Genomic DNA, 55,712 nt, shown 5'->3' on the forward strand with positions numbered 1-55,712 from the left:
GGGCATATTTTCCAGGCGCTCGAAGCCGGTGGCGAAGACCCACCAGCGCTCGGCGCCGCCCTTGTAGGCCAGCTCGCGCAGCTTGGCGGCGAGGGCCGCGACGGCTTCCGCGCCGCGCTGGGCGACGAGGCGGTCCAGGTCGTCCCAGATCCAGACGAAGGGAAAGCGCTGCGGCGTCGATTCTTGCCGCGCGTCGAGGCTGTAGCAGGGCAGGCCCTTCAGCTGCGCCATCGCCTTGATCTCGGCGGCGAGATAACCGGCGCCCAGGCCCTCCGCGCCGCGGATCGCGCCCAGGCGGCGCTCGGGCGCGGCCTCGGGCGGCGTCTCGAGGAAGTATTGGATCTGGCTGAGCAGGGCCTCTTTGCCGACGGGCGCGCCGTGCTGGCGCAGGCGGTAGGCGATGTCGGCCTCGGAGAAGGCGAGCTTCTTCTCGCCCAGCAGGGGGTAGAGCTGCTGCAGGACCGCCGAGGCCGTGCTGTAGCGCTGCGAGGCCTGGGTCTGCAGCAGGCCCATCAGCAGGCCGTCCCACAGGGTGCCGAGGCGCGGGTTGATCTGGGACGGGAGCTTGGGGCGCTGCGTGCCGTGGGCGACGATCAGCTCGGAGAAGCTGCGCGCTTGGTAAGGCTTTTGCCGGGTGAGGCAGTGGTAGAAGGTGGCGCCCAGCGAGAAGAGGTCGCTCTTGGCGTCGGGCCGGGCCTCGTCGCCGGTGAGCAGCTCGGGGGCGCAGTAGCTGGGGGTGCCGCCGATGGCCGGCGTGCCGCGCACCGCGACGTCGAAGTCGATGATCTTCAGCTCGCCCTTCGAGGTGACGAGGATGTTGCCGGGCTTGAGGTCGCAGTGGAAGACGCCCTGGCGGTGCATGTAGTCGAGGGCGCGCAGGGCCTGGGCGAAGAGGCGGGCGGCCTCTTCCTCGGAGGCGGTGTGCAGGACGACGTCGAGGCTGGCGCCTTGGACGTATTCGGCGACGAAGAAGTGGCGCTTGAGGCCCTCGTCGTAGCCGAAGTCCTCGGGCTGGGCGATGTGGGGGTGCTTGAGGGAGCGCAGGATGGAGAACTCTTGGCGGAACCGGGTGAGGACCGATTCGGAACATTGACTCGCCAGGCACTTGATGGCAACCTCTCGGTCTCGGGGGTCCAGGGCCAGATAGACCGTGCCGCTGTGGCCGCGGCCCAGCTCCCGCAAGACCCGATATTTTTTGTCGCTGCTCTCAATAATCAATGGAGGTTCTCCGATGTCGCTTCGATCTTATCTATTGTATGCCTTCCCGGCCAATATCAAACGGATTTCCTTGGCGGCCCTGCTGGCCCTGGGTCTTGGCGGGCTGGCCGGCTGCGGCAGCGCCGGCGGGATCAACCTGCCCGCGCCGGTCGCGGACCTCGAGGGAGGCACCACGCGGGAGGCCTCGGTTTGCGACACCATCGCGGGGGCGCCGGCGGGGGCCTTTGTGCGAGTGCGTAACATCAGCGACTCGCAGGTGACGGACGTGGATGCCTTGCTGGCGTCGGACGGGTCGTTCTCTTTGCTGGTCTGCGTGGAGGTGGGGGAGACCTTGGAGATCGAGATCTTCGACGACGAGGGGGCCTCGATCAGCGGGATCCAGACGCTGACGCGGACGGGGACCGAGATGACGACGTGCCCGACGGCGACCAATTCGCCGCCGACTTGTCCCTAAGCTAAGGATCATGCGTGAAATGGTTTCGCTGGATCGGCGGGGTCAGCCTCATGGCGCTGGGCGTCTTGGGGCTGTTTCTGCCGATCTTGCAGGGGTGGCTGCTGATCGCCCTGGGCGCGTTGTTGTTGGCGCGAGAGGTCCCGCTGTTTCGGCGGCTGGCGCTTTGGGTGGAAGCGAAATATCCGAGGCTCGGCGGACCGCTGCGGCGGTTTCGCCGGCGGATCGGCGGAGAGGATGAGGAGTCGCGCGATGGCGGGTAAGGTGAAGAAAGAAAAATGCCCCCGGTGCGAGAGCACGCGGTGGATGGAGCGGTTGGATGGGCATAAGGTCTGCCGAAGGTGCGGGCAGAAGTGGATTGGGAAGAGGGTGCTGGCTTCGCATGATAAACGGAAGCCGTCGAAGATTTTGGAGGGGAGGAGTTTGGGTAGGCCTAGTCGGAAGAGGCAGATGGATTTGTTTTAAACCACGCTGGGTTTGAAGTCATAGACTATGACGGAAAATGGGGTAAGTATCGAATACGTCTTACCAAACATAGTTTGGCTAAAAACGAAGAAACCATCGCCGGTTTTTTGAAGATGGCAAAAGGTGAGTAAAGGGATGTTAGACGGAGCGGGCTTGCCCTTGCTTATTATCTAATAAATTTTTTAGAGCTTTTTCAAGTTTGACCCTAAGTTCTTTGGCATTAATATAAAGACCTTTGTCTTTATAGGTGTCTTTTTGATGTGAATAGCGGACCCCTTTGATTACAGGTCCGTTACTGCCTCCACTTGCGAAACTCCTGATCGTGATTTTTGAATCTTTGCGTTCTGAATGTTCGATTAATTTATTTCTTACTATTAGTATTCCTTCACATTCAATATTTTTTAAACCATCTAAGTTTTTTAAAATAACTAACAGTCTCCATGCAAAATAATAAAAAGCTTCGCTAAACATTTGTGATTTAAAGGAACGTTTTAATTCTCTTTCTAGCTCGTTTTGAGTGGGGGTGTTGCTGTTATCAAACGGAATTTTGGTAGGGTCTAAATTTTCTCTTTTACATTTTTCCAGATGGTCATGGAGTGGTTTTGTAGACTTTTCGAAAAAAGAAAGACTCTTTTTTTCTATTCTTTTAATTTTGCTTATTAGCCAGTTTAGTTGAGATAGTTTATCTTCGGCTTCTACAATTAAATTTTTGAAATTAATATCGGCCCCTTTTTTGTCCATTAATACATAGTATTCTCTAAGTAATTTAATTGTGCTTTTATACATAGGTAATGATGTGGCGAGGTTGAATTCTGAATCCTGAATCAATGAAAATATTTAACGGAGAAGGAAATATCGAGGACAATATAGCTTGGAGCAGATTTCCTGTTCTTAGTTCAGGACGATGAGCAGAATCTAACGCAACACCCATGTGAAATAAGCTAGGGGCTGTTGAAGAGAGGAAAAGATAAGACAGGATAAGCATTTTTCGCATTGATTTTAACTCTGTTGTTTGTGAGTTGGGTATTAGTCATCTGTTAAGATTTTGATTCGAATTATTAATGCATTAGGGGGGTATATGAAAATCAAATTGCATCTAACATGTACCTGTCAAGCGCCTAATTTTATTGAAATTGAAGATGAACAAGTAATGGAGAAGAGTAGTTGGATTGCTACTTGCCGAGATTGTAATAGAACTATTATGATAAATGTTAACAAGCTAGATAAGAATAATAAAATTATTGATTATAATGTTCAAATTAGAGAATGAGCATTTTTTTGAGCAGAGAAATATTGTTGAGCGGAAGAAAATATTGAGCGGAAGAAAATATGAGAAAATATAAGACGGAGCAGATTTCCCCTCGTTTTGCCCTTCCCCCGCTTCCCTCCAGCCCGATAACTCCCGATTATGTAATTCCCGCCTGAACTCCCAATTTTCGACGAAAATCAGCGGATCAGATTCAATTCTGTAAGAATAAATTCAAATTTATTGCGCTAAGGACGCAGCTGTTCGGTTCCGCCTACGTGTGCGGACTATTCTGGGGGGAGATGTGGTTGGTGTGTCTACGGCGAGGCCGCAAATTTCTCTTTAAACCGGGTCAGCCAGCTTTTTCTCTGCAGCCTCTGAAAGATCTTCAGCTGCTCCATGCGCCCCGTGACCCAATCGGGATTTCCGATGAAGGGGATGGAAGAGTAGGGGCGTTTCTCTTTCCAGTCATTTTTCAAAATGTGCTGGATCATGGTCAGGTAGTTTTTCCGGCGCAGCCCGTCCGTGTCCCCCAAATTTAAAAAGCTCGGCGCCGGGGTGATCAGGGGGTCCTCCTTCCCGTAGGCGTAGTAGTGGAAGGACGACCATGCGTACTCCTTGGGGTGCGTGACCACGCCGGCCCGTTTGGGGTTGAGATCGATGTAAAACATGACCTGTAAATGGTTGAAATCGGTCTGAATCACGGGAGATTTGAACCGGTCCATGACCACTTGGCCCCGCCTTCTAAATCTCTTGTTATAGACCCTGGCGAAGAGGGAGTTGACGACCCGGAAAAAGTCCGAAAGGAGCTTCTTGTCCAGGCAAAATCCCGTCAAATGCGGGTGATTGGACATGAAGCAATAGGAGTAGATGGTTACTTGATAGCGATCTTTGTATTTGAGGAGCAGGTTGTAATAGAGCCTCTTGGCCCAATCGGTTTTCAGCAGCCAGTTTCGGTTATGGCACTGCCAGGTGACGTGGAAGGTGGATCGATCGGTTAAGATGGCGTATCGCGGGCGATTGGGCATTTACTGGGGTTTAGCAAAGGGGATGCCAAGCTCACGAGGCTATAAATCTCTTTACAGGCCAACAATCGCACAAAAATCGAACGCCCCTGACCGGAAATCAAACCTTCGTCTTGAATTCTTTCTTTCTCCCGAAATCAGGCCTTCGTCTTCCTGCCTCGGATCCATAAACCCAACCCCAAGGTCGCCAAGGTTGCCCATGGAGCCATATTGACCTCCGCGGGTCCGGCTAAGGGGCTCAACTGGCAGCCCGTGCCGCTCACCAGGCCGTCCCGGCACGCCGCAAGCTGGGCGCAAGCCGCGTCATCGCAGTCGATTTGGCCATTGCCGTCGTCATCCAGTTCGTTGTCGCAATCCTCCGCCTGGGGGGCTTCTTCGCAACCCTCCGGATCCCGGCAGGGTTCGGGCCCGGGTCCCGGCCCGGGCTCCTCCGGTGGCGGCGCCACCGCTCCAAACTCATAGGCCCCCATGTCGCAAAGGGCGCCGGGCTCCGCGTCTCCGTCCACCGGACGCGCAAATCCCCTCTGGTCGGTGGGCGTGCCTCGGCAATTGAGCAATTGGTCGATCGCCGGACTGCCCGCCAGCAGGGCATGGGTGGGCGTTGGGCCGCCGTTGTCCTGCAGGTTGGAGTCGAGCAGGGGATCGTCATTAAGGTCGTTGGTCTTGGAGAATTCGCAGGTGGCGCCGTTCTCGATATTGTAGCCGAGGGAACCGAGAAACAGGGCCACGTTGTCCTCCAAGTTGCAGTTTTTCCCGCCCGCGTTTTCCGAGACGATGGATTTCTCGATGAAAACGGCGGCCAGGCCGGAGGTGATCAAGCCCGAGCCTTTGCCGGTAGCCGTGTTGAAGGCGAGGGTGACGTTGGAAAGCGTCCATTCGGACTTTCCAGCGGCGTAAACCCCGCCGCCGTCCGATTCGCTTTGGTTTTGGCTGATGGTGGAGTTGCTGAGGGTGACCGATCCGATGTCGCTGGAGATGCCGCCCCCTACAAGAAGACTGTGATTGTTATCGATGGAGGTCCTAGACACCAACAGCCTGCCCGCGTGGCCGATTCCTCCCCCCGATCCGTTGGTGTCGTTGCGGGTGATGTGGGAATCGTGGATTTCAAGGATGCCGTTGTTAAGAATTCCGCCCCCGCCTCCATCGGAAAAATTGTTGGAAATGACGCAATTTTCCACCAAAACCAGGTCGGAGGCCCCGTTATAGAGCCCGCCGCCATCGCGGCCATGTCCTCCCCTTAGGACCAAGTTTTTCAAGGTGGCCCCCGTGCCGAAGATCTGAAGCACCCTCTCTCCGGGGTTGGAGGACGAGACGAAGTCCTCCAAGGCCTCCGCATCCAGGACCGAGCGGTGAGCGGGATCGGATCCTTCGAGATTGAGGTCCTCCAGGATATCCAGGTCCCCCTCCTGGTTCAGGTCTTCGCTTTTTGGATCGGGGTCGGTGTTGCCTAGAGTAAGGGCGTAAATGCTGGCTTCGTCCAGCGTCGGCTGTAGCAGGATGGTATCGGTTCCGATGTCCCCTTTGACGCATTGATCGACCGCCGTGTTCGAATTGGCCGCCTGGATCGCTTCGCGCAGAGAACAGTCGCCGTCGTTGTTCAGTTCGTCGGCGAAGGTATTGACCTGGATGGTGGCCGCCTTGGCCTGAGTCGAACTGAAAAAAATAGCCGCTAGGCATAGCGGCAACAAAATATTAAAGAACCGCATTTCCCTACCCCCCTTTAAACCTTGGAATATCGCGAGTTCCCGAATTATACCCCAAGGCAAGGAATTGCAAAGATCATTTTTGGGTTAAACTCCCAGACAACCCTACATCCATGCGGCGCATCGACGAAAATCGAACCTCCGTCTTCCTTCCCCTTTGCCACAACGAAATTCAAACCTTCGTCTTCCTTTTTTCTTCCTTTTTCGTCTTCCTTTTCTTCTCCAGCGGTCCCGCCGCCGCGACGCTGGCCTCGCCCAGCCCCGAGCCCAAGGACGAGACAAAGTAGCTCAACTTCAGGCCCATCTTCTTCAGCCTGAACAGACTGAGCTACTTATCGTTGAGAAGGGGAGCGATCGGCGCCTCGATTGTCTTCACAAGCAAGCGGGGAGGCACATAGAGAGCTGCCGGGGCGCTTCTCCCATCGTCCGTGTGCTGGATTTTCGCGGGGAACAAGCTCGCTCCTTCTGTCTTAGGTTCCATCCAGGTTCCATCCCGGAATTTTCCGCGTGGCCTGACGATGTGATGCAGGGCAGTCCGGGAATTTATCGCATTTGGACCTCCCAATTCCCCTGAAAAGAAATGGATATTGTTTTCAGCGTCCAGAGCCATGGCGGGGGAATCCAAAATGGGCGTCTTATCGTCTTCTTCCTGGTTAGGACGTCTTTTCCCAAACATACTTAATTGTCCCTGACTATTTCTGAATCCCACTATATCGTAGTAGCGAACATAGTCTTCTGGGGGCTCCCCCGTACTTAACGCATCAACCGTCACGACTCCCACACGGTTCTCGGGAGACATGCTTACGAAGTTTCGATAAGTAGGAAACGTGGGATGCCCGTCATAAGCTGATTTTACCTCTCCAGATTTAACCAGCATGTTACCTAGAAAATTATCCGAGCTAATGAAGTAGACCATAACATAAAGTCCCATCGTGTATCGTTCATTCCAAACCCAAGGAGGGATAAAGGAAGCCGTTGGTGAGCTTAAAACAGCAGGAAGTGTGGATCTCGAAAAAATTTCGCAACTCCAGAGCCCACCCATCTCCCCTCTCGCCGTCTCCAAAATAATATCATCAATTTCCGTTCTTCGCAGCGCGTTCGGATCATAATCCAAAGAAATAGGTGGAAAAATTTTCGAGACGTAAAATAGCCCATTATTCCTTGATCTCGCGAATACATGTATCTTCTGGGAGCCATCCGGGAGCGGCTCCGCAACCACTCCTGGCGAGAGTTGGATGCCGCGGTCCTCGCAATCACTTCCAACTTGGCCACTCCAGGCGCCGGTCAGGGCATTGGTCGAGAAAGGATACCAAAAACCCATCCGGAGTCCCTTGTCTCCACCATGATAAAAATAGACTAAAATATCCTTTCCCCAACTCACCGCGGCCGGGTTGTAATGCGCTTGATCGCGCTCCAAAATGGCCTCCGCCGTGCAGTCAAAGCCATTTTTCGTAAAACCATCGAGATAGCAGCGAGTGACGTGGAGCGATCCGGCGCCTCCGATGTCGGGGGAATCGTCACGATAGGCGAGGACGTCGATGGCATTGACGGCTTTGTGATAAACAACCGTGGGCGGGCGGTCCAACTCCATGGGAATCTGGTGGAACCAATATTGACCTTCACCCCAAGGCTTGGAACCCGGCAATCCCTGCCAATGCCCTAATACTCCCTTGCCCGAGTCATCCAGAATCCGGGCAAAGACATGGATGGCGCCCTTTTCTTGAAAGCTCTTCGCGGTCAGCGGCCCGCTGCCCGTGAACACGTTCGTGCAGCTCTCCTGTGCGGCGACAAGCCCCGAAGCCCAACCGTAATCGGCGGAGTTGATTCGGCTTTGGACGGCTTCGCAGGAAAGCTCGTTGAGGCTCTTCGTACAGGAGCAATAGTTGGTGGCATTTACCGTGGCGACGCCCTGATCGATATATCGGGCGAGAACGGCCGCTGTGGGAGCATCGGCGAATTCGCCGCCCATCGCGCTCCAGAGTTCCTTGCCTTCGTCGCCCGTCAAGCGCCAGATACATCCCGTCCGAGCGCTGGAAGCCTCTTCCGGGGGCAGACAAGCCGCCATGCGGTTGCAAAACAATCTAATGATGTCGTGAGGCGCATTTTGATCCGGCGGGGCGCAGGCGTTGACGGTGGGACCACTGGGAGTGTTGTCACCGGATGGCGCAGGGAAAGAAAGAGTCGGCGGGGAGATGAGGGTTTTTATATCCTCCCAAAATCCCGCCCGCGCCTCGGAGAAAAAGGAAAAAGTTACGAGAAAAAAAACGAGAGCCGAACCCCCGCGCCGAATCCACGACATAATGCACCTCACATTTCGATTGGCGCCCCACAGAAATTTAATGCAAAAACCATTCCCAATTGAAAAAATAAAACGCTTGAAAACATTAAGAAAAAAAATTTGGGGTTTTCTCGAAATGAAAAAATTTTCATTTCGAGAAATCAAACCAGCCGGCGTTGGGTCAGGAATTAGAAAATCGAACCTTCGTCTTCTTTCCCCTTCTTCCTTTTCAGTTAAAGACAATACCGCTGCAATCCTTGCGGAGGCGGGACGATCTTGGCGGGTACGCAGCCGCCATGGTCCGGGCAACATTGCGGATTGGCCTCGGTGCACAGGTTGATGTCCGCGGAGCAATCGCAGGGGTCGCAAGAAAGCGACAGCCAATGCCAGCAGGTTCCAACCGGGCCGATTTCATTGTCGCAAACCGTGAGATCGCTCCAGGCGCAGACGTAATTCTGGTCGGGGCAGGATTCGAGTCGGATCTCGACGGCCTCGATGCTCGCCGGGAGGGCGCCGGGATCCACACCCGACACGTCAAATTGCAATTGGGCATTCGCCGAATCGTAAACCGGATTCGCCAGCAGCACGTCGATTCGTTGACGATTTGCGCCGAATAAAATTCCCGCGGGACTGGGCGAGCCTGGGTCGAAAGGATAGGCATTGAGGAAATCGCCTGTGCTCGCGCTTTGGCTGCCGTCGCCCGACTTCGCCTTGTCTTCGATTCCCTCTAATAAAAGGCGGGTTATTCCCCCGGCATCTGGAATGAAAGTGCCCTTGCTCGCGCTCAACACGGGGGTTTCGTCGGCGGGGAGCGGCGAACCGTTGCCGCACCCCGCGAATGCGACGAAAAACAGAAGCGTTGCCAGTTTTACGCCTATGAGCTCCTTCCGCATCGTCATATGATCTAAAATTTTATGAAAGCTCCGTTTTTTGGGCAAACAAAAAAATAATAATAGGCGAAGCATATTTCGTCATTCGTCGCGAATTGCGCTGTTTGACCGGGGGCTCACCACCGGGCCTTCCTGTGCGACAAAGCGAAATTCCAGAGAAAATAAAACCTTCGTCTTCCTATTTTGCTAGGGCTTGATCCCGACGACCCTCAAATTATTCGCCGCCAATTGTTTGGTCTGCTTGAGCTCTTCCGCATTATTCTCCCGAAGGGCCTTTTCGTAGAAATGGTAAGTAAGCCCTCCTCCGATGATGTAAAGCTCGTATAGCTCTTGCTTTTCCCGGTCCGAAATATTGTTGAAGATACCCTTGTCGGTGGCATATTCCGCGACCAGGTCCCGCAATCCGACATTCTGTTCAAATGGAATAATCGGTTTTTCCCTAGACCCATTGTAAACGAGGGAATTGAGCCCGACATAGGAGACATAGGCTAAGGCCCAATCGTTCGGCAGGCCCTTGGCGGCGGCTGCGGCCTCCCATTTTTTAAAGATATCCAGGACCAATTGCTTGAGCTCGGCCTTGTCCTGCGGGTTTATTTGAACCGAATCCAGGTATTCTTGCAGCGTGAGCCGGGTACCGGTGGATTTGAATTGGACCGCCGAGTACTTCCGATATTCCGGGACGTCCTCGATCACAGGTTGGCTGGAGTAATTAGATGATGTGGAAGCCCCCGAATTTCCTCTCCCCTTATTGGGATTCATTCCCGTGTATCTTGACATGGAAGAATTCCAAATATGATTGGAGATCAGGTTGTTCACAAAATTATTATAATTGGGACTGGTGTAAAAATTGGCCATTTGTGCAAGGCTCTGGTGGGGGGCCGTCATTGCCAGGAGTAATGTTAAGCCAATCCAATAAAATTTAGTGGGTTTCATTTTTTTCACCCTCCTTTGATGGAGCATGTCTGCATTGAAATGGATTTGATGTCCTCCGTCATCTTCTTTTTTTCATTTTCCCCTTTCTGTTCGAATTTCAATAGTCCATCGTGGTGACGGTATTGTTTTGTGAAATATCAAGACGGAATGATCGCCAAGTATGTCTTTTCGAGGGCTAGTTGGCACCTTTAAAGATAAAGCAAGAGTAGTGCCATGTTTAAGTAAAGTGCATTACCGGGGACGCTCGGATCGCGGTGGGAATATCCGTAAAAATTGTCGGGCGCGTTGGCGGACCGCGGGATCAGGACTGGATTGGGCGGTTTCGACTAACTGTCTTATGACAGTTTGGTCTGTCACAGCGGCTCTGAGGAAGAGGCGCTCGAGAGTTGCAGAGATTTGCATGACATTTGGGATGCGTGGTGTGATGAATGCCTCCGCCAATTGCCGAGCCAGCCAGCCGATTTCCTCGGGGCGGAGTCGGGCACGGCGCTCGAGGGCTGCGATGGCGTCGCTGGTGTAGGGTTGGCGTTCGCTTAAGATGGATAGACAGGCTTCGCTGGCGGGTTGGAAGAGGGTGGGCCGAAAACGCGTAGGCCGACCGATTGCGGTGCCTGGGAGGGCTTGCCAGATAGCGGAGATTCTTCCCGAGCTTGTGCGGGTTTCGGAGACTAGGAAGGTTCGGCCGCAGAGGGTGCGGGGTTCAGCCGTGGAGAGGGGGTGCGATTGGCGGAGAGGCGGGGTCATGGGGTGCGAAGCTGCCGCCGTGGGGGTGTTATCGATCGCTTGGGTGGTGAAGTTGAGTGAATATTCGATTTAATCCTTCGTCTTATTTCCTCTTTTTCTTCAAGCAAGTTCGGATTCCCTCAGATTGAGAAATGTCTCAAATTGATAAAGTTGCTGGGCGATAACTTATTGAAAATATGATCCTTTTCATTTGATTGCTTGGAATCGTTCTTGCATTTACGTTGCCATTGGATGTGAAAAGGGACTGGGGCCAAAGGAGGGCTCATGCGAAATACATCTGCATTAAGGACACGTTTTGTCATGTTAACGGGGCTTGCAGTCCTTATTCCAATGTCGCTTTTCGATGTCAGCATCGGAAATGCCAGGGATGTTGCGAAAGGAATATTTCCTGCCCAAGTCTATTCCACGAGTGCAGTCAACGAGGGAGAAAAGGACGGCGTCGTTTCAAGGATATCGACCACTCCTTGCACGGGGCCTGGAGAGCCATATTACCTTGTCATGAGAGACGGAAAAGTGTGTCGCGGTACTACGGTCACTTGTTCTCAAGGAGTGGATACGTGTACCAGTTACGACGTAGTTTGTACGAAGGCCGGGGAAGCGGATGTGCCCATGCAATATACCGTATGCACGAATCGGGCCCAAAATCCAGGTTCTGGACCAAGCCAGGTAACTCCAGATTCGGGAAGGCCGCCCTCTCTGGCTCCGGCCGAGGTGGTTAACCCCTTGGAGATAAAATAGGAAAAGGGGCATCTTCTTCAAAAACCCATTTGCTCCGTCTTACTTTCCTCCAACCTGCGAAAGGGGGATGAAGATGTTCAAAATTCTCACGACCCTAATTTTCCTGGGGGCCCTTTCTCCGTCCGTCTTCGCCGCCGATCTGACCGTTAGCTACCAAATCAAAGAAGGCAAAAAGAAGGGGGAAAGGACCGTCTATTGGTCCGATAAATTCAATCTGACCAAGGACTCCCTCAGCAAGGTGGATACTTTGTACGACTACGACGCCGGGATGATGTACACCATCGACCACCGCGAGAAAAAAATCGAGACCTTCAATTTCAAGGACATGGGCGGGATGATGGGCGACGCGCAGCAAATGATGGGCGAGATGATGGGCCGCAAGGCGCCGCGCGGCGACAAGACCATCGGCCAAAGCATGGAAGAGAGCACCGCCAAATATTTCGGCGATCCCGGCAAGGTGGTCCTGCAAAAGCTGGGAACCCTGACCGTCGCCGGCCGCAGCTGCGACAACTACAAGGTCGAAAGGAAGGGCGGGAAAATCGAGACGAGCCAGGAGGTCTGCGTCGATCCCACCCTAAGCCCTCCCCAAAACCCCAATGCCGAAGTCGCTCAGATGCACCAGGCCGCCGAGGCCATGTCGGGAACGCTGGGGAATCTCCAGTCCCCGGCTGAACGGGAGCTGGCAAACCTCAAGGGAACTCCCCTAAGGCGCATCAATAATTCCAAAACCAAGGGGATGATGTTCGGAGGAGGAAACATTCAGATGGAAGAAGAGGCGACCCTGGTGCAAGTCGGCCCCATCGATCCCGCAGTCTTTAGACTTCCCTCCGGCTACAAGCAAATCGACCAGGCCCAAATGATGCGCGATCAAATGCAGGAAATGCAAAAGATGATGGGTGAAACGGGAAAGTAGTCGGGCCAAAATCAAATCTTCATTTTTCCATCCCGGTCGGGTGGATAGACTCGATACAGCCAGACCACGGTAAGGCTAAATATCAAATAGATTACGGTAAAATATTTCTCATCCCACTCGAAAAAGATCCACCGGCCGACCCAATGTTCCACGAAACTTTCCTCATAAGCGGGTTGCCCCGAACCAAGACGCAGCTCGACTTCCCAATCCGTGAGGGGGCAAGTGAAACCGACAACGGTTTGAACGATCAAGAAAAGAACCGCGGCCAAGTGTAGCCTGCGCCAGAGGGGGCGGCGCACCCAATGCCATCCCAGAGGGTAGCCTAGTGCGATGAACGGCACGGGAATTACCAGGCCGGCGATATACAGAAAGTGCAGGACTAAGATGGTGTCCGCAAGAAACTCCCTCATGGAAATTACATTGTAGCCTCGCCTTGGGGGCGGTGAAAGCGGAAGAGTGAACCTACAGCCGTTCGCTTTTTTCCGCTAGGCGTGGTGATTGCGATTGCGGGTCTGAAGCGCCTTAATTTGCGCCACGAACTCGCATTTTTGGAAGATCAACGAGTCGCGGCGAATCTGCTCTTCGGAAATATCCGCAACCTTGGCGATGTAGGCGAGCTCTCCGGGTTCCACCTTGGGCTTGCGGCCCGTTTGGTGCGCGCGAACGGTATCCTGTGCGGCCGCCTGGTAAAAGCGCCGGTAAAGACATCTTTCGTAGCCGCGGAACTCGGACTCCGGCATGCCTTGCTCCCGGGCGATTTTTTTCAAGGCGCGATATTGCTGCAAGAAACCGTCGCCTTGCAGGGCGCCGGCGGCTTCTGACGCCGCATGGTAGTGAAGGGTGAAGGCCTCGCCGCGCTCCCGTTTCAGTATTTCCTTACCGATCAGGCCGAGGTTGCGTTCCGATGTCTGAGAGGACGATTTCGCGCCTCCAAAGCCCGGCAGTTGTTTTTCTAAGGGGGCCTTTTTGTGCAGGCTCTGTCCCTCTTGGGCTTCGACGTTTTTAATGGGCAGACCATGTAAAATATTCGTTCTCATCTCAATTCCTCTTTCAGCGCCTTTTACGGCTAGGCTGGAGTGCCTGTTTGTCTCTAAGTTCAAGTCCAGTGCCAAGACGCAGCCTAGGGCTAGATAGGTAACTATTTGAATAATATGGGTTAATTAATGAGAGGTGGAAGAAGGCCGTTTTCTTATCAAAAATTGGGACTTTGATTTCTCAAAATTTCAAAAATTGGTGGGCTTAGTACCGAGCAAAAGAGCGACCGAAAATCGAACCTCCGTCTTCAATTCCGTCCGAGATTCGAACCTCCGTCTTCCTTCTTCTTCTTTCGAAGGTCCGAATCAAAAGGGCGGGGGCAAAAGCGGGAAATCGGCGGGAAACAAAACATCCGACAACAGCGTCGAACGCAAGAAGGCTTCCTGCGAAGTGTCGATAAGCAGGTCTTGCTCGCAGATTTCCGACGGTACCTCGCTTGCGGTGGAGATCCTCGCGCAGGTCGTGGGCACTTCGACATCCATCGTCTCTTCATCCAGCAAGTAGGAACCGCTCCAAAAATCGGCGTCGTCTCGAAACCGGCCGATGTATCTCTCCGAAACGACACTGTCCTCGCCCCCGGTAAATTCCGCGTCTTCAAATCCGTTGAAGGTCGACTTCACGGACTTTTCCAAGTAGGCCGTTCCGGCCGGATCGTTGCGGCCAAGCTGTCGGATCTCGGTATTGATCTGATTGGAGAGCAAGATCGTGCCGTCGTCGCGGGTCAAATCCCTCCATAGAAAGGCCTGAGTCGATTGGTTGGAGGGACTGTCCGGATCCTTGTGGTCGTAAATCACCCCGATCAACAGTCTTTCAAGTGCGGACTCCGAGGCCTCAAAGACGTTGACGCGGAACCTTCCCTTGCCGGGATTTTCCTCGTTTTCCGGCGTGAGGGGATCGTCCTTGACCGGCAACCGCTCGAAAAACCCCGCCATGATCTTTTCAAAATTTCCAGCTGGGTCGTTTTGGATCCAAATGCGGAAACCGACCCGCCTTAAGTCTTCAAGCGGCGCCTCCTCCGGGCAGACCTGCAGGTTGCAGCCCACGGGACAGGTGCAGCCGGTAAAGCCGTCGTTGACGCCGTCTCCGTCGAAGTCGTAATCGGAAAAATCGAATTTGAACACCTGCGGCAGGGTATCCGACGCCGGCAAGGTCCCCGTGAAATTTCGTGTCTGGGGGCTTACCGGGATTTCGAAGGTATTGAAAGGACTGAGCAGGCCTTGCAAGACGTCCTCAGTGATCGTCCTGGCAAGGTCGGGACCGATAGGAATGACGTTGGAGAGCGGGCCGGGGCCGACCAGCGCCTTGCCGGAGACGAATCGGATCCCGCTTGGGGAACTGTTGGCCTCGGAGACGTCGATCGAAAGGTCGTTGGGAATGCTGATCACGGCGGGAATCTCGGCGAGAGGCGCGGGCACGGTGGCGCTCCCGCTGCATCCGGCCAAAAGCGCGGCCCAAAGCCAACCCCACCACTGCCCCTTCTTCCCTCCGAAAAACATCCGAAAGCCTTAGCGATTGTCAGTGGAAGACGAATCCCTTACACTTATCGTAATTTTCTTCGGAGTGCGGGGGTATGCCAATAAGAAAATTGCACGTGGCGGCCGGTCTCTTGCTAGTTGCCTTGATATTCCCTGGAATTTTCGTCGAGTCCCTCCAGGGGGCCAATGGCCCGATGGTGTCCGGCTCGGGCGGCGCATGCGGAAGAAAATCCCCGCCGCCGGTCGCCGATGCAGATGGGGACGGCTTCGAAGACGCCAAGGACAATTGCCCCCAAGACTTCAATCCCAGCCAACTGGATGTTGACGGAGACGGTATCGGAGAGGTCTGCGAAAGCTTTCAGCCCTTGGATGGGAAGATCGATTGTGAGCTCGGGCCCTGCACGAGCAACGAATCCTGCGAAGCCGCGCTCAGCCTGCAATGTCCTGAGGATTATCAAGAACTTCAATTTTTGGGTCTTTTCCTCGCTTGCTGCGACGGAGCCTGCGTGATCGGCGACGTCGAAAGTCCCAGCGGCGGTTGTCCCGCCGGTACCTGCAATACCCCTTTTCCTCATTGCGGAGCGGACGACGAGTGTTTCGCCGCGGGCCTCGGGCCTTGCTTGGAAGGTTGTTGCATGCCGCCCCCGCCTCTTCCCTGCGAGTGCGAGTGCCCTCCCGAGGATCCGGAATGCGAATGTCCGCCTTGCGAGATCATCTGCCCCAGCGGCTTGCCTCCCCCCGAATGCGAGTCTTCGGAAAATTGCGGCCCCGAAGAAATTTGCGCTGAGCCGGGCTGTTGCGCGCCTATCGAGCCCCCGCCGCCACCACCGCCCCCAATGGTGATATCCTTTCACTTCCTTCACTTGATCTTGGCCGGGGGCACCACGAAGGCCGGGCTAACCTTGGGGCCCTTGTATCCGGCCGCGTAATCCTCCGCCCAGGGTTCGAGGGTGAGGTAGCCGGGGCTCTGCCCCAGGGTCTTCCAACGCAAGGTGAAGAGGCGGGTCATGAAGTCGCTGCCGATCAAGGCCAAGGTGCCGGCGTCGCCCATGATGGCGGTCTGAACCATGTGCGCCTTTTCGTGTTGGGGGGTGTCTCCGGGGGACTTGGCTGTGAAGCAGTGTCCGATGGCGCCGGAATTACCAGCCTTGGCAGCGTTGAAGATGCAGAGCTTGTGGTTGAACACCAGCATCCCGCCGTAAAAGCCGACCTCGGCTTTAAAGCCGCTCGCCGCCTCGCCGATGACCCCTCCCCACAATAGTCCCGCGGTCGAGATGAGCGGCGTCGCGGCGTAATTGAGGGGAAAGGCGACGGCGTTGAAGAGCGGTTTTTCCTCCCACTGGTAGCGGCGGCCCAGCCAATTGGCCAGGCCGGCCCCTGATTGGGCGCCGAACCAACCCAAGGTCAAGCCCCGGGCGAGGTCGCGGTCTCGGGCGAAATGGTCGGTGACCGTGTAAATCGTGAAGGCGTTGACGGCGCCGGCCGCGCAGCCCATCAGGGCCCTGCCCCAGCCCTTCGCCGTGTCGAGCTTGGCGTCCCCGGCCACCGCGCTCCAGAAGAATCCGGTGGCGCAACCGCCGGCCGCCATCAAGCCAGGCTCTAAGAATGTGTCCCCCATGCTGTCCTTCTTTCCCTTGGTCGATCGGATTGGCGGAGAAAATGTTGTGTTGGGCGGGAGGTCGCTCAGCGACGGTAGGTGAGGCGAAATGCCGTCTCCCCCATGATGCCGTAGGTCTGGCCGGCGAGCATCCGAACGGAGGCCTCGAAGGAAAGGTCGAGCGGTCCGATCGACACTTCCGCGACCCGAAGCTGGGTCGAGCCGGTGATGAAGGCCGGCCACTTTTCCGCGACCGTCGATTGGCTGTCCTGGGTGACGTGGGTGTGGATGAAAAGCCCGCCCACCCCCAGGCCATACTGGGGCTGGACGAGGCGCAGGTGCTTGGAGCGGTACACCGGCTCGAAAAGCGGGAAGCGCCACTCGGCCATTAAAAAATGGCTTCGCGAGTCGCGGGTCGCGCTGAAACGGATCAATCCCGCCAGCGGATTGTCGCCCAAGGGCAGGTCGCTTTCGTCGAAGTGGTCGTCGGACCTGCCGTAATAATACATGAGAGCCAATTCGCCGAAGCGTCGCAGCTTGGGACGACCTTGGGCGTTCTTCGAGGTCTCTCGGAAATCGATGGAAAGCTCGCCCCCGTAAAGCTTGGTGCCGCTTTGCGGGTAGGGGGAGCTGAATTTCAGGAATTTTCCATCGGTGATGAAGCCGGTGCTGCGCCTCGGCGCGACCGAGAAATGGAGCTTGATTTCGGTGGGGCTGCCCATGGAAAGGGGGAGTTCCAAGATGCGTGCCAAGCCCAAAGTTCACGCTCCCACGAAAAGTCCCCGAAATGACTTGCCTTCCTCGACTCGACTTCGCTCGCCCCTGGGAGCCACCGCCCTCAAAATACGCCGCGCCGAGCGAAAAGCTGACTGAATAGACGGGAGTCCCCGTCGTTGCATCCGATTTTACTTTTCGTTACTTCCTTTTCGGAGACAAGGTCTCCGTCCCCAGCGATCCCGGGTTTTTTGCGACGTACCACGTGCCCTTCAAGGAGCCGTCGGGTTGCAGCTGGTAGGTCACCGTGCCGACGTTTTCTTTTGAGGTGCCCCATTCCACTTGGAAGGTATTCCCCTTCAGCTTGCCGACGCCCTGATAAACCGTGCCGACCTCCCAGTGCACGCGGTAGGCATCGCCTGTTTTTACGACCGTGGCGATGCCTTGATAAGCGCCTTTCCCGCCCGGATTGGTGCCCTGCACCCAATAGGTTCCGCTGATGTCGCGCTCGGTTTGCGCCCGGACCAAGGGACTCACCGAAACCGTCATCACCACCAACAGCAAATAAAGAATTTTTCTCATGAGCACCTCCTGCCCGCATACATACCGCCGCGACGGAACGGAGGCAAAATATTTCGGCTCTCCGCAGATTTCGAACTATGTTAGGAAGGAGGGCGAGGTCTCCGCCCTATGGCATCTCCTTCATTCATTGACTCTTCCCCGTCGATCGTGGCCTTCGTTGCCATTGGAAAGGGAGAGGCTTTCTTCCTCGCCGCGGCTCTCTGGATTTCGCCGTTCAAGATTTGGAACTCGCCGTTGCCCGAGCCCAAGTCGCGGGGGGTCGCTTGGAAGGGAGCATTCGGTCGCAGCCTTGGGGCCGCATCGCCAACCTGGCAGACCCCTTCGGCAACGGTTTTTGTTTTCTGGAATTCAGGGGCCGAGGCTACGACGAGCTCCCCGGCGTGATCTCCTCGTCTTGAGACTTTTGGGTTCCTTCTTTCCGCTAGGCATTTTCCCCATTCTCTGGTCTCATGGGCTCATCGTCCCTTAGCCCTCATCATTCCAAAGCGGGAGGTTCCGTGAAACTTCAAGCGAAAATTTCTATATTTGCCCTGTCTTTCCTTCTCCTCTCATCCTCGGCCTTGGCGGTCACGATCCAAGTCGGCACGACGGCCGACGCCGACGACGGTGCCAATTGCAGTCTGCGAGACGCCATCTCCTCCCTAAACAACGGAGCCTTGCAAGGGGGCTGCGCCAACAGCAGCGGAGACGGTTTTGGTGTCAACGATACAGTGGTCCTCCCCGCGGGCAATTACACCTTGACCGTCTCAGGCAGCCCCAACGACGACAACACCAGCGGCGACTTGGATATCTTGGTCGATATGGCCATCCAGGGGGCCGACCCCAACGATCCCCTCGCCACCACCATCGACGCCGCCGGACTCAGTCCCCGCGATCGGGTCTTTGACGTCGTCGATTCGATGTCGCCCAACACAACGTTTGTCACGTTGGACGCCTTGAATATCGTCAACGGACTTGCCCCCGACAATACCACCACCGCCGATCCTAACGGCGGCGGCATCAGGATAGGGTTCGACAATAGCCTGGAAATCACCAATAGCCGCGTGGCCGACAATGCCGCCGGCAACGGCACTTCTTCCGCCAACTCTTTCACGGCCACTGGAGGTTTTGGCGGCGGTATTTATCAAGCGGGTCCCTCCGCCTTGCAGTCCGTTTCTCTGCGGGTATTTCGCACCCTCATCGAGGGCAACCGAACCGGAAACGCGGTCGTTCCCAACACCACCCCCACGGCCGGGAATAGCGGTGGTTATGGCGGCGGCATTTTCGCGGTCAGCGAATTGACGGTCGAAGAAAGCGTGGTCCGCAATAACGGCACCGGCAACGGGGCCCTAGGCAATACAGCTGGCGGACCGGGAGGCCGTGGCGGCGGCATCGCCTACGATGATTTTAACGGGACCGCCTTGCTCGTCAGCCGCTCCACCGTCAGCGGCAATACCACCGGCAACGGTGGAGACGCGGTCAACACCTCCGGAGGAGCGGGCGGTCACGGCGGAGGCCTATTTGTCTCCGGCGGTTCCGATGTGCAAATCACCCATTCCACGATCAGCGGAAACAACACCGGCAACGGCGGCTTCGCCGGCAGCACCATCGGCGGGACGGGCGGGCTTGGCGGCGGGATATACTTTGAAGTGCGAATTCCGCGAGCCAGCCTCGCCCCGGCCGGGCTCAGCAACATTTTCGCCCTTCTGGAAAACAACACGGTTTCCGGCAATACCACCGGCAACGGAGGCGGTGCCGGAGTCTTCGGCGGCAGCGGCGGCGGTGGCGGCGGAGTCTATGTTTCCGCGGACGAAAGCGATGACGGGTCCGTTCTGCTCAACAATAATACCATTGTGTTAAACCAAACCGGAATCGGCGGCGTGGGGCCCAATTCGGTCGGCCAGGGAGGCGACGGCGGCGGCATCCATGTGCCGAATTTCTTTACGGAGGGGAACGGGCCCCTCTTTTCGGTCAATCTTGCTAACAATATTGTCGCCAATAATCAGGTAGGAACCGACGGAGCGGGCGTCAATTGCGACGGCAACAGCCTTGTCGATGACGGCTTTAATTTGGAAAGCGAGACCGACTGCAATTTCACTAACAACGGTTTGCAAAACACCGACCCAATGTTGGGGCCTCTGGCCGCCAACGGAGGGCCGACCCAAACCCATGCGCTGCTGCTGGGCTCTGCGGCCATGGATGCCGGCAATCCGGGAGCGGCGGGATCCGGTTTTCCCAACTGCGCCTCCGACGACCAGCGGGGTGTGACCCGGCCCCAAGGCATCCGGTGCGATATCGGTGCCTACGAGGCCCAGATCGCGGATCTGGCGGTGCTCAAGACCGTGGCTGCCACTCCGGTGGAGGTCAACGAGACCATCACCTTTACCGTCACAGTCACCAACAACGGCCCCACGGCCGCGGATCTTGTCACCTTGGAAGATACGCTTCCCGCAGGGGTGAATTTTATCTCCGCGGCTCCCGACCAAGGGACTTGTTTGGTTACCGGTCAGACCCTCGCCTGTGATCTGGGCACTGTCGCCGGCGGCGACGCCGTTGTGATCCTTATTGAGGCCAGTAGCGCTACGCCCGGCGATTATGTGAACACGGCGACGGCCGCTTCGACGGCACTGGATCCCGATCCCAGCAACAATACCAGCTCTGTCGCTTTCACGGTCCTTGCCTCGGGGGGCGGCGCCTTGATCGAAGGCGGAGGTTGCCAATTGGGCACAGGAGAGGCGCGTTTCCCCTCGGGGGCCTCGGTCGCTATGCTATTTGCCCTTGCCCTGGTCCTCTGGAGATTCAGGGGGATTCCCGTTGGCCGGAAGTAAAAAAAGGAAAAAAAGGAAGACGGAGCAAATTATAACTTTATGAAATTACATATAAAAAGACTCATCACCACCAGTGCCCTATCTTTCTTCGCATTCACTCCCCTGGCCCTTGCCGCAACGGCAGCCCCCGGCGAGCTGGCGGGTAAATACGGCTTCGACTGGCTTCGTCCCGAAAAGGCCAAGTGCGCCCCCGTCACCGCCAAAACCCTGACCGGGGCCTCCTGCAAGCATCATGGGACGGGAGATACGGGATCCTTTACGGGCAAGGCCGATTTTTATTCCTGCAAGGTCGGCCCGAAGAGCGAGTACCTGATCTACTCCAGCCAGGCCCGCTGTGCCGAAGAGCTGGAGACCATGCAGGCCAACGCGCCTTGATTTACTGCCTTAGGCCGTGGACGTAGATTTCTTTGTCCATGGAGTTTTTAGCGCAGCCCCCTCAGCACCTCCAAGGTCGCGCCCCGAGCCTCGCGAATCCCCGCCAGGATCCGCTCCGTCGGCGCCTCTTCCTCGCCGATCCCGTCGAAATTTCTCTGCCAGGCCTGGAAGAGCCGCTGCGTGCTGCTTGGCATCGGTTCGGGAAGCACCATCGCCAAATCCTGGATCAGCAACACTCGGCCCCACCCGCCGATCGGGTTTCCGGCTTTCGGGTCCTTGTCGTAGTGCGCGTAATGAACGAGAGTCTGCAGCTCGCCCAAATTTTTCAGCACCTCGAAGCAAGCGACGCGGATGTTCCGGTTCCGCTCGCTTTGCTCGTTGCGATAGGCGCCGTAGCTCAAGGCCCCGACGGCGACGACCAGGCTCAGCAGGGCGATCAAGTTTTTGCGCAAGGCTTCCATCGCAATTCCTCCCTTGAAAATTGAAAAAACGGCGGGGTCCTTCGCAAGACCCCGCCGCCTTTTGCGCCCCGTTCTTACAGTTTGGTGAAGGTCAGCGTCCCCACCGGGATCAACTGCCCGTTCTTGACGAAGTGCGGGTCTTTGGCGAGTCGCGTTGCCTGCTTGGGATTAGCATCCATGTCGGGCGCCTTGTAGGTCGCGCCCGTGTCGCCGCCCGAGTCGTAGCCGTAGAGCGTCACCGTCCTGCTCCGCACCCATTGCCCGTTTTCCATGAGGTTGAGATTGCGGACGCCGGCAAACCAGTCGGGGCTCGGGGCGATCATCGCCACTGCCGAGACCTGTGGGTGGCGCTCGTCGATGCGGAAACGGGCGCTCACGCCTTGCGAAAAGTCCCGCAGGGGATCGGTCTCGAAGAGCGCGCCCACGTTTCCGGCCGCGATCGCCGCCTGGATCTCCCGATTGAGAGGGTCGTGCTTGCCTTCCTCGCTCAGACGCTCCAGGCCGGGAGTGGGCGTTTTTCCTTCCGCGAAGATCTCGTATTGGCCGTCGTGCGTGGCGCCGATCAAGCCCGAGAAGTGGGGCCCGGTCAGGACGCCCGCCTCCGGATACTCGAAGGGATGGTTGGACTGGGTCCAGGTGCTGCGCAGCGTCACCTCGTACTCCGCCATCTGCGGATCGGCATTGCCGACGGTGACGCCTCCCGCGCTTTGGCAGGCGGCCAGGCCGATGAGGCCGATCAGGGCGATGGGTTTCAGGATTTGGGTGATGATGGGAAACATGGTTCCTCCTTTAGGTTAGCGTTGAAAAAACAAGACTCCGCCTTCTTGGGTCGCCACCGCGACGCGATCGGAGCCGATCGCGACGCCCGTGGGCCTGGATCCCTCCGGGAGCGAAAGGCGGCGCATCCGCCGCGGCGTGCCGTCCTCGCCCAGTTCGAAAAGCACCAGGAGCTCGCGGGGAAAGGAGCCGACGGCCGCGACGAGGTCTTCCGCAACGTCGACGTTCACCGGATGGACGCCGAGGTCCAGGCGGCGCTGCAGATTCGGGCGCGACAGGTCGGAGAGGTCGACGACGGCCAGCGTATCCCCTTGCGCGAGCAGGAGCGATTTGCCGGCCCAGGCCCCTTCGATAGGGAAATTCGCCGGCTTGCTGCCGCCTTCGGTGAATCCGGCCTCGGGTAGGGGCAGGGTGCCGGCGAGCCGCGGTTCGGTTCCGCGGAGATCGAGCGTGGTCAATCCGAATTCCGGCCCGGTGAAATGCGTCGAGACGGCGGCCGCGCGCCCATCCGGACGCAGGAGCACGTCGGGCTGGCCGCGGCCCAAGTCCGTCGCCGTGAATTCCGTCGAGAGGTTTCCTTGCGGGTCATAGTGGCGCAGCGTCAGGCGCGAGGTGCCGCCGGAGACGATCACCCGTCCGGCCGCGGCCGAGACTCCCGAAAAGGGGCCGACCTCGACCGGTACCGGGCCCGCGACCTGGCGTGGTTTCTTCGGATCGCCAAGCGAATAAACCGTGAGCGCGCCGGGGATTCGGGCGTCCAATGCGAACAGCAGGCCGCCCGAGACGTCGAGATCGTCGACGCTGCCACCCGCCTCCGCCGGAGACAGCGTTCCGACGAGTCGTCCCGATTCGAGCTCATAGATGCCGATTCCTCTCTCGGCCAGAGCGACGTAGGCATAATCGTTCCGAACCACGATGTTGCAGGCCTGCCCGGGAGCGGTCACCGGATAGCCCAAGGCCCGGTAGCCCAAGACGAGCCAATCGCTGAAGACGAGGGCGGCGAGCAGGGCGGCGACGAAGACGGATTTCCAAAGCAGGTTGCGGCGTTTCATGTTCTCTCCCGTGAAGGCGGTTGACGCGTTTGGGCTTAGGATGTGGCGCGCGCGGAAAAGTAACGGCGGGAGAGAAATAACCGATAAACCCAATCATATTGCTGGGCTAATCCGAAGGGCGGAGTATAATCGAAGGCGGCATGGCCGAGCCGGGAAAAATATTTGCGGGCTCCGGTAATCTTTCTCCTGACTCCGCATCCAAAGCCGAAGAAGACTTCGTCCTGGGCTTGGTTCGCCGCGAAGAATCGGCCTTTCGCGCCTTGATCGCCGATTATTCCCAAAAGCTCTACGGGGTCGCGTATCGCTTCCTGCGGCACGAGGAGGAAGCGCGCGAGGTCTTACAGGAGGTGTTTCGCAAGGTGCTCGAGAAGATCGACACGTTCAAGGGCGAGGCCAAGTTCTCCACCTGGATTTACCGCGTGACGGTCAACGAGGCCCTGATGCGGATCCGCTCCAAGCGCGGCGAGGCGACGGTTTCGTGGGAAGAGGTGCTGCCCCGCTATGAGGACGGCGTTGCCGTCGATCCCAATCGCGATTGGCACCGGCTGCCGGAGGCGGCGCTTTTAGAAAGCGAGGCGCGCGCCTATCTCAAAGAGTGCATCGGCCTCCTGCCCGAAGATTACCGGGCGCCTTATGTCCTTAAAGACGTCGAGGAACTTTCCGAGAACGAAGTTTGCGCGATTCTCGGCCTAGACAAAGGCGTGATGAAGGTGCGGGTACACCGGGCGCGGATGTTTTTGCGCAAGAAGCTTGAGGAGAAGTATGTCGATTAAGAGCAAGCTCAGCCGTTGGATCGATCGGGCCCTGCGCATGCCCACCTGCGAGGAGATCGAGGCCCTCGCCTACGATTTCCTCGAGAAGAACCTGGACGCCAAGACCGAAAAGCGGATGCTGAGGCATTTCCGCTTGTGCCCGCCCTGCATGCGCTTCATCGAGGCCTACCGCCGCACCCGAGAGGCCGGCCGCGGGCTGCCGGCCCCGAAGCTGGACCCCGCCTTCCAGGAGCACCTGATGAAGCTGTTCCGGAAAGACGAAAATCCCTAGCGCTTCCTCATCACGAAAAAGGAATTTTGAAAGTCGTGCGCCAGGTTGTGCACCTGCACGTCGCTGAATCCGGCGGCGGCCAGCATCTCGCGGGCCTTCTCCTCGCCCCAGACCGCGCCGAGGCCCGCGCCGCCCTGGGCCAGCGAGACGGTCATGCAGTGCAGGCAGGAGACCGTGTAGAGGAAGGGCGCGCTGGGGTGGTCGAGATTGTTCTCGAGGCGGCTGGAGGCGCGGATGTCCTGCATCAGGAAGATCCCGCCGGGCCGCAGGGCGGAATGGATGGCGCTCAAGACCCGGTCGGGGGCCTTTTGGTCGTGAATCGCGTCGAGCGCGGTGATGAAATCGTAGTTGGGCCCTTCGCGCCATTCGGTGAGGTCCTTGGCGGCGAAACACAGGTTTTTCAATCCTCGTTGTGCGGCTTCCTCGCGCGCCCTTGAGACGGCGGTCTCGGAGAGGTCGTAGCCCGTGAAGCGGCTCTTGGGAAAAAGCTCGGCCAGGCGCAGCAGGGCGCGGCCGCGGCCGCAGCCGACGTCCAGCGCGTCGATGCCGTCGCGCAGGCGGGCGGCCAGCTCGGGCACCAGGGGCAGGACATGATCTTCGATGGCGCTCACGACAGTCTGCTCGCTGTCCTCGGCCATCACGTCGTGGAAGCGGGCGAAGGCGTCGTAGGGGACGCCGCCGCCCTTGTCGAAGCAGTCGAGGATGCGGTCTTCCACCGAGCCCATCATCGGGATGTATTGAAAGAAGGGGGCCATGTTGTTGGGCGCCGCCTTGCGGATTAGGGCCGCGGCGTGTTCCGGAGGAAGGCGGTAGCGCCGGGAGGCGGGGTCGTACTCGACGATGCGGCCGACCGTCATCGCGCCGAGCCATTCGCGGACGTAGCGTTCGTTCTTTTCGGCGCGACGGGCGATCTCCTCGCTGGTCGCCCAATCCATTTCGGCCATGACGTCGAAGAGCCTCGCGCGGTGGCCCACTGAGAGCATCAGGGCAAGCGAGGCGGAATTGAGGATGTCCAGCAAGCGATCCGGGAAAGGAAGAGTTATCGTCTGAGTCATGGGGTCAAACCTCTCATTTTCTCTCAAAAGACAAACTATACAACATGCAGCCCCAATACTCCCAAGGCCCTAGCTCGGCTATCATAGTCTCAAGGTCCCAAGTCAGTTCCGGCCAGTCAGGATGTCTGCCTTCGGAAACTCGTTTCGGTTTACCGAGGGCGGCCGACAATTTTTTGTGGACCTCATGATAAAATCCAGCCTGATCACTAGTAAGCGTAACTTTTTTGAGTTTTCCTTCAACGAAATGAACTCTACAGGAAGATTCTATGCCGGAGAGAAATTTACAATTAAAGAGATGTTCAAATATCAACCCAGGGGGTCCTTTTACCAAACCTAGCTGAGTACAGAAATCAGTTTGACTCATTTCTAAATTCAAAAGCAGTTTGGGATTATCAATTGGAATACCGTCTCGAAAAATAGAGGTCATAAGGTATTTCCTATTTCGAAAATCGAACTTCCGTCTTCCTACGGGCAGCTCAGATCCGGGACCGCCGGGTATTTCAGCACCAGGTCGCCCTTCGTCAGGTAGTTTTCCGTATGATAGATGCCGAAATATCCGTTGCCGACGTTGGTCTCGCCGGAGCAGCCCGGCAGGCAGCCTCCGGCGGGGCAGGCGTCGACGTAATCGAAGAAAAACAAGGGAATGTTATTTTGGCAGGCCAGCGACACCATCTCGGGGAAGAAGCTCTCGGCCACGGCGAGGTGATTGGCCTCGTCGGAACCCCCGGGACAACCGGTGTTATAGCCGGTCTCGCCGATGAAGACGTGGTCCGCCCCGCAGGGCGTAACCGCCACCTCTTGAAAGATCGACAGCACCTGGTCGGCGCAGGCCTTCGCCGCTTGCGCCGGGGTGTTCCCCGATTCGAAGGGCCAAGTCGGCGGGACGCTCGCAACGTTGTTGCAGTAGGGATGCGAGGCGATGCCGTCGATGTTCGGTAAGGGCGCCCCGTTCGTACAGAGGTCCTTTTCCAGTCCCGCCACCGACGAGACGATCACCGGAATCCCCGTATAGCCCCGCTGGTTGAGTCCGTTGCGCAAGGTCGTCGCGGCGGCCTGAACCTGCGCGGGCGTCAGCGTCGCGCCGTTGACCGGCGAGGATAATATTTCGTTGCCCAGCTGCACTCCGACCACGGTTCCATCGTCGAAAAACGGCTTCAAGGCGGGAATGTAGGTCCCCGCCGTGCAGAAGGTCTGCGGCGCCCAAGGCGTCGTCGCGCCGCAGGCCCCGTCGACCAAGCTGGCCACCACGCCGTCCCCGCAAAGCGCCGGAAAACCGGCGAAGGTGCAGTCCGTCTTTCCGTCGTTCGTTTTCGTGAGGGCCAAGACCGAGTCGTTGAAGAGCCCCAACAAGACCTTCAGTCCCTGGGCCTGCGCGGCCTTAAGGATGTAATAGTTGGGCTGGTAGACCGTGATCGTGCCGACCTGAAGATTGCTCTTCAAGGCGGCGAGGTCCTGATCGAAGCAGCTCTGGCAGCGGTCGGGACAGCCGCTCAAATTCTGGAAGGGATCCCCCGGCGGCGGGGCGGGACAGGTGAAGGAAAGCTGCGGCGAGCAGGCCACCGGCGTGTTGGTCGTCCAATTGTCGTCGCTGCAGCGGGCCTCGGGATCGTAGTCCATCGCGATGCCCTGAAAGGGCAGCGGGACCAAGGCCTGGATCTCGACGGTGTCGGCCTGGGAGGCCTCCTGGACCGGGTTGCCGTCGTCGACGACGAGACGGGCCCGATAAAGGCCCGGCACGTCGGGAGTGAAGCTGCTGCGGAATTCCTTAGGCGCAGCGTGGCTGGCCTGGCTCGCCGTGGGCATCGTCTCGAATTCCCAGAGCGGCGCCAAGGCGTCGCCCTCCGGATCGCTCGACCCGCTCCCGTCGAGTTGAACCGTCTCGCCCACGAAGACCACCTGATCTTCTCCGGCATCGGCGATCGGCGCTTGATTGCCGCCGTTGCTGCAGGCGACCGTACACCAAAAGAGGAAGAGCGCAAGGGAGAGGCTGCGAACCTGTGGGGACATGGGCGGCTCCTTTATGGGTGATTTAGGGGCGGCCCGGATTGTTCCGTAATCGCGCGGCAAAGTAAATTGGAAAGACGACGACGCAAAGACTCTGAGAGGGGCCTAGGACCTGCTTACCGCCGGCCCCGGCCGCCGCCTCCGCCATGGAAGGACGGGGATCGCGATCTACCGGAGCCTCCTCCGAATGAGCCGCCGAAAGAGCTGCGCTCCCGGAAGCCCGAAGGAGAGCCTCCGCCCCAGGAGGAGCGGCTGCGTCCCGAGCCGAAGGAGGAACTGTTGTCGGAGTCGCGAAAGCCGTAGGATCCGCCGCCGCGTTCCGGGGCGCGATTCGCCGGCGGCGCGAAGCCGGAGCGATTCGAGACGCCGGACGAACCAGGAGACGCTTTGTCGGCGGGTAGATTGTCGCGGCTCCGGGCGTTGACGTTGGGACGGCCGCGGGGATTTTCCCGAGCTTCGCCCGGCTGGAAACCGCTCGGATCGGAGCCGCCGCGGTCGATCTTGGGGCGCCCGCCGCGGCGATTCGCCTCGGTGGAACTGCCTTGGCCCGGCGCCGCGCCGTCTTGGAAGCGGCCCCGATAGCGGCCCGAAGCGGGCGTCGCGTCGTCTCCGCCAGGCTTGCCTCGCGGCGCGCCTTTCACGAAGTCGGGTTTACCCTTGCCGTCGCGGTCCGGCTTGTCCCGCCAGTAAGGTTGGTAGCCGGCCGAGGTGGGCGTGTAACGGCGGCGTTGCACTTCCTGTCGCTCTCCGTAATCGCGCCAGCGCTGCGCGCTGCCCGAGTCGCCGCGATACAGGGTGATCGGCGCGCGGTACCCGTAGCGGTTGTACCAGCCGTTCACGCCCCGATAGAAGCCGTTGTAATAGTAGGGATTCCCGCGCCAGCGGTAATAGTAATTGCCATAACAGCTCGACAGATATGGATAGCGGTAGAAGTGGCGCGGGTAGCCGTAGAACCAAGACGTGTAATAGTAGGAGGGGAATCCCCACACATAGAAGCCGCTGTCCCAGCCCCAGAAGCCCGTCCAATACCAGAGCGGATAAGGCCGCCAAACCGGCACGCTGTACCAATAGGGATAGCCGAACCAGTAGGGGTAGGGATTGATATTGATGTTCACCACCGTCTGGCTCGAGGACGTTTGCGGCGGAGGATAATAATCGTCGTAGTCGTCGTAACCGTTCTCCTTGGCGAAGGCCTTGGCGGACTTTTTCAGGTCCTCGCGGGCCTTGGGGTCATTCGCGAGCGTCTGGCGATAGTCGCTCAGCGCCTCTTCTTGCTGCCGCGCGACTTGGGTGCTGAACTCGTCGAGCTTGACCTTCGCTTGAGTGGGATTGGCGCGGTAGGCGTCTCCCATGGCCAAGGTCAGATCGCGGTCGTCGGAGAGGGCGCGGAGGATCTCGGGGTGGCCCAAGAGCTTGCGGTAGGCCTGGCGGCTCGACTCCGGGATATCTTGCAGGGAGTTTTCGAGATCGCGGTCGGATTGGAGGTTGAGATTGCGGATGTCGCGGAGCAGGGCGTATTCCTTAGTGCCCAATTCTTTGGCCGCGTCTTGTATGCCCTTGGGGAGTTGGCGGGTCATTGCCTTGATTTGGTCTTTCGACTTGGGACCGCCTTCCACCAAATCTTCGACGAGGTTCGGGTAGCGCACGAGGTCGTAGATCTTTTCTTGGGTCTTGCGGGGGTAGGGGGCGATCAGTCGCTGGAACTGCTCGCTGGAGCGCTTTTGCTGGCGGTCCATTTCCCAAAGGACGTTCGGGTAGGCGGCGGCCTCCAAGGCGGCCTGGCGCAGCTCGTCCGAGCTAGTCGCCAAGGTCTCGACGGACTGGGACTGGCTTTGCAGCTCTTGGTTGAGGCGCTCGAGGGGGGTGGTGGCTTGGGCGGGGAGGGCTAACAGCCCCGTCGCGAACATCACCAAAAAATACAATAATTTCATAAAGATTCCTTCGGAATGCCCTGGCATTCGCGGGATAACATCCGAGCCCTTCGGAAAAATGCGTGATAAATTAATGACTTGGCCGGTGGGGCCGGATGTTAAATCTATTTTAGGAGAAATCTTTGGGCGAGGAAATGGCGGCGGTGGGATTTGCTCCGTCTTCCTATCTCCGCCCGCGCAGTAGCCGGTAGCCCAGCAACAGGACCATGGCTCCGCCCACCGCGACGAGGAAGCTGCGCAGGTCGAAGTTGGTGACCCCGCCGCCTATCCCCAGGGTGGAGGCGATGAAGCCGCCGATCACCGCGCCGGCCACGCCCAGCAGGATGGTCATGATGCAGCCGCCGGGGTCGTCGCCCGGCATCAGGAATTTGGCGATGGCGCCGGCGATCAGGCCGAAGACGATCCAGGAGAGAATGCCCATAACAAAACCTCCGCGTCGAGATCGCTTACCCTTCGATGGAAAGGATCGCCGATTTTCCCCGGACGAAGAAAGGAAAAAAAACTCTTGGCTCGAGTGCAGCTTATTCTTCGTCGGCTTTGGCTAAGACGGGCAGGATCGAGGTCGGCCGCTGCGTCCCGAGGAAGTCGAGGCGTTCCTCGGCCCGGGTCACGGCGACGTAGAGCAGGTTGCACTCCTCCTCGTTGTCGGGATGGTAGTTTTCCTCGGAGGGCTCGACGATGAGGACGTTGCGAAACTCCAGGCCCTTCACCTGCTGGACGTTGGTGATCGTGACGCCCGGCGAGAAATCGAATTGCTCGCGGTGTCCCAGGCGCACCGCCGGGTAGCCGATCTTGCGCAGCTCCTCGGTCAGGGCCGCCGCCTGCTTGGGCCAGCGGCAGATGACGGCCGACAGCGCCTTCTTGCTGTCCTGCTGTCGGGCGGCGATCCAGTGGCCGATGCGGTGGGCGAGCAGGGTGGGGTTCTCGACGCGGCGGAAGGAGGGAATGGGGCCGCGCCGGCCGCTGGCGGCGTTCTCCTTCGAGCCGAACTTTTCGCCGCGCAGGTGTTCGGCGATCTCCATGACCTCGACGGTGGAACGGAACGAAACGGTCAACGAGATCGGCATCGTGTCGGTGAAGCCGGCCTCCTTCAGCAATTGGTTCCAGCCGCCGAAATCGCGGCCGCCGACGATCTTCTGCGCGACGTCGCCGACGATCGTGACGGTGCGGTCGCGGTCGAGGGCGTTGAGCAGTCCGCGGATCTCGACGCTGCCGAAGTCCTGCGCCTCGTCGATCACGATGTGGTCGCAGACGCCCAGGCTCTTCGCGGATTTCGCCGGATAGTAGCCGTGCTCGGCGTATACCAGGTGCAGCAGGATGGCGTCGTCTTGCGCGTCACAGACGCGCTTGGCGACCTGTTCCTTGAGCTGGGATTGCACCAAGCTCCACTTCCGCCAGATCATGTCCTGACGGCTCAGCCAGTCGTAGAAGTCGAAGAGATCGTCGACGAAGCTGCGCTCGGGGCGGTGCGGGTGCTGCGAGACGTATTGCATCAGCATGTCGAGGCACTGTCCGGAGGATTTCAACAGCTCGAGGTCGCGGCCCTTTTCGAAGGAGCCGCTTGGGCGCGGGCCGACCAAGTCGTTGGCCAGGGCGCCGCACCACTGCGAATAGGTGCGGATGGGCACGTTGGGGATCTTCAGTTCGGGCATCGTCGTCTCGACGTAGGCCTTCAGGGAGCGGTTGAACATGACTACGAGGCATCGCTCCGGGCGCGCGTCGCTGTTGTCCTCGTGGAGCAGCCAGGCCAGGCGGTGCAGGGCCACCGTGGTTTTTCCGCTGCCGGCGATGCCCTGGATGACCATGGGCTTCTGCGGGTTTTGCGTGATGAGACGGAATTGCTCCGCGGTGATCAGCGAGAGGATCGGCGGAAGGTGGCCGTCGTGCTCCTCGCCGCGCGAGAGTGCGGGATGCAGGGATTGCACCTTCCAGCCTTCGTCGGTGCGGACGATGACGCCTTCCTTGGTTTCGATGCGTTGGAGATGGTTTTCGAGGCCCTGGTAGGAGCGTCGCAGCTGGATGACGCCCTCGTGCTCTTGGCCCTGGATGGTCTCGCAGAATTCTTCCCCCTCGCGGTAGTCGTAATAGAGCTTGCTGATCGGCGCCTTCCGCCAGTCGACGATGCGTTGCTCGGGAAAGCTGGCCGTCCCCAGTTTGAATTCGATGCGTCGGTCGCCCTCGAGGGTGACGACGCGGGCGAAGTAGGGCTGCTCGGCCAAGGCCTCGAGGTCGGAGGACTTGTTTTTGCGCAGCTTGGCCAGGCCGTGGGCCACGGCCTCGTCGCTGGCCAGGGCGGCCTTATCCTCGTCGCGGCGCGTGGCGACGATCTGGCTGGTCAGGTCGCGGGCGGTGCGGCGGTCGGCCTCGAAGTCGCTGCGCGTCTGGCGCATCTCGCTTAGGATTGAGCTGTGGACTTTCTGCCAAAGCTCTTCTTCGCTTTTGCCCAGCTCCTGGGCCTCGGTTTCGTTCAAGGACATGACGGAATCTCGGGGAGGTGAAAAGGGACGCCCCTTTCACCAAATCTGCTAAGCACTTGTCAAGAGTGGGGTTTTTTGAAGGGGCTGGGTCGGAGTCTTTTGCTCCGTCTTACTTTTCCCCGTCTTACTTTTCTTACCTTCTCCCGCCATCTCCAAATTTTATAAATTCTGGCCTAATAATTTAAAATTTGAATTTAATTTTTATATTTCATACAGATAAAATTAAAAATAAAATTCCTGTTAAACTAAATAATTTTAATAATTTCATTTAGTTATTTGAATTCACCAAAACTGGCACAAAGCCTGCAATCTAGTATTGGCGTGCGTCGAAAGACGCCGCCGAGGAAAGAAAAACTCCTCGGAAAAAAACAAAATTTATAAAGTGTGCCCCCGGGTCGGAGCGGATAGAGAAATCTTCTGCTCCGATCTTTTTTTATTCGCCCATCCCCATTCGCGCTATACTCGCCTTGGTCCCGGATTTTGGGGGTGCCTATGAAGGCCGCTTCAAATTTTGCGCCCTGGCTCGGCGAAATCGCCGGCCGTCCCGGTCTCGGCCGCGCCGTGGGCGGGAAGGCCTCCGTCGCCCGACTTCTGGCCAAGGCGGGCATCCGGATCAACGGCCGCCGGCCCTGGGACATCCAAGTTCACAACGAAAAATTCTACGACCGCCTCCTGGCCGACGGCTCCCTCGGTGTCGGCGAATCTTACGTCGAGGGTTGGTGGGACGCCGAGCGCGTCGACGAGGTCGCCTGCCGCGTCTTTCGCGCGAAGGTCGACCGCGAGATGCCTTCTTGGGCGCTGGTGTTGGATACCCTGCGCGCCAAGATCTTCAACCTGCAACGCAAGTCCCGGGCCTTCTTCAACGCGGGCAGCCACTACGACATCGGGAACGACCTCTACGAGGCCATGCTGGACCGCCGCATGGTCTACTCCTGCGGCTACTGGAAAGGCGCCGCCGACTTGGAGGAGGCCCAAGAGCAGAAGCTGGAGCTGTGCTGCAAGAAACTCGGGCTCAAGCCCGGCATGAGGGTGCTGGACATCGGCTGCGGCTGGGGCGCCTTCGCGAAGTATGCCGCCCAGCGACACGGAGCGCGCGTCGTCGGAATCACGGTTTCGAAAAATCAATACGCCTACGCCCGCAAGCACAACGAGGCGCCCGGCGTGGCGTATCGCCTGCAGGATTACCGCGACCTGAAGAGCGAACGATTCGACCGCGTCGTCTCGATCGGGATGTTCGAGCACGTCGGCTACAAGAATTACCGGCATTACATGGAGATCGTCGCCGAGCGCTGCCTTGCCGACGACGGCCTGTTTTTGCTGCACACCATCGGAGGCAATGTTTCCACCACGCACATCGATCCTTGGATCGACCGCTACATCTTTCCCAACGCCATGCTGCCCTCGATCGCCCAGATCGGCGCCGCCATCGAGGGGCTGTTCGTGATGGAGGACTGGCACAATATCGGTCCCGATTACGACAAGACGCTCATGGCCTGGTTCGCGAATTTCCACCGTCACTGGGATAAATTGCAGGCCAAATATTCGAAGAAGTTCTACCGGATGTGGAAGTTCTACCTGCTGGCCTGCGCCGGGGCCTTCCGCGCGCGGGAGATGCAAGTCTGGCAGATACTGCTGTCCAAGGGCGCCGCGGCGGCGCGAGTGAGATAAGGCCCTCGATTGGCGCTTGGAGGTCGGGGGGTAATCGAGTAATTTCGAATCATGAGCCTACCTCGACTCCGATCTTCGTTAATCTTTCTCTTTATACTCGTCACCTGCATCGCTTGGGGCCTTCCCCGCGCGGCTTCCGCCGCGAGCGACTTAGAGGCCCAGGCCGAGCTTCGGCTTAGGACCCATCTCAAAAAACAACTGCCGCCGCGCGGCCTCTCCTTGGACTGCGTAGACCTGTTCCTCGAGGCATCGACTCCAAAGTATTATGAGTATGCCGTCCGCGAGCGGCACGGCGGAAAATGCGGCGGCGACCCCGAGGTCGCTCCGATCGTCGATCGCTTTCGCGTTCCGAAGCGCGGGGGGAAGATTTTAAAATACGACCCTGTTGAGGACCGCTGGCTCGTTACCGCCGGAGCAAGGGCCCATTCTAGTCCGCCTCAAGTTTAAAAAAAATCGGCGCTGCCGAATTCCCTGGCCTTGCGGAGGACCCGCGCCACCTCCTCGGCGGGCAGACCCAGCTGCAGCAGGCAGTAACGCGCCATCTCGAATCCCCCCTCCAGCTCCTCCGAGATCACCACGTCGGCGCCGGCCGCGTAGAGCTTATCCACCTCGTTGCGGAATTTCGCCCGGGTGACGATGGGGATCTCCGGGTTGATCTTCCGGGCCTGGCGGATGATGGCTCCGGCGTTGAGAAAGTCGGGGACCGTGATCGCGAGCAGCTTGGCCCTCTCGAGGCCCGCCTCGAAGAGCAGTTCCTCCGAGGCGCCGTCGCCGAAAAAGGCGGGGCGGTTTTTTCGTTTCACCTTCTCAATCGTGTCGGGGTTCAGTTCGAGCACCACGAAGGGAATATTGTGCGCGTGCAGGACGCCGCCGAAGGTCTGCCCCAACGGGCCGAAACCGCAGATGACGACGTGGCCCTTCAGCTCGCGGGATTTTTCAACCAAGGCCGATTCGTCTCCGCCTTGCAGGCGGCGCAAAGGGCCCAGGCGCGAGGCCAGGGCCGCGATCCGCGGGGCCCATTTTATCATCAAAGGGGTGAGCATCATGGCCAAGATGGCGGTGGCGATGATTATTTGAAAGAAGGAGTGACCGATCAATCCCAGCTTCTCGCCGTTGGAGGCCACCAAGAAGGAAAATTCCCCGATCTGCCCCAGGTAAATGCCCGTCGTGAGCGACACGCGCAGGGGAAGGCGGGCCGTCATCAAGACTCCTGTGGTCACGAGGGTCTTCAGCAGGGGCAGGAGCACCACCAGCCCCAGCAGCAGCCGGAAGTTTTCCCGCAGGACTTCGAAGTCGAGCAACATCCCGATGGATACGAAGAACAGACTCAAGAAGCAGAAGCGAAAGGGCTGGATTTCCGCCAGGGCTTGGAGGCGGAAGGGCGTGCTGCCCAGGACCAAGCCCGCCAAAAAGGCGCCGAGGGCGAAGCTGAAGCCCAGGCGGCTGGTAATCCAGGAGAGTCCCAGGGCCAGGGCGATCACCGCGATGACGAAGATCTCCCGGCTGCGGGTTCGCGCGACGTGGAGGAAGAAGGGCTGGGCCAGGTATTTCGCGAAGAGGTAAACGGCGAGGACGAGGCCGCCCGCCTCCAATCCCTCGCGGCCCATTTCCATCCACAGCGGGACCTCGCCTTTGCGTTCCAACCAGGGGATGAGGACCAAGAGGGGGATGAAGGCCAGGTCCTGCAGGATCAGGATGGCCGTCGAGACCCTGCCCGGGATGGATTCCAGGGAGCGTTGGCCGGCCAGTGATGAGAGGACGACTGCCGTGCTGGAGAGGGAGAGGATGAAGCCGAACAGCAGGCTCTTGGCGTGGCCCCAACCTAGGAGGACTCCGATGCCCCAGCCCGCGAGGATGGTCACGAGGATCTGCAAAATGCCGCCTTGGATGCTGGCCCGCTTCATCTTGAGGAAGACGTCGAAGGAGAATTCCATCCCGATGAAGAAGAGTAGGAGGGTGATGCCCAGTTCCGCCAGGATCTGGACCTGCTCGCGGTCTTGAATCCAGGCCAATCCTTCGGGACCGATCAGGGCCCCGGTGACCAGGAAGCCCAGGGTGACCGGTAATCGAACCTTCAAGAAGAGAAAGGCGACCGGAAGCGAGCAAAGAAAGATGATCAGGATGTCTTGAAAAACCAAGGTTCCCATGGGCTTGGGGAATTATAAGGCAGCTGTGGTCCGGAGGCTCCGAAAATCGAACGCCCCCGTCCGAAAATCGTACCTCCGTCTTCCTTTCGCTGCTAAAATTTGGCCCGCACGCCATTGGAAGGAGGCACATATGCATGACATGTTCTTGAAACCGGGAGCCATCAGCTGGACCGAACTCAGCACCACCGACGTCGAGGCGGCAAAGAAGTTCTACGGCGCCTTGTTCGGGTGGACCTTTCAGGAGTTTCCAATGCCCGACACGGTCTATCACGTCGTCAAGACCGCCGATCGGGAGATCGGGGGCATCATGAAGACCCCGAAGGAGGCTGCCAGCATGCCGCCGTTTTGGATGACCTACGTCACCGTGGAAAACGTCGACCAAACGGTCAAAAATGCGAAGGAGACCGGCGGCAAGTCCCTGCTGGATCCCATGGACATCCCCGAAGTGGGTCGCCTGGCCGTCCTGCAAGACCCGCAAGGCGCGGTCTTCGCGGTGATCAGCTACCTCAAGAAATAGTCCGGAGTGCGCTTGCCGACGCTGGCTCGATGCTGCCTTCTCACTTTATTCTGCCTGACCTTCCCCGGTGGGAGGCTTTGGGCGCAGTCGCCTCTGCGCCCGGGCGATCTCTTGGCTAATCCCAACGCCATTTTCGGTCGCAGCGTCGAGGTGGAAATCGTCGAGCCGCTGGAGGGTCCGCGCAGCGCTGCCGCCCTGGCAGCGGCGGAATACGGCCAGATCCGCGTCTGGATCCCGGATGGGATCGGCGTGGATTTCTCACTCGTCCCGGCCTCCTTCCGGATGGAAGATCCCCAGCGCTACCGGCGAAAGTTCGACCGCGTGATCGCGGGCCCGGTGCGGGCGCGCGGCGAGCTGCTGAGTGATGCGGAACTCTCCAAGGGGCTTGGCCGTCCGGTTTACGTCTTTCGCGTGGCCTCGCTGGAATCCTTGCCGCCCGGACCCGCCGTGACCGTTTCCTCTCTCGCCGAGCTCCAGGCGCGCTCCGCCGAATTGGACCGCCGGCGCATCGTTTATGAAGGAATCTATCGCAGCGGATTCGAGGTTTCCGCCCTGGACGGCGTTCTTTGGCTCGCCATGGCGTCGGACACCGAGATCCTCGGGACGAAGCCGTCGTGGGAAGAAGGGAGAAAACCCCAACGGATGCGCGTGACCGGCACCCTGTTCTCCAAACCGGGGGCCCGCTATGGGCATTTGGGAGGCTATCCGATGCAGATCCAGGCATCCAAGGTGGAATACTTGGGCGAGGCGGGCGCCCCGAGATAGATTTCAATCGAAGATTCAAGCCTCCCTCCAGAAAGGCCGTGGCGTGATTCAAATCAAAAGAGTCTACGAGTCGCCCCTTAAGAAGGACGGCTACCGGGTATTGGTGGACCGGCTCTGGCCTCGAGGGCTTTCCAAGCAAGCCGCCAAAGTGGACCTCTGGCTGAAGGAGGTCGCGCCCAGCGATAGCTTGCGCAAGTGGTACTCCCACGATGTGGAAAAATGGCAGGGCTTCGTGAAAAAATACTCCGCCGAGCTCCGGGGCAAGTCCCCGTCACTTGCTCAGATCAAGGCATTGGAAAAACAGCAGGGCACGGTGACCCTGCTGTTCGGGGCCAGGGACCCAGAACACAACCAAGCCGTGGTTTTGCTTCGGGTGTTAAAGAAAAAGTAGGAAGACAAAAGTAGGAAGACGGAGCAACGTCCTTTTCAGCCGCCTTCAAGCCACTCTTGCCATCAACTAGTTGAAATTATTAATTTAATTTAAGTCCATCTTCGGCGACTTGGGGCGCACCTTTTGGCGATTCCAGTCGATAATTCCTATACCCGGGCCCGGCTAGGGTCTTAAGCCCGGCAAAGGATCTAAGAACCCATGAGGCTGATAACCCTGCTCCGCAAGTTGGCCCTGTCTTTGCTGCTGATGGCTTCCCTCGGCGCCTGCTCCCGTTACATCGAGGGCGACGTCTTCCTCGACAAAAACGCCAACAACGTCAAAGACCACGACGAGCCGGCCATCGCGGGCATGCCTTTTACGGTCACCCGCGACGACGCCACCCTGCAGACCGCCGAGACCGACTCGGACGGGCATTTCCTGGTGGCGACCAGCATCAACGACGTCGATGTGAATTTCTGCGTGAAGGTCCGCGCCGAAGACGTCTCCGCATTTCAGGCCGCCGATCCCGAGGCCCCCAAGGCGCTCAAGGCGCTGGAGGCCTCCCCCGAGGCGAGCTCCGAGGCCTGCCCCCTCATCGTCGGCAAGCCGGACTGCAACAACAAGAATTGCTGCGACCAAGCGCTTTGCGAGGATGCCGAAGTTTGCGAGGAAGAGGAGGGCGCCTGCTCCAAGAAATCCGACGGCAAGCCCGATTGCAGCGACCCCGACTGCTGCGACGATTCCGCCTGCAGCGAAGACTCCGCTTGCGAAGGAGAAGACGAGGCCGCCTGCCCGAAAGACAAGAGCGGCAACCCCGACTGCGACGACAGCCGCTGCTCCGCCGAAGCCGCCTGCAACACCTACAGCGTCCAGCCGATGCAGGCCTGCGACAAGACCAAGGCCTCGCAATTAAAGATGCGCTTGAACGTCCCGGTGGCCGTGGACTACGCCACCCGCGTCGGCCAACTGAACGAAGTTCGCACCGGCCCCGTCGCCGTCGGCGACAAATTCGGGATCGAGATCACCTATCCTTCCTCCTGCAGCTTCGAGCCCTACGCCTTGCCCAAGGCCTTCGCGCCGATCGGGCTGGACAAGGCCTTCGATGCCGCGACCCGCGAGCTGCGGCTCAGCGAGGCGATCCTCGCGCAGCCTTCCCAAGTGATCCGTCGGGATGCGCCGCCCTTCGGCCACGACAAGCTTCACACCTACGTGCTTCGCCTCGAGGTGGTGGGCGAGGAGGGCCAGAAGGACGGGGAGATCAAGATTCAACCCACGGTTTCCTGCCCCGACGGAAAGAAGATTCCGGCGAGCGCCAACGTCGTCACTTTTTCCTCGGCCCCGCCTGCCGCGGCCTTCTCGCTGGACGCGGGGCTCGTGCCAGGCTGTCCGGAATTGGGCGAGATTGCGACGCTCAAGACCTTGATCGAGGCCCAAGACCCCGGGACCTATGCCGCCGCCACCTATACCGTCTTCCTCGGGGGCGAGAGCCACCTCACCATCGATTCGATGCCCAGCCAGTGCCAGGATAAGGGCACTTCGATCGAATGCGCCATGGACACCCTGCACCTCGGGACCAAGTCCGAATTTTCGATCAAATTCAAAATGGCGGAATCGGTTGCCGACCCGACGACGGTTTCCTTCACCTCGCAAATCGAAGCGGACGGGGTTCAAGTCACCGATACCGCTATCCTCTGCAATTACCCTTGAGCGCTCTCTCCCCCTATATTTAAATGTTGCGAAATCGGGGGCCGGAGGGAAGAAGAAAAGAATGAAGAAAAGTAAGACGGACCAAAATCCCCCGACGTTCGATCTTAAGCATAATCATTGATTTTTCTTGAAGTTATTCATTTTTCCGACCAAGAATATTCCATGCCTTTTCGCCTTCCCTCCCTGCCCAAATGGTTGCCGATGGCCCTGAGTTGTCTTGGCCTCTTGGTCGCCTCGGCTAGCCCCGGGTTCGGCAGCGAAGGGGAGGGGACCGCTGTCGGCCAGGAGGCCCTGCTCAAATTCAGCAAACGGCTTAGTCCCGCCGAGGTCCAAAGTCTCTTGCAGGCCGAGGGAGCGACAGTTCTGCACTACTTCCCCCTCACCCGCATCTACCACGTCGCCCTGCCCCTCGGCGCGGAGGTCCCCCGAAGGCTCAAGGCCCTCCGCGAAAGGCCGGGCGTCTTGATCGCCGTCCCCAACCAGCGCGTCTCCGCCCAGGCCCTACCCGACGACCCTCAATTCGGCCTGCAATGGGCGCTGAAAAATTCCGGCCAAGGAGGTGGGGCGGTGGGCAACGATATCGGCATCGAGACCGTCTGGGACGAATTCCAAGACACGGGCAGCATCGTCGTCGCGGTGATCGACACCGGCGTCGACTTCGAGCATCCCGACCTGGCCGCCAATATGTGGATCAACCCGGGGGAGATCCCCGACAACCAGATCGACGACGACAACAACGGTTTCGTCGACGACGTGCACGGCTACGACTTCGTCAATGACGACGGCGAACCGATGGACGACAACTCGCACGGCACCCACGTCGCGGGCATCCTGGGCGCGGTCGGCGACAACGCCGTCGGCGTGAGCGGCGTCGCCTGGCAGGCCAAGATCATGGCCCTGAAATTCTTAGACGAGGGTGCGACCGGCACCACCTCCGGCGCCATCCCGGCCATCGAGTACGCCCTCGCCCAGGGAGCCAAGATCCTGGTCAACAGCTGGGGCGACTCCAACTTCAACCCGGCTCTCTTCGATGCGATCCTCGCCGCCGACTCCCAGGGCGCCCTGTTCTTCGCCGCGGCCGGAAACCAAGGCCGCGACACCGATGAGGAACCCTTTTATCCCGCCGGCTACGACGCGCCCAATGTAGTGAGCCTCGCCTCGATCGACGCAGACGACAGCCTTTCCTCCTTCTCCAACTTTGGGCGCCTCAGCGTCGACCTCGCCGCTCCTGGCGGCGAGATCCTCAGCACCAAACCCAACGGGACCTACGGCTATATTTCCGGCACCTCGATGGCTACGCCCTGCGCGGCCGGCGCCGCGGCCGTCCTTTGGAGCCGCTTCCCCGACTTAAGCCACCGCCAGGCCCGCAACCTCTTGCTGCAGGGCGCCGCGCCACGGGCCTACCTCGAAAACAAGACATTGATGGGCGCGACGCTCGACGTCTCCGGCGCGCTCGCGGTGGCGCGCGACGACGAAAACCAGGCGCCCATCGCCAACGCCGGTCCCGACCAAACGCTGGAGCTGGGCTCGCGTATCATGCTGCAAGGCGGCGCCACCGATCCCGACGGCGACCAGCCCTTGATCTACGAGTGGGAGCTCGGCGTGCCGCCGGGCTCGCTCAGCCGCCTGGATTCCCCCTTTGTTCCCCGGCCCAGCTTCGTGCCGGATCGCGAAGGGGATTACGTCGCCACGCTTCACGTCGCCGACAGTCTCAGCGAGGCCATCCCCGACTCCGCGACGATTACGATCGCGGGCGGCGTGCTGCCTCCGCCGGTTCCGGTGCTGAAGGCCAAGTATCGCTTCGAGGGGAATAGCAACGCGGTAAGCTCGGACGGCGGCGTTCCGGCCGGCGCCGTCGTCACGGTGGACGCCTTGGACAGTCAGTCGCTCTTTCCGGAAAATTTCCTCTACGAATGGACCCTGATCGAAAAGCCCTCCGGCAGCGCGGCGCAGCTCTCGTCGGCTTCGAACGCGGTCGTGCAATTCACCGCGGACTCGGCCGGTGTCTACACCCTCCGTCTCCACCTCGAGGACGGCTACAATGAAAACCACGCCGAGCTCTCCCTCAGCGCCCTGGCTGCCGAGGCACCCGCGCCTCAGCCTCCCGCCCCGGCGCCGCAAGATCCCGCGGCTCCGCCCGGGGCCGGCGGCTGCTCCCTGCGGCCATCCCTGCCTTGAGAGCGGAGATTTAAGAAACATTGTTTGACAATCCGCTGAAATATCCATTAAATACGAAGCCTTAAACGGTTCCACACCAACCCCACATTCTATCTTCCTGAAGGAGCTCCTATGGCATTTCATCTCTCCAGGCTGGTGACGGCGTCTTCCGTCGCGGCCTTGCTCTCCCTGCCTCTCGCGGCGGGTGCGGCGACGATTACCGTCACCGAGACCGCGGATTCTTTCGACAACACCGGATGTTCGCTGCGCGAGGCGATCCAAGAGGTCAATACGCTCGGCGCCTACGCCACCGACTGCGTGGTCTCGGGTGGCTTCGGCAGCGACGACACCCTCAATCTTACCGCGACCCAGCCCTACGTGCTCAGCCTGGACGGTCCCAATGAGGACGGTAATGCCACGGGCGACCTCGACGTGTTTACTTCGATCAATATCGTCGGCCTCGGCTCCGGACAGACGACGATCACGGCCTCAGGATTCACCGCCGGCCAGACCGACCGTGTCCTGCACTTCGTCGAATTGCTCGGCGGGGTCACCCCCGTCACCGTCAATTTGCAAGGCTTGACAGTTCGCGACGGCAATTCCACGCCCAGCGGCTCCGGCGGAGGGATTCGAGCCGATATTCCCGACCTTATCCTTAATCTGACCGACGTGACCGTGACCGAAAACCTCTCCGAGGAAGACGCGGGCGGCATCGATTTTAATTCAGACGGCGGGCGGCTGAACCTGACGAGCAGCTCGGTTTCCAACAACACCGTTCCCGACGACGCGGGCGGCATCGACATCACCTCCAATGCCGTGGCGGTCCTGATGGATTCCACGGTCGACGGAAACGACGGCACCGATAACGGCGGTGGTATCCGCAACAGCGGCGGCCTGCTGCTGATCAACTCGACCGTCAGCCGGAACACCGTCGTCTTCACCGAGGACGGCGATAACGGGGACGGCGGCGGCATTTACAACAGCGGCGAGATGGCCTTGATCAACTCCACGATCAGCGGCAACCTCGCTCGGGTCAACGGCGGCGGCATTTACTCCGTCGACGGACGGGCCCTCGGGGGAGACTTGGACAACGTCCAGGCCCTCCTGTTCAATGTCACGATCGCCGACAATACCGCGGAAATCGGCTTCGGCGGCGGCATTTGCAACAATTGCGAGATTCAGCCCCAAGGGCTGGTCTTGGAATTCCGGGTCGCCAACACCCTGATCGCCCAAAACCAGGCCGGCATCGCCATGCCCGACTGCGGCGGACAGGATCCCTTCGTCTCCGGCGGCTACAACCTCATCGGCGACGCCACCGACTGTAACGGCTTCACCGTCACCGGCGACCAGACCAACGTCGCGGCCGGCATCGGGGCCCTGCAAAACAACGGCGGTCCCACCGAGACCCATGCGCTGCTGACCGGCAGCCTAGCCATCGATCGGGGCAACGACGTCGAAGGTTGCCAAGGGCCGGTGATCGCCGATCTGTTGAACGGCACCTTGACCCTGCAAACCCTGACCGAGGACCAACGCGGCTTCGGCTTCACCCGCCCGGTGGCGATCCTCGATCCGGCGGTGGCGATCTGCGACATCGGCGCCTACGAACTGCAAGTCGAAGAGCCGACTCCGTCGCCGACGGCCACGCCCGTGCCTCCCCCGGGCCCACAGCTGCTCGAGGGCAGCGGCATCAGCTGCTCGCTGGGCTTCGGCGGCTCCTCGGCCGGCGCGGCCAGCCTCTTCCTCTTCGGCGCGGTCGCCCTCGTCGCCGCCTGGCGCGGCGTAGGCCTGAGCCGGAAGTAATCGTGGAACGCTGATATTTCCGCCCCCGTCGCGGCGTCCGACGCCGCGACGGGGGTTTTTTATTTGCAAGCCTCGCCGCGCGGGATGTGCTTATATTCCGCGGAGCAGGGAGCTCATGGACAGCGTCCTCTTCAACGTCTTCGTCTTTCTCGCCGCGGCCTGCCTGGTGGTGCCGCTGGCCAGCCGCTTCCAGTTGGGCTCGGTCCTGGGTTACATGCTGGCCGGCGTCCTGATCGGACCCTACGGCCTGGGCCTGATCGGCGATCCGGAGAAGATCCTGCACTTCGCCGAGTTCGGCGTGGTGATGATGCTCTTCGTGATCGGCCTCGAGCTGGAGCCCTCGCGGCTTTGGCGGATGCGCAGGTCCATCGTCGGCCTGGGCGGCCTGCAGGTGGCGACCGCCTCCCTGGCCTTCGCCGCCGTCGGCGTCGCGCTGGGACACGATTGGCGGGCTAGCCTCGCGGTCGGGATGGCGCTGTCGCTTTCCTCGACGGCCCTTGTCCTGCAAATCCTCCAAGAAAAGAATCTTTTGCGGACGCCGGCGGGAGAGAACGCCTTTTCGGTCCTCCTCTTTCAGGACATCGCCGTGATCCCCATCCTGGTGCTGATGCCCTTGCTGGCATCCGGCGGCGGCGCGGCGGCGGTCGGCGCGGCCGCCGGCCCGATAGCCCGGCTGCCCGGCTGGGCGCAGGCCCTGGCGGTGGCGGGGGCCATCGTCGCCGTGATCTTCGCGGGGCGCCACCTCTCGCCGCACCTGTTCCGGCTGATCGCCAAGACGCGGCTGCGCGAGGTCTTCACCGCCAATTCCCTAGCCTTGGTGGTGGGCATCACCCTGCTGATGCAGTGGATAGGCGTCTCGCCCGCGCTGGGCGCCTTCCTCGCCGGCGTGGTGTTGGCCAACTCCGAATACCGCCGCACCCTCGAGACCGACATCGAGCCCTTCAAGGGTCTGTTACTGGGGCTCTTCTTCATCTCGATCGGGATGGGGATGGACTTCGCCCTGGTCGCTGCGGAGCCGTGGCGGTTGCTGGGCGCCGTGGCGCTGGTCATGGCCTTGAAGGCGCTGCTTTTGTTCGGGCTGGGGAAGGTCTTCGGTTTGAATCCGCTGCAGAACGCCGGCTTCTCCCTCGCCCTCTGCCAAGGCGGCGAGTTCGCCTTCGTCCTCTTCCAGTTCGCCGGCGGCCTGCGCATCCTGGCGCCGGAGCAGGCGGAATTCTTGACCATGACGGTCGCCGTGTCGATGGCCTGCACGCCAGTCCTGATGTATCTCTACAGCAGCCGGCTGGTGCCCCGCTTCATGAGCCTGCTGCCGGAGCGCGACTACGACGCGATTCACGAGAAAAACGCCGTCATCCTCGCGGGCTTCGGCCGCTTCGGTCAGGTGATCGGCCGTTTCCTCGCCGGCAACGGCGTCCCGGTGACGGTGCTCGAGAGCGACCCCGACCAGATCGATCTGTTGCGGAAGTTCGGATACAAGGCGCATTTCGGCGACGCCTCGCGTCTCGACATCCTGCGCGCGGCGGGCGCCGAGGCGGCGAGTTGGCTGATCGTCGCGGTGGACGACCCGGAAGTCGGCCTCGGCATCGTCCGGCTGGCGAGGGAGGAGTTTCCTCGGCTTCGAATCTTCGCCCGGGCTCGAAACCGTCGGCACGCCTACGAGCTGCACAAGCTGGGGGTGGCGGACTTCCGGCGCGAGACCTTCGATTCCGCCCTGGGACTGGCCCGGGAAATCCTGATCCGAATGGGCCGCCCCGAGCCGGAGGTTAGCCGCAAGGCGGCGCGGTTTCAGGACCACGACGAGGCCAGCCTGCGCAAGTCCTTCGAATTTTTTGACAACGAGCCCGAGCTGGTCAATTTCGCGCGCCTGAGCCGGGAGGAACTCGACCGGCTGTTGCAGTCCGACGCCCGGGAAGGCGAGGGGGCCTCATCTTAGCGTTTGATTTCGCGCCTGCCCCGCACTAGTAAAGATGGGGTGTCCGCCGTGCTCTCCGTGTCCAATCTGTCGAAGGTTTATGCCTCGGGCTTTCAGGCCCTCAAGCGCGTCAATTTGGAGATCCGCCGCGGCGAGATCTTCGCCCTGCTGGGTCCCAACGGCGCCGGGAAGACGACCTTGATCGGCATCGTCTGCGGCGTCGTCACCGCCACCGAGGGCCGCGTCGTCGTGGACGGCCACGACAACGTGCGGGACTACCGAGCGGCCCGCGCCAAGATCGGACTCGTGCCGCAAGAGCTCACCACCGACGCCTTCGAGAGCGTCTGGAACGCCGTCAGCTTCAGCCGCGGCCTCTTCGGCAAGCCGGCCAACCCGGCCCACATCGAAACGATCCTCAAGCAGCTCTCGCTTTGGGACAAGAAAGACAACAAGATCATGACGCTCTCCGGCGGCATGAAACGGCGCCTGCTGATCGCCAAGGCCCTCTCGCACGAGCCGGAGATCCTCTTCCTGGACGAGCCGACGGCGGGGGTCGACGTCGAGCTGCGCCGCGACATGTGGGAGCTGGTGCGCTCGCTCCGCGACAAGGGCGTGACGATCATCCTGACCACGCACTACATCGAGGAGGCCGAGGAGATGGCCGACCGCATCGGCGTGATCAGCCGGGGCGAGATCATCCTGGTGGAGGACAAGCATGAGATCATCCGCAAGCTGGGGCGCAAGCAACTGACCCTTCATCTGCAGGGCAAGGTCGAGCGGCTGCCCGAGAGCCTGGCCGGCTACCGGCTGGAGATCGCGCCCGGCGGCGCCGAGCTGGTCTACACCTACGACTCGCGGGACGAGACCGGCGGAATCGCGACCCTGCTGCGCGATCTCCATGAGGCGGGGATTGAATTCAAGGACCTGAACACCGACCAGAGCTCGTTGGAGGAGATCTTCGTGAGCCTGGTGAGGGAGAAGCGATGAATTTTCACGCGATTCGAGCCATCTATAAGTTTGAGATGTCGCGTACCCGCCGGACCCTGCTGCAGAGCATCGTCTCGCCGGTGCTCTCGACCTCGTTGTACTTCGTGGTCTTCGGCTCGGCGATCGGCTCTCGGATCACCGACATCGACGGCGTCACCTACGGGGCCTTCATCGTGCCCGGTCTCATCATGCTGTCGACCCTGACCACCAGCATCTCCAACGCCTCTTTCGCCATCTACTTTCCCAAGTTCACCGGGACGATCTACGAGTTGCTCTCCGCGCCGGTCTCTTACTTCGAGATCGTCGTCAGCTACGTGGGCGCCGCCGCGACCAAGTCGATAATCCTTGGCCTGCTGATCCTGGGCACGGCCCATTTCTTCGTCCCGCTCAAGATCGCGCACCCCGTCTGGATGCTGGCCTTCCTCGTCTTGACCGCCGTGACCTTCTCGCTGTTCGGCTTCATGATCGGCATCTGGGCGGACGGCTTCGAGAAGCTGCAGATGGTGCCTTTGCTGATCGTCACCCCGCTGACCTTCCTGGGTGGGAGCTTCTATTCCATCCACATGCTGCCGCCCTTTTGGCAAAAGGTCACGCTGTTCAATCCGGTGGTCTACCTGGTCAGCGCCTTCCGCTGGAGCTTCTTTGAGAGGGCGGACGTGAACGTCGGGGTGAGCCTGGGGATGACCTTCGGTTTTTTGCTGCTCTGTCTGGCGGTGTTGCGCTGGATCTTCAAGACGGGCTATCGCCTGAAGGTATAGGTCGGGCAGACGGCGCCTTACTTCGAACGTTGGACACCGACCTTCGGGCAGAGCGGATTCAAGGCGCACTGCGAGCAGAGCGGGGTTGGCGCCTTGCACAGCGTGCGGCCGTGGCTGCTGAGTTGGTGGGAGAACAGCGTCCAGCGCGGCTTTGGCACGAGCTTCATTAAATCCATCTCGATCTTTTCCGGCTTTTTCTCCCGCGTCAGCCCCAGGCGGAAGGCGACGCGGATCACGTGGGTGTCGACGATGATCCCCGGAACCCCATAACTGTTGCCCAGGACCATGTTGGCGGTCTTGCGGCCCACGCCGGGCAGCTCGACCATCTCTTCCAGGGTCTTCGGGACCTCCCCGCCGAACTTCTCCAATAGCATTCGGCAGCAGGCCTGGATGCTGCGCGCCTTGTTGCGGTAGAAGTTGATGCTGCGGATGTCGTTCTGCAGCGTCGTCAGGGGGACCCGCGCGTAGTCCTCGGCCTTACGGTATTTGCGGAACAGCTCCGGCGTGACCTGGTTGACGCGGGTGTCGGTGCATTGGGCCGCCAGGATGGCCGCGATCAGGGCCTGGAGCTGCGTCCTGAAGTCGAGGGCGCTCCTCGCCCGGGGGTAAAGGCGCTGCAGGCGGGCGAGGATTTTTCCGGAAGAGTTCGCCATCCTAGTCTTTTCCCAACTCCTGCAGCCGGCGCTTGAGATAGCGCCGCTCGACCCTGTTGGTCGTGAGCTCGAGTGCGCGTCCGTAGGCGGCGGCCGCCGCTTCGGCACGATTCAGGCGGCGCAGCAGGTCCGCGCGCGCGGCGTGATACAGGTAGTAGTCCTCCAGCCGGCCCGAGGCCCCCGCCGCTTCCACCTGGGCCAGGCCCTTCTCATAACCCTCGCTCATGGCCACCGCCGCGGCGCGGTTCAAGGCGACGATGGGGGAGGGGTGGATCTGTAGCAGGCGGTCGTAGAGCCGGACGATGCCGGCCCAATCGGTCTCGGCGGCGGTCTTCGCTCCGGCGTGGGTCGCCGCGATGGCGGCCTGCAGCTGGTAGGCGCCGACGCGGTCGAAGCGCAGGGCGCGCGCCAGGAGCTCCTTTCCCTCGGCGATCTCGGCCGCATTCCAACGCGAGCGATCCTGTTCCTCCAAGGTGACGAGGTCACCTTGGCCGTCCGTGCGGGTCAGGCGGCGGGAATCCTGCAGGAGCATGAGGGCGAGCAGGCCGAGGTTCTCGGGTTCCGCGGGCAGCAGCTCGCAGAGGACGCGGGCCAGGCGGATCGCCTCCGCGCAGAGCTCGGCGCGGACCAAGGCCTCGCCCTCCGTCGCGGCGTAACCCTCGTTGAAAATCAGGTAGAGAGCCGTCTGCACCGCCTCGAGGCGCTCGGGTAAGGCCTCGAGCTTCGGCACCTCGTAGGGGATGCGGGCCTGGCGGATCTTGTTCTTGGCGCGGACCAGGCGCTGCGCCATGGTTGCCTCGGGGACGAGGAAGGCGCGGGCGATCTCGGCGGTGGCGAGGCCGCCCAAGGTGCGGAGGGTGAGGGCCACCTGGGCCTCGCGGTTGAGCGCGGGGTGGCAGCAGGTGAAGATGAGCCGAAGGCGTTCGTCCGGATATTCCATGGACTCCTCCGAGGGCGGGGAGGAGGGCGGCGCCGCGGCGCCTTGCGCCCGCTCCGCCTCCTGCCTAAGCTCGGGTTCCTTCGCGCTGCGCGTCTTGGCGCGGCGCAGGGCGTCGAGGAGCTTGCGGTGCGCCACGGTCGTCAGCCAGGCGCCCGGGTTGCGCGGTGGGCCCTGCCGCTCCCAATCGGGCAGCGCGGCGGCGAAGGCCTCTTGCAGCGACTCTTCGGCCAGATCGAAGGAGCCGGAGATCCGGATCAGGCCGGCGATGATGCGGCCGTACTCTTCTCGAAAGACCCGCTCGAGGGTTTCCTTGGCTTGTCCAGTCACAAGGCGAAAATGCCACACCGAGGCTCGGTCTAGCAAGCCTCTGCGAGCAAACCGGAGCTAGATCTTTCCCGCCGACACGGCGCCTTCGGGTGCGCGGTAGCCCGCTTTCGGATCGACGACATCATTGTCGTCGTAGCGGTCATGGTGCCGGACCCAGGCCATGGAAAAGGCCAGGCCGTCCTCGTCGCGTCCCTTGGGGACTAGGTCGAGGAAGTTGTAGGTGCCCAGCAGGTTCTCGAGTCCCCGCGCGTAGCTGGAGTAGGTGTGAAAAATCTCGCCCTTCGAGTCTTTATAGAACACGCTGAGGCCGGGAGCCTCTTCGACCGGGAACGTCGTTTTTTGGTAGTTATAATAGACTTCCCCCTTCGCGATCGCTTCCGGGGTGAAGGAGACGTGGAAGTCGAAGTTAAAGTTGTCCCCAAAGGACGAATACCAGGGAAATCTCCACCCCATCCGTTTTTGAAAGGCCTGGAGCTTGAAGTAGGGAGCCCGCGATACCGCGATTAGGGTCGTGTCGCGCGCCCGCAAGTGGGGGAGTGTAGCATCCATATGGTCGCCGATGAAGGAGCAGCTGGGGCAGCCTTCCTCCCATTGCGGGCCGAACATGAAGTGATACACAATCAACTGTCTACGGCCCGCGAAGAGGTCGGAGAGGGACTGCCTGCCGTGGGGGCCCTCGAAGACGTAGTCCTTTTCGATCTTGACCCAGGGCAGCCGGCGTCGCGCGGCGGTGAGGGCGTCGCGCTGGCGGGTCAACCGCTTTTCTTTTGCCAGCAGGGCCTTGCGCGCCTTCAACCAAGCCGCGCGGGAAACGATCTTGGGTTTCGGCTCTTTTTTCGCGGATTTTTTCATCGTCTTTTCTCCTTCTTTTTGGCGCGCAATTTCTTGACCGCGAGGGCGGCGACGCCGCCCGCGGAGGCCGTTCCGGCCGCGATCCAAGCCAGGGTGGCGATACAGGCGGGGCACATGGCGGGATTCCTTTCGGAAGCGGGACGTTATTTCGGTGCCGCTTCCACCACCGACTTCATCTGGGCCAATCCCTTTTCGAACTGGCCTCCGATCATTTCGTCGCAGTTCATGAAGAGGCCCATAGCCTTGGCGATGAAGTTGTTTTTTCCGAACATGCTCCAAGTGACCGAGGTTTGGCCCGCCTCGGGACGGAAGGTGAACTCCGCGGTGCTGGTGCCGGCCATGGGTTTGAGGAAATCCAGTTGGATGAGGATCCGCTCGCCGGGCTTGGATTCGAGAATGGTCATGGCGCCTTCGCCGACCTCGTTGTTTCCGGCCCACCGGAAGATGGCTCCGGGGCCCGAGGCCGGACCGGAATACGAGAATTGGGCGTTCGGATCCAGCTTGGCCCAGGGCGACCAGGCCTGCCATTGGTGAAAGTCGTTCACCTGGGCGAAGACCGTTTCCGGCGGCGCGGCCATCTTGGCCGAGCGCGAGACGCGGAAGTCGGAGGGCTGCAGGGCGACCACGACGGCGAAGCCGGCGGCCAGGATCAAGAGCGCGAGGAGGGTTTTTTTCAACATGGCGGTATTTCCCTTTTATTTTGCCAGGCTGGTTTCCAGCTCGCGGAAGCGGGTGATCGCATCGCTGGGCTCGAAATCGTCCAGGGTGAAAAGTTGCCGCACCTCGATTTCGGCCGCCTTGCCGTTCCCTGCGGGATTTGGAAAACGTCGCGTCCATTCTAGGGCCTCTTCCCGAGACTTGGCTTCAATCAAGGTGTAGCCGGCGATCAGTTCCTTGGTCTCCGCAAAGGGACCGTCGATAAGGGTGCGGTCGCTACCCTGGTAGCGGATACGCCATCCTTTCGAGGTCGGTTGCAGGCCCGAGGCGTCGAGCAGCATCCCGGCCTTGGCGAGCGCTTCGTGGTATTCGGCCATTTCGGCGATGAGTTTTTCTTCCGGCATGGCGCCGGCTTCGGAATCGGGCGTTGCTTTGACAATGATCATGAATTTCATGGGAACCTCCTGAAAAATAGCCAGCAATAAATCTCTCGCGGTTAAGGTTGTTGTTCGTGTTCCATGACCGGGCGGATCTCGACGGTGCCCAGCTGCCCGGAGGGGAGGTGCGAGGCGATCTCGATGGCCTCGTCCAAATCCTTGGCCTCGATCAGGCAGTAACCGCCCAGCTGCTCGCGCGTCTCGGCGAAGGGGCCGTCTGTGACTAGCCGTTTGCCGTCCTGGGCGCGGACGCAGGTGGCGGTTGTGGTGGGGTAGAGGCGGTTGCCGCCGAGGAATTTTCCCTGGGCCTCGAGCTGCTCGGTGTGTTGCAGACACTCCCGCTCGACTTTGGAATCGTACTCCTTGCCGGCTCGCTCGAGCGCCTTTTCGTCGTAATAGATGAGAAGCAGGTATTTCATTTTGGACTCCTATGGGTTGTCTTCGACCTGTCGACGGTCGAACCGCGGTGGATCGACATTTTCCTTCGGAAAAAATTCTCTGGGAAAGAAAATCTTTTTTCACTTTGCGGAATATGGGTTTAACCTATTAAAATTATTTAATATTTCTTGGGATGACGGCTAGTGAGTCGTTGGAGTTGGCGACAACGCCTCCGTCGCACCTGCAAAGGATGTCGGTGAGAGTCACGTCGTCATCAGAAGGATCGACGGCGATCTCGGAAACATGGAATTGGATTTCATCGCATTCCTTCTCAGAAATGAAGGAGCGGGTATCTGAAACTGGATTTGTTTTGCCGGAAAAATGGAGCTCCGGCGAGATCAGTGTCAGAGAAATAACTCTGGCCAAACCAGGGGCTGAGGGCGATAAATGGGAACGGTTCCCAACGTCACCAAACGTTTCTATGAAGGAGGCCCCATGACTCGAGGCGAACAATGCAAGGCGAACGGATTCCGGTGCTGCGCGCTCTCCCTGGTGCGCGTGGCCTTGGGCTTCATTTTCTTCATGCACGGGGCGCACAAGGCCCTGGGCTGGTTCGGCGGGCCGGGACTTGAGGCGATGGTCGGGATGATGACCAAGAACGGCCTGCCCGCGGCGCTGGCCTATATGGTGATTTTCGGCGAGCTGTTGGGCGGCATCGCGCTGATGGCGGGGTTTTTGAGCCGACTCGCCGCGCTGGGCATCGGGATCATCATGGCGGGCGCCATCTTCACCGTGCACGGGAAGAACGGCTTTTTCCTCCAGAACCAGGGTTTCGAGTACAACCTGGCCTTGATCTCGATGGCGCTGGCCGTGATGGTGGGAGGCGGAGGCTGTCTCGCGCTGGACAGCTTTTTTTGCCGGAAGAAAGAGGCGGCCTAACGATTGGCGTTGATGTCGAGGATCAACGAGTCCACCGCGCCGTTGTAGCTGCTGGCGGGATTTTTCACGCAGTAGGCGTCGATCCAGGCCAGCACCGTCGCGGGGTCTTTGCCGCGGGTCATGTCGAAGTTCTTCATCGCGTTGATGCCGGAGATATAGCCCTGCCCCCAATACTTGAAGGCGTCTTTGTCGGCCCCGGTGCTCTGGTTGTACTTGGCGCAGCTCATGCCTCCCGGGCCGTAGATGTTGACGGCGGCGTGGGCGGCGGAGGTTAGCAGGAAGGTGAGTATCAGGGCGAGCGGGGCGTGTTTCATAAGGAATTCCTTTTTGTGCGATATAGTAGGGGCTGCGCCAAGCGCCGTCAAACCCAATATGGGGCCTGAACCTATGAAGTCCAAAGATCCGAAGTCGAATCCTGCTCCCATTCCCTTGTTTCAAGCCCATCCCTGGCACGGCGTGCCGCCGAGCGCCGGGGACGGCATCTACCATGCCTTCATCGAAATCGTCCCCACCGACGTCGTGAAATACGAGCTCGACAAGTCTTCCGGGCAACTGCGTTTGGATCGTCCACATAGGTTTTCCAGCCTATGTCCGACGCTATATGGATTCATCCCCCAAACTTATTGCGGGGACCAAGTGGCGGCGCGTTGTGTCGCCCGGGTCGGCGGCACCGCCGTCGAGGGAGACGGGGATCCCCTGGACGTCTGTGTCCTGACCGAAAAGACCATCGCGCACGGCGGATTTGTGGCGAGGATGAAGCCCATCGGCGGTCTTCGGATGATCGACGGAAATCAGGCGGACGACAAGATCGTGGCCGTGCTGGATTCCGACTTGTCCTATGGGAATTGGCAGGATATTTCCGAATGTCCGGCGGGGCTTCTGGACCGACTGAAGCATTACTTCTTGAGCTATAAGCGGGACCCCGGTGCCGCCGACCATCCGGTGAGGATCGCCGAGGTCTACGACCGGGCGGAGGCGCTCAAGGTCCTTGAGCTGAGCCTGGCGGATTACCGGGCGAAATTCGGAAATCCGGAGGATCATTTCGAGAGGTTTCGGAAGGGCCTTGGTTGGAACTAAGGCCGCCGCGGTTCCCAACGGTAAGATACCAGGCGCGGAGGATTCTCGATCGCGGCGAAGTTGTCGGCGAAGTCGTGATCGCTTCCGAAAATGAGCGCCACTCTTTCTTCGGGGTGGGAGCTTAAAAATTCCGTCACGCGGCGCGCCGCGTAGGTTTCGCGGGATTCGTCGAAGGCCTCCAAGGCGGCCGCGATGTCCTCGCCCCGGCGATGGCGTGCCATCAATTCTTGCATTCGGGTCACGTTTTCCTCGCGATGGTTCGGCGTGGCCGCGCCGTGCAAATGCACATTGTCATGAAGGATTAAGTAAATCTGCTCGGCGCCGTAATTGAACAGGGCCAGGCGTTGCTCCAGATTCAGGTCTTCAAAGCGACTTGGTATGCGGCGAAACAGCTCACGGTATTCCCTTCCGTCGGGCCCCCGGGCGGCGCGGACGGCTTCGACCTCCTCGGCCGCGCTAAAACCTTCCACAAAAAGATGGGTGATGCCCTCGTTCTCCAGGGTCTGGAGCGCGGCGAATTGGTTCCGGGCGGTGGCTTCGATGTATGCCAGGCGCTGCACCGGATCCCGGGGCATGTGCTCCTCCATGGCTTCGGGAAGGGCATGTTGCTGGCCCAGCCATAGGACCGTGCCGGCGCGCGGCGTTCCTTCCAGCTGCGTCTCGCGGCGCAGTTCCAGGGGAGGGGTCAGGTTGGGGATCTCCTCCGTTTCCGATTCGGATTCCGACGCTTGCCGCGAGCTTGAACTGCTGCAACCCGCGGGGAGTAGGAATAAGGCACCTCCGAAGAGGAGGGGGCCAAGGTGGCGAAGGGCCTGCGTCATGCCGTGGGTCCAGGAAACCGGATTTTCTCTCTCGACGTTTTCCCCGGCCATTTCCGCCCGCGGTCCGCGGCTCCACAGCATGGAGGTTTGCGCGGAAAATCTCCCCAACAGGGATGCCAGGCAATCCCCTTGAGATCTCCACCGCTCCACGGAGGACTCGTTAAATGCGGGTGGTGCGGACTCCGCCGTCGATTCACAAGTGAGAGAAGGGGAAGAGTGCGTTACGGGACGGCAAAGGCTGGGAGGGCTCATGGGGAAACCTCGCTGGAGGTGCCCCTGGAAATTTATAAGTTACGAACGCCGGATTATCGAATTTCTTTTAAAAAGGTTGTGGGCGGCCGGGAAAGGCTAAGTAATCCATGGCGAATAAGAACAAGAATTGAACAAGTAAGACGGGGCAAGTTATATCTATTTGATAATATTGAATTTATTCGACGGACCCCGCCTTGTTTGGCAGCGCCCCTCATAGCTTCCCCGGCCGACGGCTTTAAAAAAATGTAAGGCCCTGTCGAGGATCCGATGGTCATCCGTCGTCAGGTTAGGTTGAATGACCGCCTATAAGGAGACGCCCATGAAATTCATCTGCCTCGGATACATCGAAGAGGGCAAATTCGAATCGCTGCCCGACGACCAACGCGACGCCATGATCGACGAGTGTTTCAACTACGACGACTTCTTGCGGAAGAACGGGCACTTCGTCGGCGGCGAGGCCCTGCAGGGCCCCCGCACCGGCGTCACCCTGCGTTGGCAGGATGGGAAGGCGACGGTCACCGACGGCCCTTACGCCGAGACCAAGGAGCAGCTGGGCGGCATCCTATTGCTCGAGGCCCGGGACCTGAAGCACGCGATCGAGCTGATGTCGAAACATCCCGGCGTGAAGGCCGGTCCCTTCGAGATCCGCCCGGCCGGCGACCTCACCGGCATGATTCGCGACAGCGAAAAACGCCGCGGGATAAAATAATATTCATCTGCAATACCGACAATACGGAGGAAATCATGAGCCCAACGACCGACACCCCAGCGATCGAACCCTATCTCTTTTTCGACGGCTGCTGCGAGGAGGCCCTCGAGTTCTACCGCAAGGCCCTCGGCGCCGAAGTGGAGATGTTGATGCGATTCAAGGAAAATCCCGAGCCCGCCATGAACCCGCCGGGCTCCACGGAGAAGATCATGCACGCGAGCTTCCGCATCGGCAAGGCCCGCGTGATGGCCTCGGATGGCAATTGCGCGGGGAAAGCCAGCTTCCAGGGATTCTCCCTTTCCTTGTCCGTCGCGAACGCCGCGGAGGCCGATCGCTATTTCGCCGCGCTGGCCGAGGGAGGTCAGGTGCAGATGCCCCTGGCGAAGACCTTCTTCTCCCCGCGCTTCGGGATGGTGGCCGACCGCTTCGGGGTGTCGTGGATGGTGATCGTGCCGGCCTAAGGCCGGATCGGTTTGGCATGAGTGGTTTGGATCTCGAGGCCGAAGCCTTATAGGTAGGAATATATCAAATAAAAGTGACTGGCCGCGCCCGCAACGACGAAGCAATGCCAAACTTCGTGAAAACCGAATTTCCCGGGTAGGAGGTTGGGTTTTTCAAAGACGTAGATCAAACCGCCTACCGTGTAGAAGAGGCCGCCTAAGAGCAAGAAGGAAAAACCTTGCCAGTGGATGGCCTGGTATAAGGGCTTCATGATCCATAGGCCCATCCAGCCCATCCCGATAAAAAGAGAGGTCATGAGCCAGCGCGGCACGTGCGGAAAGAAACCCTTCAGCACTATCCCCAGGACGGCCAGCGCCCAAATGAGTCCCAGCACGGTCCAGCCCATGGCGTTCTTCATCACGATCACGCAGAAGGGAGTGAAGGTGCCGGC

General features: G+C 59.7%; 57 protein-coding genes (1 of these 57 running past the window's edge). 25 read left to right on the forward strand and 32 right to left on the reverse strand.

The features are described 5' to 3' along the window. On the reverse strand, positions 1-1,218 hold a 1,218-nt coding region (locus tag FBR05_02065; protein ID MDL1870969.1), incomplete at its 3' end, for a serine/threonine protein kinase. Positions 1,219-1,231: 13 nt separating this feature from the next. Here FBR05_02065 and FBR05_02070 point away from each other — a divergent pair. The 3 genes from FBR05_02070 to FBR05_02080 are packed head-to-tail and all read left to right on the forward strand — an operon-like array spanning position 1,232 to position 2,134. After that, on the forward strand, positions 1,232-1,672 hold the full coding sequence (locus FBR05_02070) for a hypothetical protein (GenBank protein MDL1870970.1): 441 nt from the start codon (positions 1,232-1,234) through the stop codon (positions 1,670-1,672). Positions 1,673-1,686: 14 nt separating this feature from the next. Next, positions 1,687-1,932 carry a hypothetical protein gene (locus FBR05_02075; protein MDL1870971.1) on the forward strand — a complete coding sequence of 82 codons (246 nt, stop codon included), beginning with the start codon at positions 1,687-1,689 and terminating at the stop codon, positions 1,930-1,932. Continuing rightward, positions 1,907-2,134, forward strand: coding sequence for a hypothetical protein (locus tag FBR05_02080; GenBank protein MDL1870972.1), 228 nt, complete (start codon positions 1,907-1,909; stop codon positions 2,132-2,134). The genes FBR05_02075 and FBR05_02080 overlap by 26 nt, the downstream gene beginning before the upstream one ends. A 138-nt stretch (positions 2,135-2,272) precedes the next feature. Here the strand turns inward: FBR05_02080 and FBR05_02085 are convergent, their stop codons facing one another. Next, positions 2,273-2,920: a hypothetical protein gene (locus FBR05_02085; protein MDL1870973.1), complete on the reverse strand. Its 648-nt coding sequence runs from the start codon at positions 2,918-2,920 to the stop codon at positions 2,273-2,275. Between the two features lie 292 nt (positions 2,921-3,212). Here FBR05_02085 and FBR05_02090 point away from each other — a divergent pair, with 292 nt between their 5' ends. Then, the gene (locus FBR05_02090) at positions 3,213-3,404 is read left to right on the forward strand and encodes a hypothetical protein (protein ID MDL1870974.1); all 192 of its coding nucleotides are present in this window, start codon (positions 3,213-3,215) and stop codon (positions 3,402-3,404) included. A 293-nt stretch (positions 3,405-3,697) separates the two neighbouring features. Here FBR05_02090 and FBR05_02095 read toward each other — a convergent pair whose 3' ends face one another. The 5 genes from FBR05_02095 to FBR05_02115 form a co-directional block, all read right to left on the reverse strand. Then, entirely contained in the window at positions 3,698-4,408 is a 711-nt protein-coding gene (locus tag FBR05_02095) for a transposase (GenBank protein MDL1870975.1), read from the reverse strand. A 134-nt stretch (positions 4,409-4,542) separates the two neighbouring features. Further along, positions 4,543-6,111, reverse strand: coding sequence for a CSLREA domain-containing protein (locus FBR05_02100; protein ID MDL1870976.1), 1,569 nt, complete (start codon positions 6,109-6,111; stop codon positions 4,543-4,545). A gap of 325 nt (positions 6,112-6,436) precedes the next feature. Then, positions 6,437-8,629 carry a hypothetical protein gene (locus tag FBR05_02105; protein MDL1870977.1) on the reverse strand — a complete coding sequence of 731 codons (2,193 nt, stop codon included), beginning with the start codon at positions 8,627-8,629 and terminating at the stop codon, positions 6,437-6,439. After that, positions 8,620-9,351, reverse strand: a complete 732-nt coding sequence (locus tag FBR05_02110) for a hypothetical protein (protein ID MDL1870978.1) — start codon at positions 9,349-9,351, stop codon at positions 8,620-8,622. Before FBR05_02110 ends, FBR05_02105 begins: the two co-directional genes overlap by 10 nt. Positions 9,352-9,462: 111 nt before the next feature. Beyond that, positions 9,463-10,209 carry a hypothetical protein gene (locus FBR05_02115; GenBank protein MDL1870979.1) on the reverse strand — a complete coding sequence of 249 codons (747 nt, stop codon included), beginning with the start codon at positions 10,207-10,209 and terminating at the stop codon, positions 9,463-9,465. 1,555 nt (positions 10,210-11,764) lie between these two features. Between FBR05_02115 and FBR05_02120 the strand changes: the two genes are divergently transcribed. Beyond that, positions 11,765-12,604, forward strand: a complete 840-nt coding sequence (locus FBR05_02120; GenBank protein MDL1870980.1) for a hypothetical protein — start codon at positions 11,765-11,767, stop codon at positions 12,602-12,604. Between the two features lie 11 nt (positions 12,605-12,615). Here FBR05_02120 and FBR05_02125 read toward each other — a convergent pair whose 3' ends face one another. From FBR05_02125 to FBR05_02135, 3 genes are all read right to left on the reverse strand, one after another. After that, on the reverse strand, positions 12,616-13,014 hold the full coding sequence (locus tag FBR05_02125; GenBank protein ID MDL1870981.1) for a DUF2784 domain-containing protein: 399 nt from the start codon (positions 13,012-13,014) through the stop codon (positions 12,616-12,618). Positions 13,015-13,089: 75 nt separating this feature from the next. Next, on the reverse strand, positions 13,090-13,716 hold the full coding sequence (locus FBR05_02130; protein MDL1870982.1) for a hypothetical protein: 627 nt from the start codon (positions 13,714-13,716) through the stop codon (positions 13,090-13,092). A 228-nt stretch (positions 13,717-13,944) separates the two neighbouring features. Then, positions 13,945-15,135 (reverse strand): hypothetical protein, encoded by a 1,191-nt coding sequence (locus FBR05_02135; protein MDL1870983.1) that lies wholly within the window; start codon positions 15,133-15,135, stop codon positions 13,945-13,947. Positions 15,136-15,209: 74 nt separating this feature from the next. Here FBR05_02135 and FBR05_02140 point away from each other — a divergent pair, with 74 nt between their 5' ends. Further along, positions 15,210-16,043 (forward strand): hypothetical protein, encoded by an 834-nt coding sequence (locus FBR05_02140; protein ID MDL1870984.1) that lies wholly within the window; start codon positions 15,210-15,212, stop codon positions 16,041-16,043. Here FBR05_02140 and FBR05_02145 read toward each other — a convergent pair. The 3 genes from FBR05_02145 to FBR05_02155 form a co-directional block, all read right to left on the reverse strand. Beyond that, positions 15,974-16,732, reverse strand: coding sequence for a hypothetical protein (locus tag FBR05_02145; protein ID MDL1870985.1), 759 nt, complete (start codon positions 16,730-16,732; stop codon positions 15,974-15,976). The genes FBR05_02140 and FBR05_02145 overlap by 70 nt on opposite strands. A gap of 65 nt (positions 16,733-16,797) precedes the next feature. Beyond that, the gene (locus tag FBR05_02150; GenBank protein MDL1870986.1) at positions 16,798-17,463 is read right to left on the reverse strand and encodes a hypothetical protein; all 666 of its coding nucleotides are present in this window, start codon (positions 17,461-17,463) and stop codon (positions 16,798-16,800) included. A gap of 163 nt (positions 17,464-17,626) precedes the next feature. Further along, a complete protein-coding gene (locus tag FBR05_02155) occupies positions 17,627-18,007 on the reverse strand; it encodes a hypothetical protein (protein MDL1870987.1) in 381 nt (126 codons plus the stop codon). A gap of 449 nt (positions 18,008-18,456) precedes the next feature. On the opposite strand from FBR05_02155, the gene FBR05_02160 reads away from it, so the two are divergent. Continuing rightward, positions 18,457-20,814: a DUF11 domain-containing protein gene (locus tag FBR05_02160; GenBank protein ID MDL1870988.1), complete on the forward strand. Its 2,358-nt coding sequence runs from the start codon at positions 18,457-18,459 to the stop codon at positions 20,812-20,814. Positions 20,815-20,853: 39 nt separating this feature from the next. Then, positions 20,854-21,189: a hypothetical protein gene (locus tag FBR05_02165; GenBank protein MDL1870989.1), complete on the forward strand. Its 336-nt coding sequence runs from the start codon at positions 20,854-20,856 to the stop codon at positions 21,187-21,189. A gap of 47 nt (positions 21,190-21,236) precedes the next feature. Here the strand turns inward: FBR05_02165 and FBR05_02170 are convergent, their stop codons facing one another. The 3 genes from FBR05_02170 to FBR05_02180 all read right to left on the reverse strand — a co-directional run bounded on the left by FBR05_02170 (position 21,237) and on the right by FBR05_02180 (position 23,479). Then, a complete protein-coding gene (locus tag FBR05_02170; GenBank protein ID MDL1870990.1) occupies positions 21,237-21,650 on the reverse strand; it encodes a hypothetical protein in 414 nt (137 codons plus the stop codon). 74 nt (positions 21,651-21,724) lie between these two features. Next, a complete protein-coding gene (locus FBR05_02175; GenBank protein MDL1870991.1) occupies positions 21,725-22,429 on the reverse strand; it encodes a hypothetical protein in 705 nt (234 codons plus the stop codon). A 15-nt stretch (positions 22,430-22,444) separates the two neighbouring features. Beyond that, positions 22,445-23,479 (reverse strand): hypothetical protein, encoded by a 1,035-nt coding sequence (locus tag FBR05_02180; GenBank protein ID MDL1870992.1) that lies wholly within the window; start codon positions 23,477-23,479, stop codon positions 22,445-22,447. A gap of 140 nt (positions 23,480-23,619) precedes the next feature. Between FBR05_02180 and FBR05_02185 the strand changes: the two genes are divergently transcribed. Next, positions 23,620-24,252, forward strand: coding sequence for a sigma-70 family RNA polymerase sigma factor (locus FBR05_02185; GenBank protein ID MDL1870993.1), 633 nt, complete (start codon positions 23,620-23,622; stop codon positions 24,250-24,252). Continuing rightward, positions 24,242-24,523 (forward strand): zf-HC2 domain-containing protein, encoded by a 282-nt coding sequence (locus tag FBR05_02190; protein ID MDL1870994.1) that lies wholly within the window; start codon positions 24,242-24,244, stop codon positions 24,521-24,523. Before FBR05_02185 ends, FBR05_02190 begins: the two co-directional genes overlap by 11 nt. Here FBR05_02190 and FBR05_02195 read toward each other — a convergent pair. From FBR05_02195 to FBR05_02220, 6 genes are all read right to left on the reverse strand, one after another. Then, positions 24,520-25,578 (reverse strand): class I SAM-dependent methyltransferase, encoded by a 1,059-nt coding sequence (locus FBR05_02195; GenBank protein ID MDL1870995.1) that lies wholly within the window; start codon positions 25,576-25,578, stop codon positions 24,520-24,522. The genes FBR05_02190 and FBR05_02195 overlap by 4 nt on opposite strands. A gap of 13 nt (positions 25,579-25,591) precedes the next feature. Then, entirely contained in the window at positions 25,592-26,005 is a 414-nt protein-coding gene (locus tag FBR05_02200; GenBank protein ID MDL1870996.1) for a hypothetical protein, read from the reverse strand. A gap of 38 nt (positions 26,006-26,043) precedes the next feature. Beyond that, a complete protein-coding gene (locus tag FBR05_02205) occupies positions 26,044-27,585 on the reverse strand; it encodes a hypothetical protein (GenBank protein ID MDL1870997.1) in 1,542 nt (513 codons plus the stop codon). Positions 27,586-27,698: 113 nt separating this feature from the next. Then, positions 27,699-29,513, reverse strand: coding sequence for a hypothetical protein (locus FBR05_02210; protein ID MDL1870998.1), 1,815 nt, complete (start codon positions 29,511-29,513; stop codon positions 27,699-27,701). A gap of 163 nt (positions 29,514-29,676) precedes the next feature. Then, positions 29,677-29,934 carry a GlsB/YeaQ/YmgE family stress response membrane protein gene (locus FBR05_02215; protein MDL1870999.1) on the reverse strand — a complete coding sequence of 86 codons (258 nt, stop codon included), beginning with the start codon at positions 29,932-29,934 and terminating at the stop codon, positions 29,677-29,679. Positions 29,935-30,034: 100 nt separating this feature from the next. Next, positions 30,035-31,990, reverse strand: coding sequence for a hypothetical protein (locus FBR05_02220; GenBank protein ID MDL1871000.1), 1,956 nt, complete (start codon positions 31,988-31,990; stop codon positions 30,035-30,037). A gap of 492 nt (positions 31,991-32,482) precedes the next feature. Here FBR05_02220 and FBR05_02225 point away from each other — a divergent pair, with 492 nt between their 5' ends. Beyond that, complete coding sequence (locus tag FBR05_02225; GenBank protein MDL1871001.1) at positions 32,483-33,658, forward strand: cyclopropane fatty acyl phospholipid synthase; 1,176 nt, start codon at positions 32,483-32,485, stop codon at positions 33,656-33,658. A gap of 51 nt (positions 33,659-33,709) precedes the next feature. Next, positions 33,710-34,105 carry a hypothetical protein gene (locus FBR05_02230; GenBank protein MDL1871002.1) on the forward strand — a complete coding sequence of 132 codons (396 nt, stop codon included), beginning with the start codon at positions 33,710-33,712 and terminating at the stop codon, positions 34,103-34,105. On the opposite strand, the gene FBR05_02235 is transcribed toward FBR05_02230, so the two are convergent. Further along, a complete protein-coding gene (locus tag FBR05_02235) occupies positions 34,102-35,805 on the reverse strand; it encodes a hypothetical protein (GenBank protein MDL1871003.1) in 1,704 nt (567 codons plus the stop codon). The genes FBR05_02230 and FBR05_02235 overlap by 4 nt on opposite strands. A gap of 130 nt (positions 35,806-35,935) precedes the next feature. Between FBR05_02235 and FBR05_02240 the strand changes: the two genes are divergently transcribed. The 9 genes from FBR05_02240 to FBR05_02280 all read left to right on the forward strand — a co-directional run bounded on the left by FBR05_02240 (position 35,936) and on the right by FBR05_02280 (position 46,778). Then, positions 35,936-36,322: a VOC family protein gene (locus FBR05_02240; GenBank protein MDL1871004.1), complete on the forward strand. Its 387-nt coding sequence runs from the start codon at positions 35,936-35,938 to the stop codon at positions 36,320-36,322. A 111-nt stretch (positions 36,323-36,433) separates the two neighbouring features. Then, positions 36,434-37,087, forward strand: a complete 654-nt coding sequence (locus FBR05_02245; protein MDL1871005.1) for a hypothetical protein — start codon at positions 36,434-36,436, stop codon at positions 37,085-37,087. Beyond that, on the forward strand, positions 37,008-37,478 hold the full coding sequence (locus tag FBR05_02250) for a DUF488 family protein (GenBank protein ID MDL1871006.1): 471 nt from the start codon (positions 37,008-37,010) through the stop codon (positions 37,476-37,478). The genes FBR05_02245 and FBR05_02250 overlap by 80 nt, the downstream gene beginning before the upstream one ends. 198 nt (positions 37,479-37,676) lie before the next feature. Further along, positions 37,677-39,164, forward strand: coding sequence for a hypothetical protein (locus tag FBR05_02255; GenBank protein MDL1871007.1), 1,488 nt, complete (start codon positions 37,677-37,679; stop codon positions 39,162-39,164). A gap of 162 nt (positions 39,165-39,326) precedes the next feature. Then, positions 39,327-41,342 (forward strand): hypothetical protein, encoded by a 2,016-nt coding sequence (locus tag FBR05_02260; GenBank protein MDL1871008.1) that lies wholly within the window; start codon positions 39,327-39,329, stop codon positions 41,340-41,342. A 111-nt stretch (positions 41,343-41,453) separates the two neighbouring features. After that, on the forward strand, positions 41,454-43,121 hold the full coding sequence (locus FBR05_02265; protein ID MDL1871009.1) for a CSLREA domain-containing protein: 1,668 nt from the start codon (positions 41,454-41,456) through the stop codon (positions 43,119-43,121). Positions 43,122-43,236: 115 nt separating this feature from the next. Beyond that, positions 43,237-45,054 (forward strand): potassium transporter, encoded by a 1,818-nt coding sequence (locus tag FBR05_02270; GenBank protein ID MDL1871010.1) that lies wholly within the window; start codon positions 43,237-43,239, stop codon positions 45,052-45,054. A 39-nt stretch (positions 45,055-45,093) separates the two neighbouring features. Then, positions 45,094-46,020 carry an ABC transporter ATP-binding protein gene (locus tag FBR05_02275; protein MDL1871011.1) on the forward strand — a complete coding sequence of 309 codons (927 nt, stop codon included), beginning with the start codon at positions 45,094-45,096 and terminating at the stop codon, positions 46,018-46,020. Beyond that, positions 46,017-46,778 (forward strand): ABC transporter permease, encoded by a 762-nt coding sequence (locus FBR05_02280; GenBank protein MDL1871012.1) that lies wholly within the window; start codon positions 46,017-46,019, stop codon positions 46,776-46,778. Before FBR05_02275 ends, FBR05_02280 begins: the two co-directional genes overlap by 4 nt. 17 nt (positions 46,779-46,795) lie before the next feature. Here FBR05_02280 and nth read toward each other — a convergent pair whose 3' ends face one another. The 6 genes from nth to FBR05_02310 all read right to left on the reverse strand — a co-directional run bounded on the left by nth (position 46,796) and on the right by FBR05_02310 (position 51,063). After that, complete coding sequence (gene nth / locus FBR05_02285; GenBank protein ID MDL1871013.1) at positions 46,796-47,431, reverse strand: endonuclease III; 636 nt, start codon at positions 47,429-47,431, stop codon at positions 46,796-46,798. Between the two features lies 1 nt (position 47,432). Beyond that, positions 47,433-48,698: an RNA polymerase sigma factor gene (locus tag FBR05_02290; GenBank protein ID MDL1871014.1), complete on the reverse strand. Its 1,266-nt coding sequence runs from the start codon at positions 48,696-48,698 to the stop codon at positions 47,433-47,435. A gap of 57 nt (positions 48,699-48,755) precedes the next feature. Continuing rightward, positions 48,756-49,550, reverse strand: a complete 795-nt coding sequence (locus FBR05_02295) for a DUF899 domain-containing protein (GenBank protein MDL1871015.1) — start codon at positions 49,548-49,550, stop codon at positions 48,756-48,758. 143 nt (positions 49,551-49,693) lie between these two features. Next, the gene (locus FBR05_02300) at positions 49,694-50,230 is read right to left on the reverse strand and encodes a polyketide cyclase (GenBank protein ID MDL1871016.1); all 537 of its coding nucleotides are present in this window, start codon (positions 50,228-50,230) and stop codon (positions 49,694-49,696) included. A 15-nt stretch (positions 50,231-50,245) separates the two neighbouring features. Continuing rightward, a complete protein-coding gene (locus FBR05_02305) occupies positions 50,246-50,662 on the reverse strand; it encodes a YciI family protein (protein ID MDL1871017.1) in 417 nt (138 codons plus the stop codon). 41 nt (positions 50,663-50,703) lie between these two features. Continuing rightward, positions 50,704-51,063 (reverse strand): YciI family protein, encoded by a 360-nt coding sequence (locus FBR05_02310; protein MDL1871018.1) that lies wholly within the window; start codon positions 51,061-51,063, stop codon positions 50,704-50,706. 454 nt (positions 51,064-51,517) lie between these two features. Here FBR05_02310 and FBR05_02315 point away from each other — a divergent pair, with 454 nt between their 5' ends. Continuing rightward, complete coding sequence (locus tag FBR05_02315; protein MDL1871019.1) at positions 51,518-51,961, forward strand: DoxX family protein; 444 nt, start codon at positions 51,518-51,520, stop codon at positions 51,959-51,961. On the opposite strand, the gene FBR05_02320 is transcribed toward FBR05_02315, so the two are convergent. After that, positions 51,958-52,275 carry a hypothetical protein gene (locus FBR05_02320; GenBank protein MDL1871020.1) on the reverse strand — a complete coding sequence of 106 codons (318 nt, stop codon included), beginning with the start codon at positions 52,273-52,275 and terminating at the stop codon, positions 51,958-51,960. The two genes, FBR05_02315 and FBR05_02320, sit on opposite strands and share 4 nt — an antisense overlap. A gap of 73 nt (positions 52,276-52,348) precedes the next feature. Between FBR05_02320 and FBR05_02325 the strand changes: the two genes are divergently transcribed. Continuing rightward, positions 52,349-53,038 carry an inorganic pyrophosphatase gene (locus FBR05_02325; protein MDL1871021.1) on the forward strand — a complete coding sequence of 230 codons (690 nt, stop codon included), beginning with the start codon at positions 52,349-52,351 and terminating at the stop codon, positions 53,036-53,038. Here FBR05_02325 and FBR05_02330 read toward each other — a convergent pair. Next, positions 53,035-53,940: a hypothetical protein gene (locus FBR05_02330; protein ID MDL1871022.1), complete on the reverse strand. Its 906-nt coding sequence runs from the start codon at positions 53,938-53,940 to the stop codon at positions 53,035-53,037. The two genes, FBR05_02325 and FBR05_02330, sit on opposite strands and share 4 nt — an antisense overlap. A gap of 490 nt (positions 53,941-54,430) precedes the next feature. Here FBR05_02330 and FBR05_02335 point away from each other — a divergent pair, with 490 nt between their 5' ends. Then, positions 54,431-54,820, forward strand: coding sequence for a YciI family protein (locus FBR05_02335; GenBank protein MDL1871023.1), 390 nt, complete (start codon positions 54,431-54,433; stop codon positions 54,818-54,820). A gap of 35 nt (positions 54,821-54,855) precedes the next feature. Further along, complete coding sequence (locus FBR05_02340) at positions 54,856-55,281, forward strand: VOC family protein (GenBank protein ID MDL1871024.1); 426 nt, start codon at positions 54,856-54,858, stop codon at positions 55,279-55,281. A 47-nt stretch (positions 55,282-55,328) separates the two neighbouring features. Here the strand turns inward: FBR05_02340 and FBR05_02345 are convergent, their stop codons facing one another. Then, positions 55,329-55,712, reverse strand: partial view of a hemolysin III family protein gene (locus tag FBR05_02345; protein MDL1871025.1) — the 3' portion only. 300 nt of this gene lie beyond the right edge of the window; the window shows 384 of its 684 coding nt (coding positions 301-684); its start codon lies off the right edge, out of view; the stop codon is at positions 55,329-55,331.

The sequence above is a fragment of the Deltaproteobacteria bacterium PRO3 genome (genome assembly GCA_030263375.1).
Taxonomy (GTDB): domain Bacteria; phylum UBA10199; class UBA10199; order DSSB01; family DSSB01; genus DSSB01.

Excerpts from the sequence above, each read along its gene's own strand:
- FBR05_02235 (MDL1871003.1), bottom strand. The coding sequence starts at position 35,805 with ATGGGAACCTTGGTTTTTCAAGACATCCTGATCATCTTTCTTTGCTCG.
- FBR05_02110 (MDL1870978.1), bottom strand. The coding sequence starts at position 9,351 with ATGCTTCGCCTATTATTATTTTTTTGTTTGCCCAAAAAACGGAGCTTT.
- FBR05_02280 (MDL1871012.1), top strand. The coding sequence starts at position 46,017 with ATGAATTTTCACGCGATTCGAGCCATCTATAAGTTTGAGATGTCGCGT.
- FBR05_02170 (MDL1870990.1), bottom strand. The coding sequence starts at position 21,650 with ATGGAAGCCTTGCGCAAAAACTTGATCGCCCTGCTGAGCCTGGTCGTC.
- FBR05_02115 (MDL1870979.1), bottom strand. The coding sequence starts at position 10,209 with ATGAAACCCACTAAATTTTATTGGATTGGCTTAACATTACTCCTGGCA.
- FBR05_02085 (MDL1870973.1), bottom strand. The coding sequence starts at position 2,920 with ATGTATAAAAGCACAATTAAATTACTTAGAGAATACTATGTATTAATG.
- FBR05_02155 (MDL1870987.1), bottom strand. The coding sequence starts at position 18,007 with ATGAGAAAAATTCTTTATTTGCTGTTGGTGGTGATGACGGTTTCGGTG.
- FBR05_02295 (MDL1871015.1), bottom strand. The coding sequence starts at position 49,550 with ATGAAAAAATCCGCGAAAAAAGAGCCGAAACCCAAGATCGTTTCCCGC.
- FBR05_02315 (MDL1871019.1), top strand. The coding sequence starts at position 51,518 with ATGACTCGAGGCGAACAATGCAAGGCGAACGGATTCCGGTGCTGCGCG.
- FBR05_02180 (MDL1870992.1), bottom strand. The coding sequence starts at position 23,479 with ATGAAACGCCGCAACCTGCTTTGGAAATCCGTCTTCGTCGCCGCCCTG.
- FBR05_02305 (MDL1871017.1), bottom strand. The coding sequence starts at position 50,662 with ATGAAATTCATGATCATTGTCAAAGCAACGCCCGATTCCGAAGCCGGC.
- FBR05_02230 (MDL1871002.1), top strand. The coding sequence starts at position 33,710 with ATGAGCCTACCTCGACTCCGATCTTCGTTAATCTTTCTCTTTATACTC.
- FBR05_02270 (MDL1871010.1), top strand. The coding sequence starts at position 43,237 with ATGGACAGCGTCCTCTTCAACGTCTTCGTCTTTCTCGCCGCGGCCTGC.
- FBR05_02165 (MDL1870989.1), top strand. The coding sequence starts at position 20,854 with ATGAAATTACATATAAAAAGACTCATCACCACCAGTGCCCTATCTTTC.
- FBR05_02330 (MDL1871022.1), bottom strand. The coding sequence starts at position 53,940 with ATGCTGTGGAGCCGCGGACCGCGGGCGGAAATGGCCGGGGAAAACGTC.
- FBR05_02335 (MDL1871023.1), top strand. The coding sequence starts at position 54,431 with ATGAAATTCATCTGCCTCGGATACATCGAAGAGGGCAAATTCGAATCG.
- FBR05_02185 (MDL1870993.1), top strand. The coding sequence starts at position 23,620 with ATGGCCGAGCCGGGAAAAATATTTGCGGGCTCCGGTAATCTTTCTCCT.
- FBR05_02225 (MDL1871001.1), top strand. The coding sequence starts at position 32,483 with ATGAAGGCCGCTTCAAATTTTGCGCCCTGGCTCGGCGAAATCGCCGGC.
- FBR05_02090 (MDL1870974.1), top strand. The coding sequence starts at position 3,213 with ATGAAAATCAAATTGCATCTAACATGTACCTGTCAAGCGCCTAATTTT.
- FBR05_02175 (MDL1870991.1), bottom strand. The coding sequence starts at position 22,429 with ATGTTTCCCATCATCACCCAAATCCTGAAACCCATCGCCCTGATCGGC.
- FBR05_02320 (MDL1871020.1), bottom strand. The coding sequence starts at position 52,275 with ATGAAACACGCCCCGCTCGCCCTGATACTCACCTTCCTGCTAACCTCC.
- FBR05_02265 (MDL1871009.1), top strand. The coding sequence starts at position 41,454 with ATGGCATTTCATCTCTCCAGGCTGGTGACGGCGTCTTCCGTCGCGGCC.
- FBR05_02300 (MDL1871016.1), bottom strand. The coding sequence starts at position 50,230 with ATGTTGAAAAAAACCCTCCTCGCGCTCTTGATCCTGGCCGCCGGCTTC.
- FBR05_02325 (MDL1871021.1), top strand. The coding sequence starts at position 52,349 with ATGAAGTCCAAAGATCCGAAGTCGAATCCTGCTCCCATTCCCTTGTTT.
- FBR05_02205 (MDL1870997.1), bottom strand. The coding sequence starts at position 27,585 with ATGTCCCCACAGGTTCGCAGCCTCTCCCTTGCGCTCTTCCTCTTTTGG.
- nth (MDL1871013.1), bottom strand. The coding sequence starts at position 47,431 with ATGGCGAACTCTTCCGGAAAAATCCTCGCCCGCCTGCAGCGCCTTTAC.
- FBR05_02240 (MDL1871004.1), top strand. The coding sequence starts at position 35,936 with ATGCATGACATGTTCTTGAAACCGGGAGCCATCAGCTGGACCGAACTC.
- FBR05_02140 (MDL1870984.1), top strand. The coding sequence starts at position 15,210 with ATGCCAATAAGAAAATTGCACGTGGCGGCCGGTCTCTTGCTAGTTGCC.
- FBR05_02250 (MDL1871006.1), top strand. The coding sequence starts at position 37,008 with ATGGGCATTTGGGAGGCTATCCGATGCAGATCCAGGCATCCAAGGTGG.
- FBR05_02145 (MDL1870985.1), bottom strand. The coding sequence starts at position 16,732 with ATGGGGGACACATTCTTAGAGCCTGGCTTGATGGCGGCCGGCGGTTGC.
- FBR05_02310 (MDL1871018.1), bottom strand. The coding sequence starts at position 51,063 with ATGAAATACCTGCTTCTCATCTATTACGACGAAAAGGCGCTCGAGCGA.
- FBR05_02340 (MDL1871024.1), top strand. The coding sequence starts at position 54,856 with ATGAGCCCAACGACCGACACCCCAGCGATCGAACCCTATCTCTTTTTC.
- FBR05_02190 (MDL1870994.1), top strand. The coding sequence starts at position 24,242 with ATGTCGATTAAGAGCAAGCTCAGCCGTTGGATCGATCGGGCCCTGCGC.
- FBR05_02080 (MDL1870972.1), top strand. The coding sequence starts at position 1,907 with ATGAGGAGTCGCGCGATGGCGGGTAAGGTGAAGAAAGAAAAATGCCCC.
- FBR05_02100 (MDL1870976.1), bottom strand. The coding sequence starts at position 6,111 with ATGCGGTTCTTTAATATTTTGTTGCCGCTATGCCTAGCGGCTATTTTT.
- FBR05_02215 (MDL1870999.1), bottom strand. The coding sequence starts at position 29,934 with ATGGGCATTCTCTCCTGGATCGTCTTCGGCCTGATCGCCGGCGCCATC.
- FBR05_02135 (MDL1870983.1), bottom strand. The coding sequence starts at position 15,135 with ATGTTTTTCGGAGGGAAGAAGGGGCAGTGGTGGGGTTGGCTTTGGGCC.
- FBR05_02255 (MDL1871007.1), top strand. The coding sequence starts at position 37,677 with ATGAGGCTGATAACCCTGCTCCGCAAGTTGGCCCTGTCTTTGCTGCTG.
- FBR05_02160 (MDL1870988.1), top strand. The coding sequence starts at position 18,457 with ATGGGCTCATCGTCCCTTAGCCCTCATCATTCCAAAGCGGGAGGTTCC.
- FBR05_02200 (MDL1870996.1), bottom strand. The coding sequence starts at position 26,005 with ATGACCTCTATTTTTCGAGACGGTATTCCAATTGATAATCCCAAACTG.
- FBR05_02260 (MDL1871008.1), top strand. The coding sequence starts at position 39,327 with ATGCCTTTTCGCCTTCCCTCCCTGCCCAAATGGTTGCCGATGGCCCTG.
- FBR05_02095 (MDL1870975.1), bottom strand. The coding sequence starts at position 4,408 with ATGCCCAATCGCCCGCGATACGCCATCTTAACCGATCGATCCACCTTC.
- FBR05_02125 (MDL1870981.1), bottom strand. The coding sequence starts at position 13,014 with ATGAGGGAGTTTCTTGCGGACACCATCTTAGTCCTGCACTTTCTGTAT.
- FBR05_02210 (MDL1870998.1), bottom strand. The coding sequence starts at position 29,513 with ATGAAATTATTGTATTTTTTGGTGATGTTCGCGACGGGGCTGTTAGCC.
- FBR05_02070 (MDL1870970.1), top strand. The coding sequence starts at position 1,232 with ATGTCGCTTCGATCTTATCTATTGTATGCCTTCCCGGCCAATATCAAA.
- FBR05_02120 (MDL1870980.1), top strand. The coding sequence starts at position 11,765 with ATGTTCAAAATTCTCACGACCCTAATTTTCCTGGGGGCCCTTTCTCCG.
- FBR05_02195 (MDL1870995.1), bottom strand. The coding sequence starts at position 25,578 with ATGACTCAGACGATAACTCTTCCTTTCCCGGATCGCTTGCTGGACATC.
- FBR05_02220 (MDL1871000.1), bottom strand. The coding sequence starts at position 31,990 with ATGTCCTTGAACGAAACCGAGGCCCAGGAGCTGGGCAAAAGCGAAGAA.